Genomic DNA, 57,671 nt, shown 5'->3' with positions numbered 1-57,671 from the left:
ACAAGTCGAGGCAGCCCAGCGCGCCGAGCCGGTAGTTGACCGATACGTAAACACAGCCACGGCGAGCCAGGGCCACCCCGTCGTAGATCGGAGTGGCCGAGCTGCCCAGGATGTATCCGCCGCCGTGCACGAAGACCATGACGGGCAGAGACTCGGTGTCCGCCGCTTCCGGCGCGACGACATTGAGGGTGAGGCAGTCTTCGCCCATCGACTGGTATTTGCCGACTCCGAGCACCGTGTAGCGGCGCTCTTGCGGCGCACATTTGGTGAAGCCGTGGCAATAACGCACACCCCGCCACGGCTGCGCCGGCTCCGGTGCCCGAAACCGCAGCGCACCAACCGGTGGCCGGGCGTACGGGATGGATCGCCAACGGTGAACGCCGTCGCGGGTGAAGCCTTCGACGGTGCCGGCGGCTGTCGTCACGCGGACGGTGTGTTCGTGCATCACCTGACGGTAGCGAACATCAGGGAGCAGCGTTCGGCAGGTCCGGTTCGAGGACCCGGATCGTCCCGTCGGTGCCGTCGACCTCGACCAGCGTCCCGGGTGGGAGGCGTCGGGTGGCGTCGTGGGCATCGACCACGCACGGGATGCCGAATTCGCGTGCTACCACCGCGGCATGCGACATCGGCCCACCCAGCTCCGTCACGACGGCGCCTGCATAGGAGAAAGCGGCCGTGTAACCGACGTCGGTGACTTCGGCGACGAGTATCTCGCCGGCTTCCAGGTCGTCGATGGTCTCCGGCCGGACAATCCGGACGCGCCCGCGGACTCGGCCCGCACTCACGCCGAATCCGGTCAGCGTTTCGCCGGGGGAAAGTGCTGACGCCGCGACGGCTGTAGGCCGCCACTCGCCGGTGAAGACCGCCGGCGGCGTCACCCCGGCAAGTCGGCGCTGTTCGGCGCGACGGCCCGCCACGAGGGCCGCGACATCGGCCGGCAACGCGTCCAGTTCATCGACCAGCAGATAAAATACGTCGTCGACAGTCTGCACCGTTCCGGATTCCACCAGCCTGCGTCCAAGCTCACGAAGTAGGTTGCGCAGCACCCAGTTTGCCCGCACCATGCGGTCGCGACGGACTTCGCGGTCGCGAACCTGGTGGGCGGCCAGCAGCGCCACCGGACGGGCGCGCAGTGCGATCACCGGACGGCTGGCCTCCGACCGGGACGGCATGTCAAGTGATTTCGACACCATGCGCAGCAGCAACTCTGGGTTGTCTGAGTAGCTCGACGATCGCATCTCCAGCTCCGCGGGGCCGCGGTGTCCCACCTGGTTCAACTCACTCAGGACGGCAGCGTGGAACCGCGGGGCGTTGGCCGACAATTCGGAGAGGTGGTCGCCGGGACCCGACAGTATCCGGGCCGCGTCAGCGTCACGCTGTGCGGTATCGGCCAGCCGGTACACGGCGCTGAGCGGCCCCGCGCTGGCCAGCTGTTGACCGACCGGTAGCACCATGTCGCGCCCGTTCAGGCCGCGCAAGATCGTACTGAGTGCGGCGAACGCCATGAATGTCCCAGATGCGAGCACCCAGCCGTCGACGACGTAGTCGCGCGCCAACAAGATCAAGCTCTGCAGTCGCGGTTCGGAAAGTTGCGAAAGATCGCCCACCGAAATCTCTTCCAACCGCTCGATGTCGTGGACGAAGTCGCCCGTGTCGCGAGTTGCGCCGACGATCAGCCCGGCCAGGTTGACTCCGAACACGCCAAGATTACGGATGGTGCGCAACGGGCCTGCTGCGCTGTGTGATTCGCGCGGTAGCTGCTGCTCACCGTGTATCGGCAGCGAGGCCACGCTCGGGCCAAAGAACTGGCTCTGCCGAACCACTGTCCCCGGCTTGACGAACGGCACGACTTCGGCCATGTAATGCGCGGTGGTGATGGCTCCGTACAGGCGGTGCGCGAACACTCCGACTGTCCGAGTGGCCATCTCGCGCTGAGTCAGTCCGCCGGGCCGCAGACGTCGCGCGATGACCGCACCTGATGCGCGTAGTCCTTTGACCGTGACCGACGCCGACGACGGCGAGAACGGCCCCGGCAGCGCCTCCGACAAGTTGGTGGCCAGATAGGTGGGGAAGCGGGGGTCGATCGGGGTGTCGAACTCGCCATTGCCACCGTCCGGGCCGGCCATCACCGTCGGCACCCCGTCGGCGGCCGGTATATCGACCGCCGGGATGTCCTGCACATGCGTCAATCGCCACGGCAGCGACGTCGACCACGATCCGAAGCTCACGTGGCCGCGCACCGCCAATGCGACATCCTCGAGACATTCCTGCCCGGTCCAGGCCGGTGTGTAGTTCCATTTATCGTGCAGCAGAGCAGTATCCAGCGGTGGCGCGCTCACCAGTAGGTCAAGCTCCGCGGCCTGGCTCAGCCCTCGCAACCACCTGGGCACTCGCACGATCGGTCGCCCGAGTGTCTCGGCGATCTCTGCGAGGGTGAACTGCCCGGGCGCGGCGAGGTTCACCGGCCCGCTGCCGGCGCCCGGGTCGACGGCGGCTTGAACGAAAACCCGGTGCGCGTCGTCGCTGTGCACGACTTGCAGGGGCCCGTCGCTGTCGGGGAAGAAAGCGGAAGCCAACGCCCGTCGCACCCAATTGTCGACTCCGCGACCAAGGACCGCCGCCGCGCGGATCGCCACCCATTCGGCACCGGACGCCGCAATCATCTCTTCGGCGCTCGCCTTGGCGCGTCCGAACACCGAAATAGGCTGCAGCGAATCAGCTTCCGACATGGTCGATGCGCCGGGACCGTAGACATGTGCCGATGAGGCGAAGACGATGCGGCGTGTACCGCTCTGCGTCATCGCGTCGAGCACATTGCGGGTGCCGCCAGCATCGACCTCGTGTTGGGCGGCCGCAGGGTTGACCGTCCAGGCGCAGTGCACCACGACTTCCGCTCCCGCGACGGCGCGCCGCACCGCCGCTGCGTCGCGAATGTCGCCTTGCACGAAAGTGGCCCCGCTTGGCCAGCTTTCAGGTCGATGACGGGCCAGTCCAGCGACGTCGTGGCCCGAGCTGAGCAGCCGCAGAACCACGCCGCGACCGATTACTCCGCTGGCACCGGTGACGACGATCCTCACGGGTGAACCTCGAACCTCATCTGGCTAGTCGTCGTCGTCGAGGAACGCGGCATTGACCAAGTCGTCGAGATCCATTGTTGCGAGAGCCTTTTCCCTGGTCAGCTCCGCGTCGGAGCCGTTGACCTCGTTCGCCAAGCTGAGCAACAGGTCCAGCACCCCGGCCTGTCGAAGTCGTTTGACCGGAATAGCCGCGACGACTCGCTGGATCTCGGCTTCACCGGGCGCAGCCTTGGGCGCCGCTTCGGCCGAGGCACCGACCAGCTCCTGGTGGAAGTAGCCGGCCAGCGCTGTGGAATTCGGATAGTCGAAGATCAGCGTCGGCGACAGTGGCAGCCCGGTCGCGGCTTTGAGCCGGTTGCGCATCTCGACAGCGGTCAATGAGTCAAAGCCCAACTCTTGGAACGCCTTATCCGGGTCGATGGACTCCGGGGTGCTGTTGCCCAGCACGGTGGCGATATGCGATCTCACCAGATCCAGCAGCACCGCCTGCTGCTCGTCTTCAGGCAGACCGTCGAGACGTTGCAGCAGCGCGGACTTCGACTTGGCTGCGGCCAGCGAATCGTCGACCTGACGCCGTGCCGGCGCATTGACCAGATCGACGAACATCGGCGGCAAGGTGCCGCCGTCGAACTTCGCACGAAGGGCGGTGATGTCGATGTGCGCGGGCAGCAGGAACGGTTCGTCGATCACCATCGCGGTGTCGAGCAGTTGCAGCGCCTGGGTGGAGGACATCGCCACGATGCCGTCGCGGGCGAATCGCGCGAAGTCCACCGCCTCCAGCCCGCCGGTCATGTCGCTGGTCTGATCCCACAGCCCCCAGCCCAGCGAGATCGCCGGCAGACCGTGCTTTCGTCGATGCGCCGCCAAACCATCCAGGAAGCTGTTGGCGGCGGCGTAGTTGGCTTGGCCCGACGACCCCACCAGACCGGCCATCGACGAAAACATCACGAACGCCGACAAATTCGAATCCTTGGTCAACTCATGCAAATTCCAGGCAATGTCGGCCTTGGCCCGCAACACCGCATCCACCCGCTGCGGCGTCAGCGAGGTCACCACCGCATCGTCAAGAACACCCGCAGTGTGAATCACCGCCGACAACGGATGCTGCACCGGAATGTCAGCCAACACCTTCGCCAGTGCCGCGCGGTCGGCCGCGTCACACGCCACCACCGACACCTCGGCACCGGCAGCGGACAGCTCGGCCGTCAACTCGGTGGCCCCGGGTGCATCCGGACCACGCCGGCCGATCAACACCAGGTTTCTGACGCCGTGATTGGCGACGACGTGACGCGCCAGCGCCGAGCCCGCCATCCCGGTCCCGCCGGTGATCACGACCGTGCCCAATGCCCACGCATCCGGCATTGTGAGGACTACCTTGCCGGTGTGACGAGCCTGACTCAGATACCGCAATGCCGCGGGCGCACGGCGCACGTCGAAAACGGTCACAGGCAGCGGGCGCAGTGTCCTGTCGTCGAAAAACGCGGCCAGGTCGGCCAGCATCCGCTCGATGTGATCCACACCCGCTTCGAAGAGGTCGAAGGCGCGGTAGCGCACACCGGGATACTGCTGCGCGATCTCGCCGGGGTCCCGCATATCGGTCTTGCCCATTTCCAGGAAGACCCCGCCGGGAGCGACCAGACGCAGTGAAGCGTCGACGAATTCACCGGCCAGCGAGTCCAGTACCACGTCCATGCCGCGGCCGCCGATCACCGCACCGAACTTGTCTTCGAAGTCCAGCGTGCGGGAATCACCGATGTGGTCGTCGTCAAAACCCATTGCCCGCAACGTGTCCCACTTACCCCGACTGGCGGTGGCGAAAACCTCCAGGCCGAAGTGCCGCGCCAACTGCACCGCAGCCATCCCCACCCCGCCGGCACCGGCATGCACCAGCACCCGCTGGCCGGGTTTGACGTCGGCCAACGTGGTCAGCGCGTAGTAGGCCGTTGTGAAAACCACCGGCGCCGTGGCGGCTTCGGTATATGACCATCCCGTCGGGATCTCCATCAGCAGGCGCGCATCGGTGACCGCGATGGTGCCGGTACCTTCGGGGAACAGCCCGGTGACCCGGTCACCGACGGCGAAACGACCGACATCCGATGCGGTTTCGACCACCACACCGGAAGCTTCCACACCCATCACGGCGTCCACGTCGGGATACAGACCCAGAGCGATCATGACGTCGCGGAAGTTGGCCGGCATGGTGCGGACCGCGACCCGGACCTGGCCGGGTTCCAGCGGTGCATCAGCATCCGGGATGGGTTCGAGAACCAGGTTTTCGAACGTTCCCTTGCTGGACATGCCCAGTCGCCATGCCTCGTCACCGGGGGGCACCAACAGCGCGTCCACCGCCCGGCTGCCGTGCACCCGGCCCGTGTACACCGTTTCATTGCGCACCACGACCTGTGGCTCACCTGCTGCCAGTACCGCGCCGATCGTCGTATCACTCAGCGGCGCATCGGAATCCACCAGCACGATCCGGCCCGGGTGTTCGGTCTGGGCCGAACGCACCAACCCCCACACGGCGGCACCGGCCAAATCTGTGACGTCCTCCCCCGGCAGCCCCAGCGCGCCGCGCGTCGACACCAGCAGCATTCCCGAGTCGTGCTCGGCGAGCCAGGACTGCAGCCCGGCCAGCGCGTCGTGAGTGCGGCCGTAGGTCGAAGCCAGCGTGTCGTCGTCGGCGGGCTGAGATTCGAACACGTCGTACGACGGCGTGTCGGCCTGCGATTCGCAGGCAGCCGGTGACCAGATCACTTCGAAGATCCGGTCGGGGCCGGATCCCGAGACGGCCGCCATCAACTGCTGTCGCGACACCGGGCGCGCCACCATCGAAGCCACCGACAACACCGGCAATCCCAGTGCGTCGGCCAACTCCACGGAAACCGCCGACGGGCCTGACGGTGCAATCCGCGCCCGCACCGACGACGCGCCCGCCGCGTGCAGCGACACACCCTGCCACGAGAAAGGCACCAGGACGCTGTTTTCGTCGTCGCGGTCGGTCTCGGTCGCGACGATCACGGCATGCAAGGCAGCGTCCAAAACCGCTGGGTGCACTCCGAATCCGGCCGGTGACACCCCAGCGTCGCCGGGCAGCGAGACCTCGGCGAAGACCTCGTCGCCGCGGCGCCACATCGCGGTCAGGCCTTGGAACGCCGGGCCATATCCATAGCCGCGCGCTGCCAACCGGTCGTAAAGGCCGTCGATGTCGACCGGAGCCGCGCCCGGCGGTGGCCAGCTCGACATATCCGAGCTCGCATCGGCTGCGCCGGGCCGGACGACCCCTTCTGCGTGCAGAGTCCAGCCGGCGTGTGCGTCGCCGCGGGAAAACACCGACACCGCACGGTTGCCCGATTCGTCGGCACCGCCGACGACGACTTGCATCGCCACCGAACCGGCTGTCGGGATCACCAGCGGCGCCGCCAGCATCAATTCGTCGACGACCGGGCAGCCGACCTCATCGCCGGCGCGGATTGCCAGTTCGACAAAGCCCGCGCCCGGGAAGATGACCACGCCGCCAATGGCGTGATCGTTCAGCCACCCGTGCGATGCCGCCGAAAGCCGGCCGGTCAGCACCACTCCGCCCGAGCTCGGCAGCTCCACCACTGCACCCAACAGGGCGTGCTCGCTGGCGGTCAATCCCAGACCAGCGGCATCGACGGCGGCTTCATCAGCGGAGAGCCAAAAACGCCGTCGCTCAAAGGCGTACGTCGGCAGCTCGATAAACGCGGCACCGGGCAGCATGGCACGCCAATCCACTCCGACGCCGGCCACGAACGCCTGAGCCACCCCGGCCATCAGGCTGTTCGGTTCGGGACGGTCTTTTCGCAGCAGCGGCACCGACGCCACGTCGGCCTCGGCCAGTGTTTCCTCGATGGATGACGTCAGGCCGCCGCCGGGACCCACCTCGACGAATCGGCTGGCGCCAGCCGAATTCGCGTGGTGGATACTGTCGGCAAACCGCACCGCCGCCCGGATGTGATGCGTCCAGTAGTCGGCCGTCGCGAAGTCATCTCCGGCCAACTCTCCGGTCACGTTGGAGATCACCGGAATCGTGACCGGGTTGACCGTGAGTTCGCGGGCCGCCGCTTTGAACTCGCCGATCATCGGCTCCATCAACGGCGAGTGGAAGGCGTGCGAGACAGCGAGCCTGTGCACGCGGCGGCCCTGTTCGCGCAGCTGGTCGGCGATGGCGCTGACCGCCTCCTCGTCACCGGAAACCACAACGGACGACGGGCCGTTCACCGCGGCGATCCCGACGTTCTCGGTCAGCAGCGGGCGCACTTCCTCCTCGGTGGCCTGCACGGCGACCATGGCTCCGCCTGCCGGCAATGCCTGCATGAATCGGCCGCGCGCGACCACCAGCAGCGCGGCGTTCTCCAGCGACAGCGCACCGGCGACGTGCGCCGCGGTCAACTCGCCAACCGAATGGCCCATCACGAAGTCCGGGCGCACGCCCCAGGATGCCAGCAGGCGATACAGTGCAACCTCGACCGCGAACAGCGCCGGCTGAGCGAATTCAGTTGTGGCCAGGAGGTCTTCGTCGTGCCCCCACATCACCTCGCGCAGCGGGCGCAACAGGTGGCGGTCCAGCTCGCCGACCACGGTGTTGAACGCTTCGGCGAAGACTGGATAGCCGGCGTGCAATCCCATGCCCATGCCGAGCCATTGCGAGCCTTGCCCGGGGAAGACGAACACGGTTTTGCCGGCCGGCCCGGTGCCGGTGATCACCGACGCACCAGGCAGGCCGTCGGACAGCTCACCCAGACCAGCCAGCAACTGGTCGCGGTCAGCGCCCAGCACCACCGCACGGTGCTCGAACGCAACGCGACCTGCCAGCGACCATCCCACGTCCGCGGCGGCCAATTCGCTGCGGGCACCGACAAACCCGGCCAACCGCGCGGCCTGAGATTCCAGCGCCGCCGTCGACTTGGCCGACACCACCCACGGAATGACCGCTGGTGGTGCTGCCGGGCTTTCGGCCGTCGGCTCGACAGGCGGGACCGCTTCGATGATCACGTGCGCGTTGGTGCCGCTGATGCCGAACGATGACACCCCGGCCCTACGGGCGCGACCATTCGCCGGCCAGGGCTGCTGGTCGGTCAGCAGTTGCACGGAGCCCATCGACCAATCCACATGTGGGCTGGGCTGATCCACGTGCAATGTCGGCGGCAGTACCCCGTGCCGCATTGCCAGGATCATCTTCATCACCCCGGCGACGCCCGCCGCGGCCTGCGTGTGGCCCATGTTCGACTTGATCGACCCCAACCACAGCGGCGTCTGCCGGCCCTGTCCGTATGTCGCGAGTATCGCTTGGGCTTCAATCGGATCGCCCAGCGTGGTGCCGGTGCCGTGGCCCTCGACCACGTCGACGTCGGCTCCGGTCAGCCCCGCGCTGGCCAACGCCGAGCGGACCACGCGCTGCTGTGAGGGACCGTTGGGTGCGGTCAGCCCGTTGGAGGCGCCGTCCTGGTTGATCGCCGAACCGCTCACGACCGCCAGAACCGGGTGCCCCAGCCGTCGCGCGTCGGAAAGCCGCTCCACCACCAGCATCCCGCCACCTTCGGAGAATCCGGTGCCGTCGGCGGCCCCGGCGAACGCTTTGCAGCGGCCATCGGTGGAAAGCCCGCGCCAGCGGCTGAATTCCACGTAGATGTCCGGTGTGGCGTTGATCGTGACACCGCCGGCCAACGCCAGGTCGCACTCCCCTGACCGCAACGACTGCGCGGCCATGTGCAGTGTCACCAGCGACGTCGAACACGCGGTGTCCACCGAGACCGCGGGGCCCTCCAGCCCCAACACGTAGGCCACCCGGCCCGACGCGACACTGGACAGCTGACCGGTCAGCCGGAAGCCTTCCACCGGCTTGGCGGAGAACATGCCGTAGCCCTGTGTCATCAGGCCGGCGAAGACACCGGTCGCACTGCCCCGCAGCGTTGTCGGGTCGATTCCGGCGCGCTCCAGCGCTTCCCACGTCAGTTCGAGGAACATCCGCTGCTGGGGATCCATCGCCAACGCCTCGGACGGCCCTATTCCGAAGAACGCGGGGTCGAAGTCGCCGACGTCCTCGACGAAGCCGCCGGTGCGCGTGTAGCAGGCGCCGGGGACATCCGGATCGGGATTGTATAGATTCGCCAAGTCCCAGCCGCGGTCGCTCGGGAATTCGGTGACCACGTCGCGGCCTTCGATCACCATGTCCCACAGGTCTTCCGGGGAATTGACCCCGCCCGGGTACCGGCACGCCATACCGACGATCGCAATCTGGTCGTCTCCGGTGACCCGCACCGCAGGAACGTTCTTGATTTCTTGTGGCACTCCCGCGAGTTCGGTGCGGAAATAGGACGCCAGTCGACTCGGTGTCGGATAGTCGAAGATCAACGTCGGCGAAAGCGCCAGCCCGGTGGCAGCTTTGAGCCGGTTGCGCATCTCGACGGCGGTCAACGAGTCGAAGCCCAGCTCCTGGAACGCCTTGTCCGGGTCGACGGCCTCCGCAGTGGTGTTGCCCAGCACGGTGGCGATATGAGACCGCACCAGATCCAGCAGCACCGCGTGCTGCTCGTCCTCGGACAATCCGTGTATGCGTTGTGCCAGAGCAGATTTCGATTTGCTGGCGGCCAGCGAGTCGTCGACCCGCCGGCGCTTCGGCGCGTTGATCAGGTCGACGAACATCGGCGGGACCACCGCGGCATTGGCCCGCAGCGCGCCGGTGTCGATGTGAGCGGGCAGCAGGAACGGCTCATCGATCACCATCGCGGAGTCGAAAAGCAGGAGCGCGTCAGCCGATGACAGCGCCTTGACACCGGTGCGCGCCAGCCGGGCCCGGCCCGCGTCGTCCAGCCCGCCGGTCATGTCGCTGGCCTGGTCCCACAGACCCCAGCCCAGCGAGATCGCCGGAAGTCCGTGTGCGCGGCGGTGGGTGGCCAACGCATCGAGGAAGCTGTTGGCCGCCGCGTAGTTGGCTTGACCCGAGGACCCCACCAGACCGGCCATCGAGGAAAACATCACGAACGCCGCGATGTTCGAATCTTGGGTCAGCTCATGCAGGTTCCAGGCCGCGTCCACCTTGGCCCGCAACACGGCATCCACCCGCTCCGGCGTCAACGACGTCACGACCGCGTCATCGAGCACACCTGCGGCGTGGATCACCGCCGACACCGGATGCTGAACGGGAACATCGGCCAGCACCTTCGCCAGTGCCGCACGGTCGGCGGCGTCACAGGCCACAATCGACACCTCGGCACCGGCGGCAGACAGCTCTGCCGTCAACTCCGCAGCACCAGGTGAATCCGGGCCGCGGCGACTGATCAACAACAGCTGCCGCGCACCATGATTGGCCACCAGGTGGCGGGCCAGCGCCGACCCGGCCATCCCGGTACCACCGGTGATCGCGACCGTGCCGAATGCCCACGCGTCCGGCATCGTCAGCACAACCTTGCCGGTATGACGGGCCTGACTCAGGTACCGCAGTGCCACAGGTGCCCGCCGCACGTCAAACATCGTCACCGGCAACGGCCGCAGCACGCCGGCGTCGAAGAGCTCGGCAAGTTCCAGCAGGTATTGGTGCATGCGGTTGCGTCCGGGCTCAAAGAGATCGAAAGCGCGGTAACGCACGCCCGGATAGCGCTCTGAGATCACCCCGGGGTCGCGGATGTCGGTCTTGCCCATCTCCAGGAACACCCCGCCGGGCTTGACCAGACGCAGTGAGGCGTCGACGAATTCACCGGCCAGCGAGTCCAGCACCACATCCATGCCCCGGTCGCCGATCACCGCACGGAACTTGCCTTCGAAGTCCAGCGTGCGGGAATCACCGATGTGGTCGTCGTCAAAACCCATCGCCCGCAACGTGTCCCACTTACCCCGACTGGCGGTAGCGAACACCTCCAGCCCGAAGTGGCGCGCCAACTGCACCGCAGCCATCCCCACCCCACCGGTGCCGGCATGCACCAGCACCCGCTGGCCCGGCTTGACGTCGGCAAGGTGGACGAACGCGTAGTAGGCGGTGGTGAACACCGCTGATATGGCCGCGGCCTCAGCGTAAGACCAGTCCGAAGGCATCGGCAGCAACAGTCGGACATCGCCGGCCACCAGTGTGCCGCTGCCGTCCGGGAAGAATCCGTACACGTCGTCCCCGACGGCGAACTCGGTCACGTCGGGGCCGACTTCGACGACGACACCGGCGCCTTCACCACCGATCAGCGCATCGTGGGTGAACATGCCCAGCGTGATCATGATGTCGCGGAAGTTGGTGGCTATGGCACGCATGGCCACCCGAACCTGACCAGCTTCCAGCGGCGCGTCGGCGTTGGGTACCGGCTCCAATTGCAGGTTCTCGAAGGTGCCCGCGGTCGACAGCCCCAACCGCCACGGGCCGTCGGTCGGCGGCACCAACACACCGTCTACCGCGCGGCTACCGAGAACCCTTGCGGTGTAAATCGTTTCGCCCCGCAGCAATTGTTGTGGCTCGCCGACGGCCAGCACCTGTGCAGCCGTCGTATCACTCAGCGGCACATCGGAATCCACCAGCACGATCCGGCCCGGATGCTCGGTCTGGGCCGAACGCACCAACCCCCACACCGCAGCACCGGCCAGATCCGTGACGTCCTCCCCGGGCAGCCCCACCGCGCCGCGGGTCGACACCACCAACACGCCCGATTCATGCTCGGACAGCCAGGATTGCAGCCCGGCCAGCGCGTCGTGAGTGCGGCCGTAGGTCGAAGCCAGCGTGTCGCCGTCGGCGGGCTGAGATTCGAACACCTCGTATTCCGGCGTCTCGGTGTGCGACCGGGCCGACGCGGGCAACCAGACCAGCTCAAAGAGCCGGTCTCCGCCCGAGCCGGACATCGCCGCCTTCAATTGCTGCGGCGAGATCGGGCGAGCGATCAACGACGTCACCGTCAGCACCGGCAACCCCAGCCCGTCGGCCAGCTCCACCGACACCGCCGACTGACCGGCCGGCGCGATCCGCGCCCGCACTGCCGAGGCCCCCGCCGCGTGCAGCGAAACACCCTGCCACGAGAAAGGTAATGCCACTCCGGCGCCGTCCTGAGTCAACGCTGCGGCGTGCAGGGCCGCATCCAATAGCACCGGATGCACACCGAATCCGCTTACCCCGCCTGCTGCTTGCGGCAGCGTTACTTCGGCGAAGAACTCATCGCCGCGACGCCACAGTGCGGTCAACCCCTGGAAGGCAGGACCGTACTGGTAGCCGCGGGCGGCCAGCCGCTGGTAGCCGTCGGTGACATCAACGGGAGTCGCGCCTTCCGGTGGCCACACCGCCAAATCTGCACCCGGCTCAACCGGTCCGGATGACAACTGCCCCGTCGCATGGCAGGTCCACGCGGAATCTGAGGGCTCCCTGGAGAATACGGACATGCTGCGCTGGCCGGATTGCTCGACGGCTCCCACCACCAGCTGCACCGCCACCGAGCCCGACGGCGACAAGAGCAACGGTGCCTGCAAGGTCAGTTCGTCAATCACAGTGCAGCCGACTTCGTCTCCGGCCCGGATGGCCAACTCGACAAAGCCCGCACCCGGGAACACCACCAACCCGTCAACGGCGTGATCGGCCAACCAGCCCTGGGTGGCCGGCGAAAGCCGGCCCGTCAGCACTACCCCGCCCGACTCCGGTAGCTCCACCACCGCACCCAGCAACGGGTGCTCGCTGGCTCCCAGACCCAGGCCGGCAGCATCAACCGCTGCGCCGTCACCGGACAACCAAAACCGCCGTCGCTCAAAGGCATACGTCGGCAACTCGACGAAGCCGGCTCCCGGCAACACCGCCCGCCAGTCCACCCCGGCACCCGACACGAATGCCTGGGCGGCCGAACTGAGGAACCGCCTCAGGCCGCCGTCTTCGCGGCCGAGAGTGGGCACCACGACCGTGTCGGCCCCGCCGTCGGTCGCGGTGTCGTCGATACCGGCGATCAGCGCGGGGTGCGGGCTGGATTCGATGAAGGTCCGGTAGCCGCGTTCGGATGCGGTGCGTACCGCAGACGAGAATTCGACGGTCTGGCGGATGTTGCGGAACCAGTAGTCGGCGTTCAGGTCAGCGGTGTCCAGGATGCCGCCGGTGACCGTGGAAAAGAACACGGTGCGCGCCGAACGAGGCTCGATACCTGACAGCGCCTCGGCGAGTTGCTCGCGGATCGTGTCGACAGCAACGGAATGCGAGGCATAGTCGACGTCGATCCGACGGGCCCGCATCTCATGTTCGGTGCACTGCGCGACGATCTCGTCGAGCGCGACCACATCACCGGAGAGCACAACGGCCGATCGCCCGTTGATGGCGGCGATGCTGACGCGATCGCCGTACGGCGCCAACAGTTGTCGCGCGTGGTCCGGTCCACAGGCAAGTGAGGCCATACCGCCGCGGCCGGACAGCGCCAACAAGAGCTTGCTGCGCAGAGTCACCACGCGCGCGGCGTCGCGCAGCGACAGCGCCCCGGCGACGTAGGCCGCGGCGATCTCACCCTGGGAATGCCCGATGACGGCGTTCGGGCGCACGCCGATCGACCGCCACAATTCGGCCAGCGAAACCATTACCGCGAACAGCGCCGGCTGGACCACGTCGACGCGGTCCAGCCCCGGCGCGCCGGGCGCCCCGCGCAGTACGTCGATCAACGACCAGTCGATGAATTCGGCGAACGCCTCCGCGCACGCGTTCATCTGCTCGGCGAAAACTGGTGCCGTATCCAGCAATTCGACGCCCATCCCCAACCACTGAGAACCTTGGCCGGGGAATACGAAGACGGTTTTTCCTGCGGGGGTGGCATGGCCGGTGACCACCGAGGCGCCCGCCGTCCCGTCAGCCAACTCTGCCAATCCAGCCAACAACTGATCGCGATCACGGCCGAGCACCACTGCCCGATGCTCAAAAGTCGACCGGCCGGCCAACGACCAACCCACATCGGTGACATCCAAAGGCTCATGAGCACTGATGGATTCGGCCAACCGCGACGCCTGTGCCGCCAGCGCCGCCGCGCTCTTGGCCGACACCACCCACGGCACCACCGGCGGCCGCGGGGTGGCCGTCTCGACGCGCTCAGCCGGCCGGGAGTCCTCGATGATCACATGGGCGTTGGTGCCGCTGATGCCGAACGACGACACCCCGGCACGGCGGGCCCGACCGTTGGCCGGCCACGATTGGGCTTCGGTCAACAACGACACCGAGCCGGCCGACCAATCCACGTGCGGGCTGGGCGCGTCCACGTGCAACGTCGCCGGCAGCACTTCATGGTGCATGGCCTGCACCATCTTGATCACGCCTGCCACACCGGCTGCGGCTTGCGTGTGCCCCATGTTCGACTTGATCGACCCGAGCCACAACGGTTTGCGGGGCTCTCCCTCACGTCCGGCCCGATCTTGGCCGTAGGTGGCCAGCAACGCCTGGGCCTCGATCGGGTCGCCCAACGTCGTCCCGGTGCCGTGGCCCTCGACCACGTCCACCTCGGCCGCACTCAAGCCGGCGTTGGCCAATGCTGTACGCACCACCCGCTGCTGGGAGGGACCGTTGGGCGCGGTCAGCCCGTTCGAGGCGCCATCCTGGTTGACCGCGGTTCCCCGCACCACCGCGAGTACCCGATGACCCAGCCGCTGCGCATCCGAAAGCCGCTCCACGACCAGCATTCCGCCGCCCTCGGACCAGCCGACGCCGTCGGCCGCCCCGGCGAAGGGCTTGCAGCGGCCATCCGGCGACAGGCCCCGATGCCGGCTGAATTCGACGAAAACCGTTGGGGTGGCGTTGACTGTCGCGCCGCCGGCCAGTGCCAGATCGCACTCCCCTGACCGCAACGACTGCACCGCCATATGCAGGGCCACCAATGACGACGAGCACGCGGTATCCACCGACACCGCCGGGCCTTCCAGCCCAAGCACGTAGGCCACCCGTCCGGTGGCCACGCTGGACGTCATCCCGGTCAGCCGGTAGCCCTCGATCTCTTCGGCGAGCATGCCGTATCCCTGGACGATGATTCCGGCGAAGACACCGGTAGCGCTGCCCCGCAACGAGGTTGGGTCGATTCCGGCGCGCTCCAACGCTTCCCACGACAACTCCAGCAGCATCCGATGCTGCGGGTCGGTGGCCAACGCCTCGCTCGGTGCCACGCCGAAGAACCCCGCATCGAAACCGGCCACGTCGTCGACGAATCCACCCGCGCGGGCGTAGCACTTGTGCGGCGCATCCGGGTCGTCGTCGAACAGTTCGGCCAGATCCCAGCCGCGGTCGGTCGGGAACTCCGACATCACGTCGCGCTTCTCGGCGACCATGTCCCACAGGCTGTCCGGCGAGTCGACCCCGCCCGGGAATCGGCACGACATACCGACGATGGCGATCGGCTCGCCGGTACGCTCCAGCAGCGCCCGGTTCTTGCTCTTCAGGCGCTCGACCTGGACCAGCGCTTTCCGTAACGCCTCGGTTGCATGCTGAAGTTGATCAGCCATGTGGTTACCCCTCGCCTAACGTCGGTCGTCGCTCAATCCGGAATGCGGTCCCTGGATGAGCAGCAGAGTCATCGTTGGCAGGCGCCGACTCGCCCGCCCGATCCATGGCCCGGCTCCGCACCTGATTCCGGCGTCGCCCAGCGATCCATGGCGAGACTGTACCCGCCACAAGTCAGCCGAGGCTAAGCCTGGTCAACGCCACCCGTCGGCGGCCTCGGCGGCTCGCAGCAGGGCAGCGCACAGCGTACGCAATTCGGGACCGCCCGCGCCCTCGTCCAGCGCGGTGGCGACGTCCTCGGCCGCGCATCGGACCTGGTAGACGCGGTCGGACAGATCAGCGGCCTCGATGGCTGACAGCACCACCGCGTCGGCGGGCAAGGCCGGGCCATGGACGCCGTTGATGGATGCCCGCTGCTCGTAGGCGCGCTGCCGGCACGACTGCCGGCAGTACTGGCGGCGACGGCCCATCCCGCTGTCCGCGACGTCGCGACCACACCATCTGCAGGGCTGTGGGCGGACGCGACGTGTCACGGGGGCGACTTTAGTCGGGGCGCCGGCCGAATCCCGGTATCATGGAACGTCGGGTCGCCCCTATGCCCGGGAACTACCCGGCAGGCCGCAGCGTTGTTCAAAGCGCTAGCTGCTGAGAAGACGTTAAGAGGAGTGCTGACCAATGGCCGATCGTGTCCTAAGAGGCAGTCGCCTTGGAGCCGTGAGCTACGAGACCGACCGCAACCACGACTTGGCGCCGCGCCAGGTCGCGCGGTACCGCACAGAAAACGGCGAAGAGTTCGACGTTCCATTCGCCGACGATGCCGAGATCCCTGGCACCTGGCTGTGCCGCAACGGCATGGAAGGCACCCTGATCGAAGGTGACCTGCCGGAACCGAAAAAGGTGAAGCCGCCCCGCACCCACTGGGACATGTTGCTGGAACGACGCTCGGTCGATGAACTCGACGAACTGCTCAAAGAGCGTCTCGACCTGATCAGAACACGCCGTCGCGGCAGCTGACGTTCGGTGCGGCGCTAGCTCGCCGGTCTGACTGGCTCCGAACGCCGGCGGTGCAGGCGGCCGTCGATCCCCCACTGCGCAACTTTCACCACAGCCTCGCGGATATTCGATCCGCTCATCTTGGATACGCCCAGCTCACGCTCGGTGAACGTGATCGGCACTTCTGCGACGACGAACCCGTTGGTGATCGTGCGCCAGGTCAAATCGATCTGGAAGCAGTAGCCCTTCGATTCGACGTGGTCGAGGTCGATCTTCTGCAGTACTTCCCGCCGGTAGGCCCGGTAGCCCGCGGTGATGTCGTGGATGCCGATGCCCAGCGCCAGCCGGGCATACGTGTTGGCCGTCCAGGACAGCGCCCAGCGCCGCCACGGCCAGTTCTGCACGTTGCCACCCTCGACGTAGCGTGAGCCGATAACGAGGTCGGCGCCCGCATCAATGGCGTCGAGCAGCAGGTGAAGCTGTTCGGGCGCGTGACTGCCGTCGGCATCCATCTCGACCAGCGTGCTGTACTGCCGGCCCAGCCCCCAAGCGAAGCCGGCCAGGTAGGCCGCGCCCAGACCATCCTTGACGGTGCGGTGCATGACGTGGATCCGGTCGGGATTCGCGGCGGCCAGTTCCTCGGCCAGCGCTCCCGTGCCGTCCGGGCTGTTGTCGTCGACGACCAGCACGTGCACGTTTGGGCAGGCCTTGTGGAGCCGCTGCATGATCAGCGGCAGGTTCTCCCGCTCGTTGAAAGTGGGGATGATCACCAGGGTGCGCAGGCTGGGACGATCGCCCGCAACCCGTGACACCGGATCGCCGGTGGTCATATGTCTCCTTTTTCTGGCCGCTGGTCGAGTTCGACGTCGGCTGCCACCTCGTTGACAGGCGGGCCGTCGGCTACTACATCGTCTACATCGTCGCCGGGCGGGTCGTCGTCGGATTTCTCCGATGCCTGGCCGAAGTTCTTTGCCAGCCCTGACAGGCGCCGGCTCAGATCCGTTAACCACCCATTGTGCAGCATCGCGACGATCAGGAGTGCGAGAGCGGCGACGACCAGAGTTCCCTGGATGATCGGGCCCCATTTTGCGGCCGGGGTCAGCGTCGTCTTGAGACGGACCTGGCTGTCCAGGTAGCCGGGCGTGAAGAACCGGGTCCGCTGCAGCTCACGCCCGTCCGGGGTGACCAAAGCGGAGATCCCGACGTTGCTGGCGACCACGGCGTAGCGGTCCAGCTCCACCGCACGAAGCTTGGAGAACGCCAGTTGCTGCTCGCTCATCGTCTGGTTGAAGTTGGCGTTGTTGGCGGGTACCGCGAGCAGTTGGGCCCCGTTGCGCACCGAGTGCTGCAGAGCCCGGTCGAAGATGACTTCCCAGCAGGTCGCGATCCCGACCGGGGTATCCCCGGCGTGCACCACCCCGGAACCGTTGCCCGGGACGATGTAGCCAGCCAGGTCAGCGAGCCCGGACAGATGCCGGAAGAACCCGCGCCAGGGCAGGTATTCGCCGAACGGCTGCACGATCCGCTTGTCGTGGCGGTCGCCGGCTCCCGTCTTGGGGTTCCAGACGATAACGGTGTTCGTTTGAGCCGGCGCGTCGGACGGCCGGCCCGCGATGTCGAGCACCGTGCCGACCACGATCGGCGCTCCGATGGCCTGGACGGCCACCGAAATCTCCTGCGCCGCTTCGGGGTTGGCCAGCGGATCGATTTCCGACGCGTCCTCGGGCCAGACGACGAAGTCTGGTTGCGGGGCGCGGCCGGCACGTATGTCGTCGGCCAGCCGGCGGGTTTCCCGGACGTCGTTGCCCAGCACCGCGAGACGCTGCGCGTTGAACTCCAATCCGAGCCGCGGCACGTTGCCCTGCACCACCGCCACGGTGACGATCGGCTCGTTCCCCGACCCAGTGCCGGAGTGACGCACCTGCGGCCAGACCGCAGCAGCCATGAAAAACACCAGGCAGATGCAGAACGCGGGCAGCACGACCGCCGGTGGCGTGTCGGCCGCCTGGGCGCCAGCTCCGGGGCGCCGCCCACGAGATGCCCGCCACCACGAGACGGTCTCCATCACGAAAGCGGCAGCGCTGCAACCGGTTAGCACGATTGCCAACGAGAGCAGCGGAACGCCGCCCAGCCGTACCAACGGCAAAAACGGGCCAGACGTCTGGCCGGCGGCAACCACACCCCAGGGGAAGCCGCCGAACGGAACGGACGATTTCAACCACTCCTGCGCCGCCCACACCACCGCGAACCAGACCGGCCACCCGGACAGCCGTCGCAGCACAACAGCCAGCAGACCGAATATCCCCGGAAACACCGCGCACAACAGCACCAACGCCACCAGCGGGACGGCGCCCACGAGAATGCTGATCCAGCGGATCAGCGGCAGGTAGAACGCCAAACCGAACAGGAGGCCGTAACCGAACCCGCCGACCGGTGTGGTGGCCGGACGGGTCAGCACCCAGGCCAACACGGCAAACGCGATGACCGCGGCCCACCACCAGTTGAACGGTGGATAGCTCGAGCAGAGCAGCAGACCGGCGAGAACTGCGGCAGTCAGACGGGTCAGCCGCGGCTGTAGCGCCCGGCCCAACTGGGGCGCCCGGATGCGCAGCTCGCGAATCAGCCAGGCCAGCAGATACCTGCCTATCCGGGCGGCTCGGCCGCGCAACGCCGCCAGCCGGTCATCGTGCACCGTCTCCTGAACCGGGCTTTCTCCGGCATTGTCGTCGTCGTTGACCGCCGGGAAGACGTCGGTGTCGTCTGCGGGCCGAATCCGGCGGTCGAACCGCCCGATGCCTCTAACCATGGATCACGGCGCCTCGGTGCACGGTCCGCCGACAACGGGGCAACGAGTCGGTCGGGCCAAGCCGCGGCAACACCGGCAGCCGCGACCGCGGATCCGTCGACCACCGCCGCACGGCATCACTCGGCGCGCTCACCTCGAGCTCGTCGACCTCCCAGACGGCGTAGGACGCGGGCGCGCCCGGCACCAGGCTGCCCAGCAACCCATCACCGGCGCCACCGGCCCGCCAGCCGCCGCGGGTCACCGCGGCGAACGCCGCACGCGCGGAGATCGAGCTGGCTGCCGTGTGATGGTGGACGGCTGCGCGGACCGTCGCCCAAGGGTCCAGGCCGGTCACCGGGGCGTCGGATCCGAACGCGAGGGCCACGCCTTGGGATGCTAGCAGCGCAAACGGGTTGAGACGCCCGGCGCGATCGACACCGAGACGACGCGCATACATGCCCTCGCGGCCACCCCAGTGCGCGTCGAAATTGGGTTGCATGCTGGCCATGACGCCCCACGCGCCGAGCTTGGCGGCCTGCTCGGCGGTCACCATCTCCAGATGCTCCAAGCGGTGACCGCATCGGGCTACTGCGGACACGCCGAGGTCTTCGACGAGCTTTTCCAGCGCGCCGACGACGCCGGCGACCGCGGCGTCGCCGATGACGTGGAAGCCGGCCGTCACGCCGGCTTCGGTGCACGCCCGCAGGTGCGCAGCGACGTCGTCGAGCTCCAGGTAGCAGCTTCCGCGTTGGTCGGCAGCGTCGGCGTAGGGCTCGCGCAGCCAGGCCGTGCGCGAGCCCAGCGCGCCGTCCACGAAAAGGTCGCCGGCCAGACCCGCCGCGCCGGTGTCGGCGATCAGCTCGAGTGCCTGAGCCGCGCTGGTCACCGCCTCACCCCAGTAACCGATCAGCTCGATACCGTGGGCGCTCAGCGCCCGCAGCTCCTGCCAGTCGTCCAGGCCGCCGATCTGCGGACCGGCGCATTCGTGCACCGCGACAATCCCGTGAGCGGCCACGGCGTCAAGCGCTGCCAGCCGGGCTTCGGCGCGCTGCCTATCGCTCAACAGGCCACGCGCGGCGGCGCGGACCTGATGATGGGCGTCACCGACCAACGGCCGCTGCTCGTCGAACCCGGTCGCCGAGGCCAATTGCGAAACCCGCTTGCGCAGACCGGTCGATGCCAGCGCCGAATGCACGTCGACCCGGGCCAGGTAGGCGGGCCGGTCACCGAGCACCGCGTCCAGGTCGGCGGTGGTCGGCGCCGCGTTCTCCGGCCACGACGATTCGTCCCACCCGTGACCCCAGAGCGGCTCACCGGGGTGCTTCGCCGCGTAATTGGCGATGAGCTGCAGGCAGTGCGATCGCGACGTCGATGCCCGCAGATCGAGACCGGTCAGTGTCAGGCCAGTGGCAGTCAGGTGGATGTGGCTGTCGACGAAAGCCGGCGCGACGAAGCCACCGTCGAGATCGACGACATCGGCTCCGGCGAACTGGTCGCGACCGACGTCGTCGCTGCCCAGCCACACCACGACACTGTCGCGGACCGCCATCGCGGTGGCATCGGGATGGCTGGTGCTATGCACCCGGCCGTTGACCAGCAGGGTAGTCGCGTCATTTGTCACGCCGGCATTATTCAGGCCGCAACGGCAGGACCGGCGGATCGACCTCGCTGACGTCGATGACTTCGCCTTCGATGACCTCACCGTCGATGTAGTCGGGGAAACGTCGACCGAGGCCGCGGGCGGCCACCGCGCCCAGTACCGGGCGGACGGCGGCACGCGTCGGCGGCAGCAACAACAGCAGCCCCGCGGCGCTGGTCACCAGGCCTGGCACCACGACGAGCAGGGTTCCGAGCGCAACCGCCATGCCATCGGCGGCCAACCGCGGCCGGTCAGTGCCCAAGCCGGATCGCAACCGGCTGAGCTGACGCTTGAGTTGCGAACCCGCCAGCGCCAATCCGGCGGCAAACGTGACCAACAGCAGCAGCAGCGTCCATCCGAGCCCGATCGTCGACGCCAGCGCCACTACGACGGCGAGCTCGACGAGGAGGTAGACCAGAAACAGTCGCGACACCATGAATCGGCAACGTCGTGGACGGCCATCTGAGTTCCGCCGGCCGCCGTCGCGCGGTTAGATGACTTCGTGACGACAATCGAGATCGACACCCCGGCCGGCCCGATCGACGCCCTGCTCGACATCCCCGACGGCCAGGGTCCCTGGCCAGGCGTGGTGGTGATTCATGACGCGATCGGTTACGGACCAGACAAGCAGTCGATCAACAGTCATATCGCCACCGCGGGATATGTCGCGCTGACCCCGAACCTGTTCGCCCGCGGCGGCTGGGCTCGATGCGTCACCAAGGTCATGCGCGAGCTGCTCACCAAGCGCGGACGCGCCCTGGACGACGTACTGGCGGCCCGCGACCATCTCAAGGCCTTACCGGAGTGCAACGGCCGCGTCGGCATCGCCGGGTTCTGTATGGGTGGGCAGTTCGCATTGGTCATGTCGCCCAAGGGTTTTGACGCGTCTGCGCCGTTCTACGGCGCGCCGCTGCCGCGCGAACTCAGCGAAACGCTGGCCGGGGCATGCCCGATCGTTGCCAGCTATGGCAGCCGGGACCCGATCGGCATCGGGGCGCCCAAGAAGCTGCAGCGGGTTCTCGACCACAACGGCATCACCAACGACGTCAAGTCCTATCCGAAGGCCGGACACAGCTTTGCCAACAAGCTTCCGGCACAGCCGCTGCTGCGCATCGCCGGATTCGGCTACAACGAGGCCGCGACCGAAGACGCCTGGGCGCGCGTCTTCGCGTTCTTCGGCGAACACCTGAAACGCTAGCTCGCGGCCCGTAACTCCAGACCGACGTTGTTCTGCATGCCGCCACGCAGCTTGCTGAACAGGTTGAACACCTTGCCGATCAGCCCGTACTCGTGCCCGATGGCGTCGTAGACGTGCCCGGTCCGCGACTTGTCCAGGATGGTCGCGGTCGCTTCGATGGCCTCGCTTTTCGGGCGGCCTTGCATGTCGCAGATCGCCAGCGTGACGCGGGGCGTGTTGCGAATCCGCTTGACCTTCCACGACTTTGCCTGGGTGATCACCACCAGGCGATCGCCGTCGGGCGCCGCCCAGATCGCGGTGGGCTTGGGTCGACCATCCTTGGTGAACGTCGTCAGCAGGATGTACTGCGCCTTGGCGACATCTGCGAAGCTCGGTGACATCGCGTCAGTCTAGAGGCCAGCCCGAAGGCCTAGGCTTTAGCCCGAATACGAAGGAGCATCAGGCGATGAAACGTGGCGCTTTTGGGGACAAGGTCATTGCCGTCACTGGTGGTGCACGCGGGATTGGCCTGGCGACGGCAACGGTACTGCACGGCTTGGGCGCCAAAGTCGCGATCGGCGACATCGACAGATCGGCCGTCAAAGAGGCAAGCAGCCAGTTGGGTCTCAAGGTTGGCCGCCGACTGGACGTGGCGGATCGACGATCCTTCACCGATTTTCTCGACACTGTCGAAGATCGACTCGGAGCTGTCGACGTCCTGGTGAACAACGCCGGGGTCATCGCAGTGGGAAGCGCGCAAGACGAGGCTGATGCCGTCACACGGCGACTGCTTGACGTCAACATTTACGGCGTGATCCTCGGAACCAAGCTGGCGGCGCAGCGAATGCTGTCGCGCGGTCACGGTCACGTCATCAACATCGCTTCACTGAGCAGCGTGCTACCGACCGAGGGCATCGCAACCTATTGCGCCACAAAGCATGCCGTACTCGGATACACCGATACCGTTCGGATGGAAAACCGCGGCAGCGGTGTCCACTTCTCGGCGATTCTGCCGACTCTGACCAATACCGAGATGATTACCGGCGTCGGGCACGCGAAGGGCTTGAAGAATGCCGAGCCGAACGATGTCGCCGGAGCAATCGCCAGGGTGATCGTCAAACCGAAACCGCGGGTACTGGTTCCCCGTTCGATCGGCCCGATCGTGGCAGGTCAGCGGTTGATGCCGCAGCGTATGTCGGAGGCGATAGGACGCGCATTGGGCACGGGCCGCGTTTTCACCGACGACGTCGAGGTCGACAAGCGCACGGCCTACGCCCGGCGCACCGGGACGTCCTGATCTCAGACAGAGCGTACGTCGAAATCCGTGAGCTCCGGCCGGCGAAGCAGCTCCCGATGGGTCTCTGGTGTCCACGGGAAAAGCTCGGGCAGACCGTCTTTGCCGAGGTACCAGCTGTTGCATCCGGTAACCCAAATTGTTTGCGGCATAGCGGCTTTCATGCTCTCGTTGTACTCTTTGGTCGCCGCTTCAGTCGGTGCGGCGGCGTGAACCACACCGTCGCGGATCTTGTTGATCCACCACATCGCATATTCGGCTTGGTCCTCAGCGACAGGTATCAGCGACTGATTGCCGATCGGCGAATGCGGGCCCATCAGCATGAAAAGGTTGGGAAACCCTGGCACCGCGATAGACCGGTAAGCCGTCGGACCGTCAGCCCAAGCCTCATCCAAAGTCCGGCCACCTTCGCCGATAACCGTCAGCGGTCGCACGTAGGCGCGGGCGTCAAATCCGGTGGCATAGACCAACAGGTCCAATTCATGCAGGGTGCCATCGGCGGTGACGACACCACGGGGCTCGATGTGGTCGATCCGATCGGTGACGACGTCGACGCCCGGCTGCTGCACGGACCGGTAGAAATGCCCGGCCATGACCAGCCTCTTGCACATGGGCTGGTCCTTGGGAGTGAGTTTGGCCCGCAACTGTGGGTCGCGCACCGATAGACGCAAGTTCCACCGGCACTCGGCCTGCACGAAGCGACGCCGCAAACCCGGACGGATGGGCGCACGTCCGAATGTGCGCCTGAACACCAACCCCCAGAACCAGTACCCCAAGGTGTTCAGTCTCGGCCACCGGGACAGGGCGTGTTTGGTGAGCGCCGAGTACCGGCCATTGGGGAATGGGTAGACCCATTGCGCGGTGCGTTGAAAGATCGTCAGTTGACGCACTGTGCCGCCGAGCTCCGCAACAATCTGAACACCGGTCGACCCTGTCCCGATCAAGCCGATCCGCTTGTCCGTCAACGAGATCGAATGATCCCATCGCGACGAATGAAACGCGGGACCGGCAAACGTCTCGAGCCCGGAAATGTCCGGGTGACGAGGCACCCGCAGAACTCCGGTCGCGGTGACGAGAACGTCGAAGGTTTCCTCGCCGGCGTCGGTAGTAAGCCGCCACTTTCCGTCGTCATATTCGGCGGCGGTGACATCAACACCGAACCGGATGTGCCGACGAACGCCGTACTCGTCGGCTACCTGCTGGAAATAGGCGCGTATCTCGGGTCCCGGCGGCAACACGTGTGACCAGTTCGGGTTCGGCCGGAATGAGTAGGAGTAGTACCGCGAAGGCACGTCACAGGTGAGGCCGGGATAGGTGTTGTCGCGCCAGGTGCCTCCGACGTCGTCGGCTTTCTCGAAAATCGTGTACGAGTCGATGCCGGCATCCTGCAGCTTGACCGCCATGCACAGGCCCGACATTCCGGCGCCGATTATCGCGACCTTCGGTGACTGCTTTTGCGTCATGAGAACCACCCGGCCTCTCGCTGGCCAGCATGCTACGCGGACACCGTCGGCCAATCGGCTGCTTGGCGATTATCGCGGCAGCCGGCGCCAGACGAACTGCGGCAGCAACCGCATCACCACAGACGCTGGGCCCAACGCCCACGGAATCCATACGATGCGTCGCCCCTTGGCCAGCGCACGCGCCGTCGCCGCGGCCACCTGCGCGGGCGTGCTGGGCAGCGGTGCCGGCGTCATACCTTGCGTCATCCGCCCGATCACAAACCCGGGCCGCACGATCAACAGCCGCACCCCGGTTCCGTGCAACGCGTCGGCCAGACCGCTGGCGAAGCCGTCCAGACCCGCTTTGGCCGACCCGTAGACGTAGTTGGCCCGGCGTACCCGCACGCCGGCGATCGAGGAGAACACCACCAACGTTCCCCGGCCGGCCTGCCGCATCGCGGCGGCGAGCTGGGTGAGCAGGCTGACCTGCGCGACGTAGTCGGTGTGCACGACGGCCACTGCGTGTGCGGCGTCGGTCTCGGCGCGGCCTTGGTCGCCGAGGATCCCGAAGGCCAGCACCGCGGTGTCGATCGAGCCGTGCTCGGCGATGATCGACGCAACCAACGGGCCGTGCGACTCCAGGTCGTCAGCGTCGAATTCACAGGCGGACACCGCCGCCGCGCCGGCGGCCCGGACCGCCGCCATCTGTTCGCCCAGCCGATCGGCGTTTCGCGCCGCCAGCACGACGGACGCGCCGGAAGCGAGCCGCACCGCAAGCTCGATGCCGATTTCGCTGCGACCACCGAGAATCAATACCGTCGGTGCGCTCGTGTCATCCACGGCTGCGATTATGACCTGCGCTAGCGTGAGCGGTGATGGCAAACTCCACGGCCCGGCTGACCAACGACGCGCTGGCGTTTCTCACCGAGCGCCACCTGGCCATGCTGACCACCCTGCGCCCCGACAATTCGCCGCATGTGGTGGCGGTCGGGTTCACGTTTGACCCCAAGACGCACATCGCGCGGGTGATCACAACGGGTGGTTCGCAGAAGGCGGTCAACGCCGAGCGCGGTGCGGTCGCCGTGCTCAGTCAGGTCGACGGCGCTCGCTGGCTGTCGCTGGAAGGTCGGGCCAGTGTCAACGGTGAGGTCGACGCCGTGCGCGACGCGGAGCTGCGCTACGCCCAGCGTTACCGCACGCCTCGAAAGAACCCCCGGCGAGTCGTCATCGAGGTACAGGTCGAGCGGGTGCTCGGATCCTCGGATCTGCTGACCCACAAAGCCAACTAGCGCTAAACGAGAGTGGCGCCGGGCGCGTGAATCACCAGCGGGACCGCGGGGAAATAGGCCGCCATCTCCGGTCGTGATTTGGCCAGTGCGGCGGTGCCGTAGCCGCGATGGCGGTAGTCGGGATTGATCCAGATCCGGACGTGGACCTCATGGCCGGTGAGCTCGCCGAAAACCATGCCGACCTTCTCGTCACCGTCGACCGCGACGAACCAGGCGGCCTCTTCGGCGTCGAGTCGCTCCTGCGCCGAGCGGATCTCGTCGTCCAGGCCGCCCGCCGGGGCGCCGGACCCGTCACCCTTGGCGCCGATGTCCTCGGTACGCGCGGCGAAGATATCGCGGTCGGCGGAACCGGAAAACGCCCGAAGCGCCAGGGTTTCGCCCGCGCTGGCCGGCCGGTCTTTGAACGTGAAGCTCAAGAGGTTGTTCAGATCCTCGAGTTCGGCGACGATCTTCTTGCGCGAGTCCTTGGTCAGCTGATCGAACGACATGCCGATCACCGCTTCGGCTCCCAGCCGGGAGGTGCCCAGTAGGTCGACGATGCCATCGACTGCTGACGGCCGGTCGTCGGCCTCCACGATCAGATCCAGCACTTCATGTCGGCGTTCCAGCGCGTTCATCAGAGCGTCGGTGATCTCTCGGCGGGCGGCGGCACGGTCGTGGTCGGTCATCGCCTGAGCTTAATACTTAAACCTCAACCACGATCAGCGCGTGCGGACGGTGGTTGACGGGCTGGGCGCCGTCTTCGGCCACCACCACGATGTCTTCGATGCGCGCTCCCCACCGACCCGGGAAATAGATCCCGGGCTCGACGGAAAACGCCATGCCCGCCTGCAGCGGTAGATCGTTGCCCGCGACTATGTAGGGCTCTTCGTGCACCGACAACCCGATGCCGTGCCCGGTGCGGTGCACGAAATATTCGGCGAGACCCGCTTCGGCCAGCACCTGACGGGCCGAGGCGTCGATGTGTTCGGCGGTCACGCCGGGGCGCACCGCCTCGACCGCTACTCGTTGTGCCCGCTGTAGTACTGAATACTGTTGCGCGACATCAGGACTGGGCTCACCGATGCTATAGGTACGCGTCGAGTCGGAGTTATACCCGGGCTCGTAGGAGCCGCCGATGTCGACGACGACGATGTCCCCGATCCGAATTTCGCGATCGGAGTATTCGTGATGCGGGTCGGCGCCATGCGGCCCGGAGCCGACGATGACGAATGCGACTTCCGAATGCCCTTCGGCGACAATGGCTTCGGCGATATCGGCAGCGACGTCGGCCTCGGTCCGACCAGGTACCAGGAACTCCGGCACCCGCGCATGCACCCGGTCGATTGCCGCGCCCGCCTTGCGCAGCGCGTCGATTTCGGAAGCGTCCTTGACCATCCGCAGTTCTCGCAGTACTTCGGTGGCCAACACCGGCAGCACACCCAGGACATCGGCCAACGGCAACAGGTGCAGGGCGGGCATCGAATCGGTGACCGCCGTCGCCGCCGGAGCGCCCCTCATTGCGGCGGCGACCAGTTGGTAAGGGTCCTCGCCATCGACCCAATCCCGCACCGCCAGGCCAAGATCGGTCACCGCGGAATCTTTCAGCGACGCCAACTCCAGCCGCGGCACGACGATGGCCGGCTCACCAGTGACGGGCAGCACCAGCGCGGTGAGACGCTCGAAGGTCTGGGCGCGCGAGCCGAGCAGATAACGCAGGTCGTAGCCCGGAGTGATCACCAGACCAGCCAGGTCCGCCTTGCCGGTGGCCGCAGTCGCCGCCGCTATCCGGCGGCGATAGACCTCTGCGTCGAAGCGGTCAGAACCCATGAGTTTCAGGCTACTGGCAGGATGGCGGGCATGTCCGCGCCGGTGCTGCTGCTGGATGGCGCCAGCATGTGGTTTCGTTCGTTCTTCGGCGTCCCATCCTCGATCACGTCGCCCGACGGCCGGCCCGTCAACGCCGTGCGTGGTTTCGTCGACTCGATGGCCACGGTGATCACTCGGTACCGACCCGCCCGGTTGGTGGTCTGCCTGGATTTGGACTGGCGTCCGCAATTCCGGGTCGACCGCATCCCGTCATACAAAGCGCATCGGGTCGAAGAGGAAAAGCCCAGTGGGCAAGCCGATGTCGAGGAAGTTCCCGACGATTTGTCGCCGCAGGTCGAGATGATCGCGGAGATCCTCGCGGCGTTCGGCATCTGCACCGGCGGCGCAGCGGGTTTCGAAGCCGACGACGTGATCGGCACGCTGGCCGCCCAGGAGCGACGCGACCCGGTGGTCGTCGTCAGCGGCGACCGCGACTTGCTGCAGGTGGTCCGCGACGATCCGGTCCCGGTACGGGTGCTTTACCTCGGCCGCGGCCTGACCAACGCGACGCTGATGGGCCCGGTCGAGGTCGCCGATCGCTACGGCGTGCCCGTCGATCGGGCCGGCGCGGCCTACGCCGAGCTGGCCCTGCTGCGCGGCGACCCCTCCGACGGGCTGCCCGGTGTACCTGGCATCGGCGAGAAAACCGCCGCCATGCTGCTGGCGCAGCACGGCTCGTTGGCAGCGATCCTGGCCGCCGTGGACGACCCGAAATCGTCGCTGGCCAAAGGAGTCAGGGCCAAGTTGCGCGCGGCCGCCGACTACGTCCAAACAGCAGGACCCGTGGTGCAGGTGGCCACCGATGCGCCGGTCGACTTCTCTACGGACACCGATGGCTTGCCGCTGGTGGCCGCCGACCCGGCGCGCACCGCCGAACTCGCGACCAAGCTCGGCGTCGGGTCATCGATCTCGCGGCTGCAGAAGGCGCTCGACGCGCTGCCTGCGTCGTGAGGCGGCGCTACTTGGGCCGACCCACCTCGTAGGTGCCCTTGTTGTCCTGGAAAGTCACGGTCACCGAACGCTTGGTGCCGTCGATGCTGACGTCACAATCGAAGCTGGCGCCCTTTTTGACGGTCGGATTCTGACCGTTGTTGCACTTCACGTCTTTGACGTTTTTGGCCCCGTAGCCGTTGGTGCTGTCGGCGAGGATCTGCTGCACACCGGCCTGGGCCTTGCCGACATCCAGCTTGGTGGTCACGAAGAACCCCGGCGCCCAGAAGCCGAGCACCAAGATCACCGCGACGACGACGGCGGCGAACACACCGACCACCGTGCCGACCAGCGCCCGCGAACGCTTCGGCCCGGCCGGGGGCTGGCCGTAGGGACCCGGGTACTGACCGTACTGGCCGGGTTGGGGGTACTGGCCCGGCTGACCGTACTGCCCCGCCTGACCGTATTGACCCGGCTGCCCATACTGGCCCGACTGGCCGTACTGCGTGGCCGGCGCGCCGTACGGGGCGGTCTGGCCGCCGTACTGGCCCTGTTGCGGATAGCCCTGCGGGTAGGACTGCGACGGCGGGTAGTACTGGGTGGGCGGCTGCTGGTATTGCCCGTACTCGGTCGGGGTGTAGGCCGGCGCCTGCCAGGTTTGCTGCTCGGGACCCGAGGCCTGCCAACCCTGGTCGCCGGTGGGTTGCTGCTGCCAGGGCGACACGTGCTGGGTGTGCTCCTCGCCGGCTTGCTGCCCTTCGCCCTGGGTCGGCTGCCACGGCTGCGTCGGGTCGGGTCCCTGCGGTCCGCTCATGTGTGTCAGTCCTCTCAGTGCTGGTTGCAATCGTGCTCAGCCTACCCGGCGTCAACTGCTACGACGCCGCGCCGAATGGCATCGATCGCGCGTTTCGCGGTGACCCGCAACTCCGGCTGCGGGGCGGCGTTGCGGACCTGGTCCAGCAGGTCAAGCACCTGCCTGCACCAGCGCACGAAATCCCCCGGCGACAGCGGCGACCCGGCGCCCTCGACGTCAGCGGCCGCCAACGCGGTGACCAGGTCACCACTGCTGGCCCACCGGTAGATCGCCGCGACGAAGCCGTCGTCAGGCTCGCGACTCAGCGAGAGACGATGTCGCTGCTCGTCGGCGCGCAACTCCGCCGACAGCCGCCGCGTTCGAGTCAGCGCTTGCCGCAACCGCGCCGTCGGCACCTGCTCGTTTCGCGGCGCCCCAGGGCCGTCACCGCCCCGCGTTTCGTAGAGCACGGCCGACAGCACGGCGGCCAACTCGGCGTCCCGCAGACCCGTCCACACATCGGTGCGCAGACATTCGGCAACCAAAAGGTCGCTCTCGCTGTAGATCCGGGCCAGCAGCCGGCCGTCGTCGGTCACCTCGGGAATTCCGTCGATGAGCTCGATGAAGCGGCGCTCGGTGAGCAGTCCGACGATCCGGTCGAACGTGCGAGCCAGCGAGTTGGTGGCGGCGGCGACCTTCTTCTGCAGCGCGGCGTTGTCCCGCTCGATACGCAAGTAGCGCTCGGCGACCCGGACCCGGGTCTCCCGATCGGCTTGGCGGTGGACTGGATGACGCCGCATCTTTTCACGCAGCAACACCAATTCGGGGTCGAGATCGCGATCCTCGCCACGTTTGCCCCGGCGATCGCGCGGGATCGACAATCCGGCGGCCGCCGAACGCAACGCCGACGCCACGTCACGGCGGACCCGCGGTTGCCGGTGCTCGATCCGCTTGGGCAACGTCATCGAGCCGACCGGCGCCGACTCGCCGGAATAGTCCGCCGACGAAATCCTTCCGGCCCAACGGTTTTCAGTCAACACCAACGGTCGCGGATCGGTGCTGTCGCGAGCGGGCTCCAGCACGACCGCCAGTCCGCCTCGTCGGCCGTGGGTGATCGTGATGATGTCGCCGCGGCGCAGACCGGCCAGCGCGTCGTTGACCGCCTGCCGGCGTTGCAGTCGCGATGCGCGGGCCTGGGTGCGCTCCTGCTGGCTGATTTGCTCGCGCAGCCGGGCGTATTCGAGGATGGGCGCGTCATTTCCGCCGAGCTCGGCCGCGACCTCGTCGAGCATCTGCTGCCCGCGCTCCACGCCGCGTACCAGGCTGACCACCGAGCGGTCGGCCTGATACTGCGCGAACGACTGCTCCAGCAGCCGATGCGCCTGCTCCGGGCCGACCCGGTTCACCAGATTGATCGTCATGTTGTAGGACGGGGCGAACGAGCTTCGCAGCGGAAACGTGCGGGTCGAGGCCAGGCCCGCGACCTCCGCCGGCTCACTGGTGTCGTCGCCGGGATTCCAGAGCACCACGGCGTGACCCTCGACATCGATGCCGCGCCGGCCGGCCCGCCCGGTGAGCTGGGTGTACTCGCCGGGTGTCAGCGGCAGGTGCTGCTCGCCGTTGAACTTGACCAGCCGTTCGAGCACCACGGTGCGGGCGGGCATGTTGATGCCCAGCGCCAGCGTCTCGGTGGCGAAGACGGCCCGGATCAGCCCGGCGGCGAACAGCTCCTCGACGGTGTGCCGGAACACCGGCAGCAATCCGGCGTGATGGGCGGCGATGCCGCGCAGCAGCGCCTCACGCCACTCGTAGTAGCCGAGCACCGCCAAATCGGCGTCGTCGAGATCGCCGCAGCGGTGGTCGATCACCTCGGCGATCTTCGCCCGGTCTTCGTCGGTGGTCAGCCGCAGCGACGACCGCAGGCACTGGGCCACCGCGGCATCGCAGCCGACCCGGGAGAACACGAAGGTGATCGCCGGCAGCAGCGCGTCGGCGTCGAGCAGGCGGATCACGTCGGGCCGCGGCGGCGGCCGGTAGAAGCCCGATCTGCCCGGCCGTCCGGACCCTCCCCCTCCGCCGTGGCGGCGCGGCGCGCGCCAGTCCGAAAGCCGATCGGCCTCCCGGCGATGAGCGATGTGGCGCAACAAGTTCGGGTCGACAACCGACGGGCGCCGGTCCCCCGGTTCGTGCGCGCCGTAATCGAACAGGTCGAAAAGCCGCTTACCGACCAGCATGTGCTGCCACAGCGGGACAGGTCGATGGTCGTCGACGATGACCGAGGTGTCCCCGCGCACCGTCTGAATCCAGCCGCCGAACTCTTCGGCGTTGCTCACTGTCGCCGACAGACTGACCAGGCGCACGTCGTCGGGCAGATGCAGGATGACCTCCTCCCACACCGCGCCGCGCATGCGGTCGGCGAGGAAGTGCACCTCGTCCATGACGACATACGAAAGCCCTTGCAGTGCAGTAGAATCCGCGTACAGCATATTGCGCAGCACCTCGGTGGTCATCACCACCACCGGGGCGCCGGCGTTCACCGACAGATCGCCGGTGAGCAGTCCGATCTGACCTTTGCCGTAGCGCGCCACGAAGTCGGTGTGCTTCTGGTTGCTCAGCGCCTTCAGCGGTGTGGTGTAGAAGCATTTGCCGCCGGACGCCAGTGCCAAGTGCACCGCGAATTCGCCGACGACGGTCTTGCCCGCCCCGGTCGGTGCGCACACCAGGACACCGTGGCCGCTTTCCAGCGCAGCACACGCCCGCCGCTGAAAGCCGTCGAGCTCAAATGGCAATTCTGCAGTGAACCGCGCCAATTCGCCTGCGGTCACCGGGTTATCAGGTGATGTCGTCATGAGGTCCGGCGATAGTCGACGGCACACCCACCGCAGACGGCGGGTCGATAACCGAGGCTTCGTCGTCGTCGAGCGTGCTCAGGGCTTCGCGTTTGGCCTTGCGTTTGTCGTGCACGCGCACGATCTGGATGGCCAGTTCGAGCAGCAGGGTCAGCGCCAGCCCCAGCGCGGTCATCGAGAACGGGTCAGAACCGGGCGTGAAAATTGCTGCGAACACGAACATTGCGAAGATCAGGCCGCGTCGCCACGACCGCAGCCGCGCGTAGGGCAACACACCGACGAAGTTGAGCATCACCACCAGCAGCGGGAACTCGAAGCTCACCCCGAACACCAACAGCAGGTTGATCAGAAACCCGAAATACCGGTCGCCGGACAGCGCGGTCACCTGCACGTCGCTGCCGACGGTCAACAGGAAGTGCAGCGCCTTGGACAGCACCAGATATGCCAGCACTGCGCCGGTGACGAACAGCAGTGCTGCCGGAACGACGAACGCCACCGCGAAACGGCGCTCCTTTTTGTACAGGCCCGGGGTGATGAACGACCAGAGCTGGTAGAGCCACACCGGGCAGGCCAGTACCACCCCAGCCGTCAACGCGACCTTCAACCGCAGCATGAACTGGTCGAACGGCGCGGTGGCCAGTAACCGACACTGGCCGTTGGCGATATCGGCCCGCGCTGACGGTGGCAGCGCGCAATAGGGGTGCCGTAGCCAGTTGCCCAGGCTTTCCAGCCCGAACAGCGAGTGCGAATACCAGACGAAGCCCACCGCCGTCGTGAGGGCGATGGCCGCCAGCGAGATCAGCAGCCGGGCGCGAAGCTCGGTGAGATGAGCGACGAGCGACATGGTCGCGTCGGGATTGTTGCGGCCGCGACGGAGACGCGGATCTAGCCGCCTGAATAAACCGGTGGTGCGCACAGTAAATAGGCGCTCGGGCGCCGCGGCGGCGATGCCAGGCTAGGCCGACCGACCGTCAGCCGCCGGCGGTTCTACCCGCTCGGAATGCACCGGCTGAGCCGGCGCGGCCTGGGTGGCAGACGCTTCCGGTTTGTGGTCGCTTTGCAGTTCGCGGACCTCGGACTTGAAGATCCGCAACGACTTGCCCAGTGAGCGAGCGGCGTCGGGAAGCCTCTTGGCGCCGAACAGAACAATCACCAGGACCGCGATGATAGCCAGGTGACCCGGAGTCAGAGCATTCACTTTTATTTACCTCCAGATGTCTCCACGATGCTACCGCAGCCGCCGTCTCATGAGCCGGACCGCGCCGCGGCGTGGTAAGAATCCAGCGCGGCGGCCGCGGCCTCACGCACCCGCGCGGCCAGCGACTGCGGCCCCAGAACGCGCACCGCCGATCCCATGCCCAGCACCTGACGTGCCATCCAGTCTTCCGAGGCGTAGGTCATTGCCGCCTCGCAGTAGCCGTCGGGCAGTTCCCGCAACAGGCGCATCGGGTAGTACTCGAACATCCACGAGGCCGCGGGCGCCAGCCGCAGCGTCGCCCACGGCAGCGAGGGGTCGGCGTCGAACAGCGAGGTGTCCGGCGGCGCCTGGAGCGCGGGTTCCGGTGGCGCGGAAGGCTCGTCGAGCACGGAGGCCTCGACGATGCGGTCGAACCGGAACAGCCGCACGCCGTCGGCCTCCCGTGACCAGGCTTCCAGGTAGCTGTGACCGCCGACCAACACCACCCGGATCGGGTCGACGATCCGGGTGGACAGCGTGTCGTGGGAGGCGGCGTAGTAGTCGATGCTCAGCGCCCGGTGGTCACGGACCGCGGCCCGCACCGCGGCGGCGGCCTGACTCTCGACGGGGGCCGGCTCGTCGACCGCGGCGCCGTCGTTTCCGTGTCCGGCGGCTCCGGCAGCGGCTTCGATTTTGGCGATCGCGCTGCGTGCCGCCTCCGGATCGACCACGCCCGGAATATCGGCCAGCGCGCGCAACGCCACCAGCAATCCGGTGGCTTCCGGTGAGGTCAGCTGCAGCGGAGTGTCCATCCCGGCCGAGAACGCCACCTCGACGGTATCGCCGGTGAATTCGAAGTCGATCAAGTCGCCGGGCCCGTAACCGGGCAGGCCGCACAGCCAGAGCTGGTCGAGGTCCTCCCCCAACTGCTCGACGGAAACGCCCAGGTCAGTCGCGGCCTGGGCGCGGGTGACCCGCGGGTTGGCCTGGAAATACGGCACCATGTTCAGCAATCGCACCAGACGCGTCGATACGGGTGTCATAGCCGCTCCCCTTGCTCCTCAGCGTGAGCGCGTAACCGGCCCAGCACCTCGTCGCGCAGCGGTTTCGGTTCCAGCACCACAGCATCGGCGCCGTAGCCGGCGACATCGCGCGCCAATCGGTCGGTGGTTCCGATGTCGAGTTCGATCACGTCACCGTCGCGGCCGTTCAGCTGCCGGGAACCCAGCGATGTCCCGGTACGTCGCAGCGCGGTGGCCCGCCCGTCGGCAACCCAGACCTGCGCCCGCACGCCCGTCGGTGCGTCTCCGACCGCCTTGGCCACGATCTCGCGCAGGTCGGCGCCCTCGGGCGGGGCGACGGTCCCGGTCGGGCCGACCGGCGTCACCTCGTCGCCGATCCTGGACAGCCGAAACGTGCGGGTGGCGCCGCGATCGCGGTCGTGCCCGATGAGATACCAGCGACCCTTCTCGGTCACCACGCCCCACGGCTCGACGGTGCGCACGGTGTACGGCTCGGTACGTGACGGGCGGTGCGGAAACTGCACAACCTGCCCGGAGTCGATCGCCGACAACAGCGCTCCCAGAACGTTTTCCGACCCCCGCAGGCCCACGCTGCCGGCCGGCGACGCGATGGCGATCGGCACGACCGGATCGACGTCCACGCCGGCCGCGCGCAGTTTCAGCAGCGCCCCCTGCGTGGCGGTGATCAGTTCCGGCGACTCCCACAGCTGGGTGGCCACGGCGACGGCGGTGGCCTCGTCACCGGTCAGCTCGACGGCAGGCAGTGCGTACGAGTCGCGGTTGATCCGGTAACCCTCCACCGGATCGAACGACGACACCTTGCCGGTTTCCAGCGGGATGCCCAGATCGCGCAGCTCATTCTTGTCGCGCTCGAACATCCGCGAGAACGCCTCGTCGCTGGTGCTGTCCGCGTATCCCGCCACGCTGGACCGGATTTTCTCTGCGGTGATGTAGCTGCGGGTAGACAGCAATGCGATGACGAGATTCATCAATCGTTCGACTTTGGAAACCGCCACCCGCACCACCCTAATTGCCGGATTCTCGGCCGGAATTCACCCGGCTTTCCCTGGTGGTTCCGGGCTACATGCTGGCGATCAGCCGCTTGACCCGCTCATCGACCGACCGGAACGGATCTTTGCACAGCACCGTGCGCTGAGCCTGGTCGTTGAGCTTGAGGTGCACCCAGTCGACGGTGAAATCGCGTCCGGCCGCCTGGGCGGCGCTGATGAACTCGCCACGCAGCCGCGCCCGTGTCGTCTGCGGCGGCTGATCCACGGCGGCATCGATTTCCTCGTCGGTGGTGATGCGCGACGCCAGACCCTTGCGCTGCAGCAGATCGAAGACGCCGCGGCCCCGCTTGATGTCGTGGTAGGCCAGGTCCAGCTGGGCGATCTTCGGATCGGACAGCTCCATGTCGTAGCGGTCCTGGTAGCGCTGGAACAGCTTGCGCTTGATCACCCAGTCGACTTCGGTGTCGACCTTGGCGAAGTCCTGGCTTTCCACCGCGTCGAGTTGGCGACCCCACAGATCGACGACCTGCTCGATCTGGGCGTTGGGCTCGCGAGTCTGCAGGTGCTCGACGGCGCGCGCGTAGTACTCGCGCTGGATATCCAGCGCGCTGGCCTGGCGCCCGCCGGCCAGCCGCACCGGTCGCCGGCCGGTGACGTCATGGCTGACTTCGCGGATGGCCCGGATCGGGTTGTCCAGCGAAAAGTCGCGGAACGCCACGCCGGCTTCGATCATTTCCAGCACCAGCGACGCGGTGCCCACCTTGAGCATGGTGGTGGTCTCGCACATGTTGGAGTCGCCGACGATGACGTGCAGACGCCGGTATTTCTCGGCGTCTGCGTGCGGCTCGTCGCGGGTGTTGATGATGGGACGGGATCGGGTCGTCGCACTGGAGACACCCTCCCAGATGTGCTCGGCGCGCTGCGACAGGCAGAAGGTCGCGGCCTTGGGCGTTTGCAGCACCTTGCCGGCGCCGCAGATGAGCTGGCGAGTGACCAGGAACGGCAGCAGCACATCGGAGATTCGGGAGAATTCGCCGGCCCGCACGATCAAGTAGTTCTCGTGGCAGCCATAGGAGTTGCCCGCCGAGTCGGTGTTGTTCTTGAACAGGTAGATGTCGCCGCCGATACCCTCGTCGGCCAGTCGCTGCTCGGCGTCGATCAGCAGGTCTTCCAGCACCCGCTCGCCTGCGCGATCATGGGTGACCAGCTGCACCAGGCTGTCGCATTCGGCGGTGGCGTATTCGGGGTGACTGCCCACGTCCAGGTACAGCCGTGCCCCGTTGCGCAGGAAAACGTTGGAGCTGCGGCCCCAGGAGACCACCCGTCGAAACAGGTAACGGGCCACTTCGTCGGGCGACAGACGACGGTGGCCGTGAAATGTGCAGGTGACACCGAATTCGGTCTCGATGCCCATGATCCGCCGCTGCACAATTCGAGCCTACTTGTTAGACGACCGCCTCGCGGCGCGGCTCGCTGAATAGCGCTGGAACGGCGGAGGCTTGTTGCGCTCGGCGACGTGAGCCGCGTTGAGGGCGCGTTCAGCGTCGATTCGGCGAGCCCGGTCTTGTTCGCGGCTTCGGTAACGCCTGGGCATCATCAGCCCGCGATCACCGGCTGTTCGGTCAACTCTTGGGGCACTGGGCAATTCGCCGGTGGGCCGACACAGGCTGGGAAACAACAGGCTACTGCCCGGCCGAGTGGTGTAGGTCTGGCCAGTCGGCGCTGTCCAGACGATGGTGCCATCGGACCGTTGCTCGTCCGACCATCCGGTCCAGAAAGTTTTCAGCAAATGATGTTTTCTGCAAAGGCATTTCAAGTTCGACGCGTGGGTCAGTCCGAACGGAAAAGGCACCGTGTGGATGCTCCTATGCAGCGTCAAGTCTCTGCATTGTTGGGTTTAGGTCGGTTTGGAGTGCCTGGTAGAGCTCGCGGACCACAGCCCGTTTGAGGCAGCGGATGATCTCCTTTTTGGTCTTGCCTTCGTGGGTTCGGCGGGTCAGGTAGACCTTGGTGGGTTCGTGCCAGCGGAGCCGGTTGACGACGATCAGATGGATGGAGCTGTTGGCGTCTCGGTCGCCGCCGCGGTGCAGGCGGTGGCGGATGGTGTTGCCGCTGCTGGCCGGGACGGGGGCCACTCCGCACAGCCGCGCCAGGGATGCCTCGGACTTCAGCCGTTCGATGTTTTGACCTGCCGTGGTGAGCATCTGACCGGCCGCCTCGGTTCCAACACCGTTGATCGACAACAGAGTTGGCGCATGTTCGGCCAGTATGGCCTCGAGCTCATGATTGGCTTCGGCGATCTCCTCATCGATCATCTGAATCCGTTTGGCCAGTCGGCGCAGCATCCTGCGGGCCGTGACCGTGGGATCGTCGATAGCGCCGTTGGCTGGGATACGCAGTCGCGCGCAGCGCGCCACCAAGGCCGCCCGGTCGTAGCTGGACAACTTCGCGCGCAAGCCGTCGGGAGCGCACCACAGCAGTCCATGGATCTGATGCAATGCAGCCCTGCGTGCCTTGACCGCACTGCGGCGGGTCGCCCGGATCTCACGCACCGATTCGACATACCCCTGGCGATTCTTGGGCATGGCCAGCGCAGCTTCGCTGAGCACCGCGCGGGCAGCATTGATCGCATCGATCGGGTCGGACTTGCCGCGCCGGCGCCGATCTTGCCGATTGGGCCGGGATACCTCGATCACCGTCACGTCGTGAGCCTGCAGAAACCGTTGCAGGCCAGCCCCGTAGGACCCGGTTCCCTCCAGCCCGGCCTTGACCAGCGTGCCAAGCGCACCTGCCCAGGACAACAGTTGCCGGTAACCGGTCGGGGTCGCGGGGAACTCGCGTTCGGCGAGCAGTTTCCCGGTCTCAGCGTCCAGTGCTGCGCCGTGATGGGTGAGTTTGTGGGTATCGACGCCGATCACGACGTGACGAAACCCCGAATGTGTTGTCATGCTGTACCTGCCGTCCTCTATTCCGGTGGATGGGTGGCGACACCGGCGTCGGCGGTTGGACAGGACAGAGATGGGTGCTTGTAGCGCAAGCTCCTATGAGGTCACAGCCGTCGCGTCGGTGACGTCGCACGCCACTCCCAGCGACGGCCGACAGATCCACACAAGGACAACCAGTCGGCGTCAATCGAGGTCAGAGTCAGACCGCCACCGGGAGTGACGCACTCCCATACTCTCTGTCGACATCGCAGAACTCGGCCGGTCGGTCACAGCCCGGGAACCGGCAAGTCATATCCCGGCACCGGATGAACCGTTCCAGCGCGGCCGACGGCCGATAACCCGACTCGGCGGGTGCGTCGCCGGGATGCCGCACCGGCGTGACCTTGGCGCCACCGCTGATCAACTCGGCCAGTAGCGGCGCCGGCACCACACCGCCGCCGACAATCAGACTGGCCCGCCGTTGTATCCCGTCGCCGGCTGGATTTGGTTCGGGGTCGGGAGCCAGCGCCTCCGAGAGCGGTGTGCTCGGGCCGACGGGCCGCGCCGGTCGCTCTCCCGACGTGTGTGGGTCGGGAGCCGCAGCCAGGGCCGATTCTTCGGCGACCACGTGAATGACGACGCTCGTCGCCCGATGGTCGACATCGACACCGGCCGAGCAGGCGGCATTGCCGCAGCCACAGGCCAGCCGGTCGGCCCCGGCGGCCAGCGCGCCCAGCGCGTCGGCGCGGCGCTGAGCGACGGTGCGCGGGTCGTCATCGCACACCCCGTGCGCCATCTGCGTCAGCCGCCGGTCCAGTACTGCGGCGTCGCTCGAGTACAACGTTCCCCATAGGTTGGTGGTGCCGTCCTGACCATCCGCCGAGTCGATCACGACGTCGCGGCCACGCGCCGCTGCCCGGGTGCGCCGCAGCGCCGCGGGATCGTAGCGATCGATGATCGCGTCGATCGCCGTGTCCGTCTTCGCTACGGACAGCGGCCCGAACCGGATCGCCTCTTCGGCCAACGTCTTGTCGGCCAAGGCCAGCGCCGCTTCGTCTTTGATCAGATCGGTGCGCCACACGATCGCAGCCACCAACCGCGCGCTGAGCATCCCCTCCGCGAACACCGCCGCGACATTCGGCAGGCGGTCGCGTAGTGCCACACTCAGATACATCTGGCCCGACGCCATCCCGTGGCTGACGTGCAAGGCGGCAGCGACCTCCGCGGTCACTGAATCCCAGTTGTCGCACGACCACTGCGCGCAATCGGTGGGCCCGTCAGCGCGGCGGCGCACCAACTCGGCAATCGCCGCCAGCCGACGCGCAGAAGCAGCTGCCTCGACGCGGGCCCAGCCAGTAATGGCGGCGGCCACCATGCTGTCGTCGGCGCCGGCCAACTCCCCCGGGCCCGGCAATCCTGTATCGAACATACGTACGATTCTAGCGGCCGCGCTGCCTCAAACAGGCAATACGCCGCCAGCTTGACCCGCAACTGTGGACAACGGGCTAACTGTGGATAACCGGGGCCGCGACCACAGCCGCGCTGACGTCAGGACTCGGCAGGCTCGGGGGGTTCGCCGAACCGGCTCAGCGCCAGAGTCGCCAGGACGGCTATCGCGAACCCGGCTACGACCATCCAGCTCAGGCCCGCGCGTGTCCGGTCGCCCAGCCAGGCCACCCCGACCAGGGCAGGGCCCACCGTCTCCCCCATAACCATCCCGGCCACGGCCGTGGTCACCGATCCGCGGCTCAACGCGGAGGTGAGCAGCAGAAACCCGGCCACCCCGCCGGCGATCACCGCGTAGACGGCGGGATTGGTATAGAACGCGGCCTTGGTCGGGTCCATCGAATCGATCAGGCGGACGGCGATCTCGACAACGCCGAAGCCGGCGCCGGCCCCCAGCCCCAGCACGAGGGCGCGGGAGCGATCGCCCAGCCGGCCCGCGGCCGCACCGGCGACGAGCACGACGGCGACGATCACCAGCAGCGCCCAGCCCAGCTGGGCCGGGCCGCGCCCGGATCCCTCCGGCCCGGCGGCCAGCCCGAGCATCGCAAGGCTCGCGCACACCACCGCCACGGCTGCCCACTCCAGTGGAGACAGCCGGGTGGACAGCACCCAGGCGGCCACGATCGCGGTGACGGCAAGCGACGCGGCGATCGCGGCGGCGACGACATAAATCGGTACTAATCTCAACGCCGCCACTTGCAGTAAGAAGCCCAGTGCGTCGAGCCCGATGCCCGCCAGGTAACGCCATTGCCGCAACGCTCGCAGCAGCAGGGCCGCATCGACTCCGGAATCACTGCTGCCGGCATCCACCGAGCGGGTCGCCGCGGCCTGCAACACCGTCGCCGTGCCGTAGCACACCGAACAGCCCAATGCGAGCAGCAAACCGATCAGCATGGGACAGAGCCTATTTCGACGATTTCTCCGCCGAGTCGTCCGCCGACTCAGAGCCGTTGCGTTCGGGTATGAGCCGCTCGAGTGCCGCGCCGGTGATGCGTCGGAACGCCCGGCGCGGCCGGTTGGCGTCCAGGATTGCGACCTCCAAGTTCGACACCCCCAGAGCGGCCTGCTCATTTCCTGACCCCTCGGCGCTGCCCGCCTGCAGGGCGCCGACCGCAATGTGCACCGCATCGGCCAAATTGGCGTTCTCGGCGTAGGAGTCTTTGAGCGCGGTGGCGATCGGCTCGGTGGTCCCGCCCATCACGACGAAATGCGGCTCGTCGGCGATCGAGCCATCGTAGGTAATCCGATACAGCTCAGGCGGTTTGGTCTCGCCGTAGTGAGCGACTTCGGCCACACACAGCTCGACTTCGTACGGCTTGGCCTGCTCGGTGAAGATCGTGCCAAGCGTCTGCGCGTAGACGTTGGCCAGCTGCCGGCCGGTCACATCACGGCGGTCGTAGGCGTAGCCGCGGGTGTCGGCGAACTGAATACCGCCGCGGCGCAGGTTGTCGAATTCGTTGAATCGGCCGACGGCGGCAAAGCCCACCCGGTCATAGAGCTCACTGACTTTCTGAAGCGAGCGTGACGGGTTCTCCGCGACGAACAGCACACCGCCGGCGTAGGCGAGCGCGACCACGCTGCGGCCTCGCGCAATACCCTTGCGCGCGAGCTCGCTTCGCTCGCGCATCGCCTGCTCGGGCGAGATGAAGTACGGAAAACTCATGAATCACTTCCCGCACGATCGGCATCCGGGCCGAAAGTATCAGCACGGGAACGTCTTTCGATGACGTCCCGCGCCAGCTCAGCGATGTGCTGCTCGGCTACGTTGGCCGCGCCGTCGGCGCCGATGGTGACCGCGGTCGGAAAGATCCCGCGAACCAGGTCGGGACCGCCGGTGGCCGAATCGTCGTCGGCCGCGTCGTAGAGCGCCTCCACGGCAACCCGCAGCGCCGAATCCGTGTCCGTCACTTGCGAGTACAGCTTCTTGATGGACGATTTGGCGAAAATCGAGCCTGAGCCGACCGACTGGTAACCCTCTTCTTCCAGGTTCCAGCCGCCGGCGGCATCGAAGGAGACGATGCGGCCCGCCTTCGATGGATCCGGATCGTCGATGTCGAAACCGACGAGTAGCGGTAGCGCCACCAGACCCTGCATCGCCGCAGCGAGGTTGCCGCGAACCATGATCGCGAGCCGGTTCACCTTGCCCGCGAACGTGAGCGCCACGCCTTCCAGCTTCTCGTAATGCTCGAGTTCGACGGCGTAGAGGCGTGCGAATTCGACCGCGATGGCCGCGGTGCCGGCGATCCCGGTCGCGGTGTAGTCATCGGTGATGTACACCTTCTGCACATCGCGCCCCGCGATCATGTTGCCCTGCGTCGAGCGCCGATCGCCGGCGATGAGGGCGCCGCCCGGGTACTTCAGCGCGACGATCGTCGTTCCGTGCGGCAGCGCAGAACTCGGCGTGACGGCGTCTGCGCTACCGACGCCCGCGGGCAGCAGCTCGGGGGCTGCGCGACGCAAATGATCGGTGAATGAGGAGAGGCCGCCGGGGGCGGTTCCGGGAAGTGCAGAGTTGGTGGCCAGGCGATCGCGGTAGGGCCAGGTCACTGTCCGCCCTTTTGGACGTATGCGCGGACGAAGTCTTCGGCGTTCTCTTCCAGAACATCGTCGATCTCGTCGAGCAGGTCGTCGGTCTCCTCGGTCAGCTTTTCGCGACGCTCCTGGCCCGCGGCCGTGCTGGCGGTGGGGTCGTCGTCATCGCCGCCGCCACCACCACGCTTGGTCTGCTCTTGGGCCATCGCTGCCTCCTGCTTCGTCATCGGCCGTGATACACGCCTGTCGGTTTCTCCACCCTACCGGTCGAGGCCGCTAATACCCCGGCTAAACCTCATTGTCCGGCCGGTCAGGTGGTCAGCTGTTCCACCAGTTCCACCGCGCTGTTCACCGAATCCAGCAGCGCCCCGACGTGCGCCTTGCTGCCGCGCAGCGGCTCCAGCGTCGGGATACGCACCAGCGAATCACCGCCCAGGTCGAAGATCACCGAGTCCCAGCTGGCCGCCGCGATATCCGCGCCGAAGCGGCGCAGGCATTCGCCGCGAAAATAGGCCCGGGTATCCGTCGGCGGGTTCTCCACCGCGTCGATCACCTGCTGTTCGCTGACCAAGCGCTTCATCGAGCCGCGCGCCACCAGCCGGTTGTACAGCCCCTTGTCCAGCCGGACATCGGAGTACTGCAGATCGACCAGGTGCAGTCGCGGCGCCGACCAACTCAGGTTCTCCCGATGACGGAAACCCTCGAGGAGCCGCAGCTTTGCCGGCCAGTCCAGCAGCTCGGCGCACTCCATCGGATCCCGCTCGAGCAGATCGAGCACATGCGCCCAGGTCTCCACGACGTCGGCCGCGCGGGCGTCGTGATCGCGGCCATCGACCAGCTTCGCCACTCGATCCAGGTAAATCCGTTGCAGCGCAAGGGCGGTCAGCTCGCGGCCGTCGGCCAAGGCGACGGTGGCCCGCAGGGCTGGATCGCGGCTTACCGCGTGCACGGCGTGCACCGGCCGGGCCAGCGCCAAGTCACTGAGGTCTATTCCGTGCGCCGGGCCGTCCTCGATCAAGTCCAGCACCAGCGCGGTGGTCCCGAGTTTGAGGTAGGTCGACGTCTCGGAGAGGTTGGCGTCGCCGATGATGACGTGCAGCCGCCGGTAACGGTCGGCGTCGGCGTGCGGTTCGTCGCGGGTATTGATGATCCCGCGCTTCAGCGTGGTCTCCAGCCCGACCTCGACCTCGATGTAGTCCGATCGCTGCGAGAGCTGGAAGCCCGGCTCGTCTCCGGCCGGACCGATGCCGACCCGCCCAGACCCGGTGACTACCTGGCGGGACACCAGGAACGGGGTCAGCCCGGCGATCACGGATGAGAACGGGGTCTGCCGGCTCATCAGATAGTTCTCGTGCGAGCCGTAGGAGGCACCTTTGCCGTCGACGTTGTTCTTGTACAGCTGCAGCTTGGCGGCCCCGGGGACGCTGGCGACGTGCCGGGCGGCTGCCTCCATCACCCGCTCGCCGGCCTTGTCCCAGACCACCGCGTCCAACGGGTCGGTGCATTCGGGTGCGGAGTACTCCGGGTGCGCGTGGTCGACGTAGAGCCGTGCGCCGTTTGTCAAGATCATGTTGGCGGCGCCGACCTCGTCGGCGTCGACCACCGGGGGCGGGCCCGCAGAGCGGCTCAGGTCGAAACCGCGCGCATCCCGCAGCGGCGATTCCACCTCGTAGTCCCAGCGGGTGCGCTTGGCGCGCTGAATACCGGCGGCGGCGGCATAGGCCAGCACGGCCTGCGTTGAAGTCAGGATCGGGTTGGCGGTCGGGTCCGACGGCGACGAGATGCCGTATTCGACCTCCGTTCCGATAATTCGTTGCATCGCTCAAGCCTAGGCGTGGCGAAGACGCGCCCCGCGCGGCGGGGCGGCCGAGAGAGCCGACGGACCATTGACGCAGGTGATTCAAGTGATTACCTTCACCCTGGTGCCCGCCGAACCCATCACCGGCCTGTCTGGAAAACGCTACGGCGAAGTTCTTTTGGTGACGCCGGGCGAGGCGGGGCCACAGGCGTCCGTCTACAACAGTTATCCGCTCAACGACTGTCCGGCCGACTTGTGGTCGGCGCTGGACGCGAAGGCGATTGCGACCGAAAACGGTGCTGCCACAGCGTTACTCAACGGCCCACGGTACTGGTTGATGAACGAGATCGAGAAGATGACCCAGGGCCCGCGGATCGTCAAAAACTTCGGCGGAATCGACATGTTGCTGCAAGCCCAGGTTGTGCTGTCGGCGATGAACCCGGCGCCCTACACCGCAAATCAGGTCCACCGGCACACCGCTTTCACCTACGACGCCGGCGAAGAAGTCTACGAATTGCACGACCCCGCGTTCCGGCGGTGGGTGATGCAGACCTGGAGCCAGATTGTCGATCCCAACCTGTCGCGGGCCGACCTGCCCGGGCTGGGCGAGCGGCTCACCCTGCCCGACGGGTGGACCTACCAAACCCGAACGCTGGACGGCCCGTTGCGCATCGACACCACCACGCACGCCGCCCAGGTTCTGCAGGACGACCTGACCAACAGTTACTCGCTGCTGGCCGGCTGAGCCTTATCTTTTGGCGCCGGCCCGCCGCTACAGGTACTGACCGAGGTTGGACTCGGTGTCGATCGCCCGTGAGGCACTCGAGCTCTTGCCGGTGACCAGCGTGCGAATGTAGACGATCCGCTCGCCCTTCTTGCCCGAAATCCGGGCCCAGTCATCGGGATTGGTGGTGTTGGGCAAGTCTTCGTTCTCGGCGAACTCGTCGACGATCGAGTCGAGCAGGTGCTGGATGCGCAGACCCCTCTGACCCGTCTCCAACACCGACTTGATGGCGTTCTTCTTCGCCCGGTCGACGACATTCTGAATCATCGCGCCGGAGTTGAAGTCCTTGAAGTACATGACTTCTTTGTCACCGTTGGCGTAGGTGACCTCCAGGAACCGGTTGTCGTCGATCTCGGCGTACATCCGGTCGACGACCTTCTCGATCATCGCCTTGATGCACGCCCCGCGGTCACCGTCGAACTCGGTGATGTCATCGGCGTGCACCGGCAGGGTCTCGACAAGGTACTTCGAGAAAATGTCCTGCGCCGACTCGGCGTCCGGACGCTCGATCTTGATCTTCACGTCGAGGCGGCCGGGCCGCAGGATCGCGGGGTCGATCATGTCCTCGCGGTTGGAGGCGCCGATCACGATGACGTTCTCCAGCCCCTCGACGCCGTCGATCTCGCTGAGCAGCTGCGGGACGACCGTCGTCTCCACGTCCGAGGAAACCCCGGTGCCGCGGGTACGGAAGATCGAGTCCATCTCGTCGAAGAACACAATCACCGGAGTGCCTTCGGACGCCTTCTCGCGGGCCCGCTGGAAGATCAGCCGGATGTGGCGTTCGGTCTCGCCGACGAACTTGTTCAGCAGCTCCGGACCCTTGATGTTGAGGAAGTAGGACTTGGCCTCGCGGGCATCGTCGCCACGGACCTCGGCCATCTTTTTGGCCAACGAGTTGGCAACGGCCTTGGCAATCAACGTCTTACCGCACCCGGGCGGGCCGTAGAGCAGCACACCTTTGGGCGGGCGCAGCGCGTATTCGCGGTAGAGCTCCTTGTGCAGGAACGGCAGCTCCACCGCGTCGCGGATCTGCTCGATCTGCCGGCCCAGCCCGCCGATGTCGTTGTAGGTGACGTCGGGAACCTCTTCGAGCACCAGGTCCTCGACCTCGGCCTTGGGGATGCGCTCGAAGGCGTAACCGGCCTTGGTGTCCACCAGCAGCGAGTCGCCGGGACGCAGCCGGCGCGGCCGCGTGTCGTCGTTGAGAGCATCGGGATGGCCCTCCGGCAGATCCTCGGCCACCAACGGCTCGGCCAGCCAGACGATGCGCTCCTCGTCGGCGTGACCGACCACCAACGCGCGGTGACCGTCGGCGAGAATCTCGCGCAGAGTTGAAATCTCGCCGACTGATTCATACGTGCCGGCCTCGACGACGGTTAAAGCCTCATTGAGCCGAACTGTCTGACCTTTACGCAACGACTTGACGTCGATGTTGGGCGAGCAGGTCAGGCGCATCTTGCGTCCCGAGGTGAAGACGTCGATGGTGTCGTCCTCGTGGCCGGCCAACAGCACGCCGTAGCCGCTGGGCGGCTGCCCGAGCCGGTCGACCTCTTCGCGCAACGCCAGCAGCTGCTGGCGGGCTTCCTTGAGGGTTTCCATCAGCTTGGAATTGCGCGACGCCAACGAGTCGATCCTGGCCTCGAGCTGGTGAACATCGCGTGGACTGCGGGCGGTGCCGTGCGGTCCGGCAGCGTTGTCCAACTGCTCGCGCAATATCGCGGCCTCGCGCCGAAGCTCTTCCAACTCGGCAGCGTCCTCGCTGGAGAGGTCTGGTTCGCGTGGGTTACCGAACGCTTCACGCTCAAATTCACCCATGGTGCGCTCCTTTCCCGCTCCGGGACGGTGGTGCGGCGGATACGTCAACGCTACCGGCGATTTCCAATTCATGCGGGAACTCGAAATGGTGCACACTGGCACCAGCGTTAACATCTTGTTGAGTTGGCTTTACCGAGAGGACCCTTGTGAGCGTGAAATCCCTAGCCACAGGCATGGCGGCGGTGGCTGCGATCGGCGCGGCGGCCGCGGGTGTGAGCTGTATTGCATCCGTTACCTCCGAGTCTCCTCGAGTTCAGCCGGTAGTCTTCGGCGCGCCGCTGCCGCTGGACCCGGGGGTGGATGTGCCAACCGCCGACCAGCTGGTCAGCGTCCTCAACACCTTGCAGGACCCCAGCGTGCCGTTCGCCAGCAAGGGCTACCTCGTCGAAGGTGGCATTCCGGTTCCGGCCTCCTTGGCCGACCACGAACTGCAAAAGGCCGCCTCCAAGGGCAGCCTGCCGCTGATGTTCAACATCACCAACATCGTGCCCGCCGGTCCGGGCGCGGCGTCAGCCAGCATCACGGCGTCCGGCCCGCACCTGGCGCCGACGGTGGAGAACCTCAGGTTCGTCGATCAGGGCGGCTGGAAGCTGTCGCATGACTCGGCGATGACGCTGATCCAGTCGGTGCGTTCATCGGGCCACTGACAGCGGCCGGATGCGCCGACGCCTGACCACAGTCTTCAGCGCCGTCGCTTGTGCGGTGGCGCTCGGACTCTCGGGATGTTCGGGTGACGAACACGATGCCTCAACCGAGAGTGCGCAACCGCCGACGTCCGCGTCGCCGAGTCCGCCGGCCGCCGCGCAGACCGCTCCGCTGCCCCCGCCGGACGCCCTGGCCGGTGTGCTCTACCGGCTGGCCGATCCCGCAGTGCCCGGTCTGCAGAAGCTGAACCTGGTCGAGGGCGCCACCCCTGAAAACGGCGTTGTCTTCGACCAATTCGCCAACGCGTTGCTCAACGGCGGCTACGCACCGGCGAAGTTCGGTGTGCGCGACGTCGGCTGGTCAGACCGGGACCCGGCCGACGTGGTGGCCAACGTCAGCGTCAGCTCATCCAATCCGCGCGGTCCCAGGTTCGCATTTCCCATGGAATTCAAGCCGTTTCAAGGCGGATGGCAGCTATCGGCGCGGACCGCCGACGTGCTGCTGGCGTTCAAGTCGGAGTCCGCCCCGCCCCCGGCGACGCCGGGTCGCTGACGCCACGATGTGGATCGGCTGGCTCGAGTTTGATCTGCTGCTCGGCGACGTGCGCTCGCTCAAGCAGAAGCGATCGGTGGTGCGGCCGGTGGTGGCCAAGCTGCAGCGCAAGTTCGGCGTGTCGGCCGCCGAGACGGGATCGCAGGAGCTGCACCGGCGGGCGGCTATCGGCGTGGCGATGGTCTCGGCGGACCGCCGACATGCCGTCGAGGTGCTCGACGCGGCCGAACGCCTGGTGGCCGCTCACCCGGAATTCGAATTGCTGTCGGTACGCCGAGATCTGCGACGCAGCGACGACTGATCAGGGCTCGGTTGGGCGTTGCTTCCTGCCCATCGGCGTCGGGGTGACGGTGCCCGGAGCCAGTCGGCGCGCGGACACCAAAAACGCTGTGTGTCCGCGCATGTTGTGTTGCGGGCGCACGGCCAGCCCGACGACATTCCAGCCCCGCTGCATCGTCTCCCAGGCCCGGGGTTCGGTCCAGCACTGCTGCTCGCGCAGCGCCTCCACGGTCTTCGACAGTTGAGTAACGGTCGCAACGTAGATCATCAGCACGCCGCCGGCGATGATCGCCCGCGAGACTCGGTCGAGCACCTGCCACGGCGCGAGCATGTCCAGCACGACCCGCTCCACGGAGCCGTCGGGCAGATCGGCATCGACCACGTCGCTGATGACCAGCCGCCAGTTGTCGGGGATGCGACCGAAGAACGTCTCCACATTGCGGCGGGCGTGGTCGGCGTGATCGGCACGCACGTCGTAGGAGATCACCTGCCCGGTAGGCCCGACCGCGCGCAGTAGCGAACAGGTCAGCGCCCCGGAGCCGGCACCCGCCTCCAATACCCGCGCCCCCGGGAAGATGTCCCCCTCGTGCACGATCTGGGCGGCGTCTTTCGGGTAGACCACCTGCGCGCCGCGCGGCATCGACATCACGTAGTCGACCAGCAACGGACGCAACACCAGGAACCGGTCACCGTTGGCCGACTTGACCACGCTGCCTTCCGGCAGCCCGATCACCGCGTCGTGCGCGATCGCGCCCCGGTGAGTGTGAAATTCACTGCCTGCGCTGAGCAGCATCGTGTAGTGCCGGCCCTTGGCGTCGGTGAGCTGGACGCGATCACCGATATCGAACGGGCCGGTTGCGGACACAGCCGGTAAGCCTGCCAGCAGACGCGCCGCGACAGCTGCGCGGGGTTGTCCGACCTGGCCCCTAGGCTGCGGATATGAGTCGCGCCGACGAACCGGGCAAACCAGCCAAACGGCCGGCGCTGTCACCGTCACGCGCGGCCGACTTCAAGCAGTGCCCGCTGCTGTACCGCTTCCGGGCAATCGACCGCCTGCCCGAGCCACCGTCGACCGCGCAGCTGCGCGGCTCGGTGGTGCATGCCGCACTGGAGCAGCTCTATGGTCTGCCCGCGGCGCAACGCGGCCCGCAGACCGTCGATGCGCTGGTCGGTCCGGCGTGGGAGCAGATCATCGCCGACGAGCCCGAGCTGGCCGACCAGTTGGACGCCGAGCAGCAGAGCAACCTGCTTGACGAGGCGCGCAAGCTGCTGTCCGGCTACTACCGGCTGGAGGACCCGACCCGGTTCGACCCGCAGAGCTGCGAGCAACGCATCGAGGTCGAACTCGCCGACGGCACGTTGCTGCGCGGGATCATCGACCGGATCGATGTCGCGCCCACCGGCGAGTTGCGGGTGGTGGACTACAAAACCGGCAAGGCCCCACCCGAAGCGCGAGCGCTGGCCGAGTTCAAGGCCATGTTCCAGATGAAGTTCTACGCGGTCGCGTTACTGCGCTCACGCGGGGTGCTTCCGACCCGGCTGCGCCTCATCTACCTCGCCGACGGCCAGCTGCTGGACTACTCCCCCGACGAAGCCGAGCTGTTGCGTTTCGAGAAGACGTTGACGGCGATTTGGCAGGCCATTCAATCTGCCGGTGCCACAGGCGATTTCCGGCCGCGGCCGTCGCGGCTGTGTGATTGGTGCGCGCACCACGAGCACTGTCCGGTATTCGGCGGCACCCCGCCGCCATACCCGGGTTGGCCCCGTCATCCCGATGAAGGCGATGCGGACACCGTGCTGCAACAGGGAGCCGAGCCGGCCGCCTGACCGGCCACTACTGCAGCGGCGACACCTCCTGCAGCATCGTGGGTATCAGCTCGCAGACCGTCGGGTGAATATGCATCGTGCGGGCCAGCGTGGTGTAGGGCGCCTTGGCCGACATCACATCGAGAATGCAGTGAATGGCCTCGTCGCCTCCGACGCCGAGGATGGCCGCCCCCAGTATCTGCTGCGTCTCGGCGTCGACCACGACCTTCATAAAACCTTGGGTTTCGCCCTTTTCCACCGCACGCCCGACTTTGGTCATCGGCCGCTGACCCACCAGGGCGGGGCGGCCGGACGCCCGAACCTGCTCGACGGTCAGTCCGGCGCGTCCCAGCGGCGGGTCGATGTAGAGCGCGTAGGCCGGAATCCGGTCGCTGACGCGCCGCGGGTCGCCGTCGAGCAGGTTGCCCGCGACGATTTCGAAATCGTTGTAGGAGGTGTGGGTGAACGCGCCCTTGCCGTTGCAGTCGCCCATCGCCCAGATGTGACCGGCGCTGGTTTTCAATTGGTCGTCGACGGTGATGTATCCGCGCGCGTCGGTGTCGACACCGGCTTGCTCCAGGCCGAGGTCGTCCGTGTTGGGGCGCCGCCCGACCGCCAGCAGCAGATGAGTGCCGGCAATCGGTTCCGCACCGGCACTCGGTATCAGCTCAAATCCATTGTTGCGCTTGGTTATCCGGATATCGGTGGCGTTGACGACGATGTCGATGCCTTCGTTCTCCAGGATCGTCCTGACCGTGTCGGAGACATCGTCGTCTTCACGCAACGCCAGTCGCGGTCCCTTTTCGACCACGGTCACTCTCGCGCCGAAGCGCCGGTACATCTGCGCGAATTCGACTGCGATGTAACTACCACCGACCACGACGAGATGCTCGGGCAGCGTGTCGAGTTCGAGGATGGACACGTTGGTCAGATAGCCGATGTCGCCCAGCCCGGGGATGTCGGGCACCACCGCACGGCCGCCGACATTGAGGAAAATGCGCTCGGCGTGCAGTGTCTCATCCCCGACCCGCAGCGTGTGCGGATCTTCGAAGCGGGCATGGCCGCGAAACACGGTGCAGCCTTCCATGCCGTCAAGCCAGTCTTCGACGCCCCTGCGATCGTCCAGCATGACGGCGTCCTTGCGCGCCTTGACTTTCGCCATGTCCACGCTGACCGCACCGGTCTCGACACCGTAGTCGGCACCGCGGCGGGCCAGATGCGCCGCCTGCGCGCTGGCCACCAGTGTCTTGGTCGGGATGCATCCGGTGTTGACGCAGGTACCGCCGATCAGCTTGCGCTCCACCAGGGCAACGGTGTGACCGGCCGCGGTGAGCCGTCCGGCCAGCGGAGGTCCGGCCTGGCCGGCACCCACCACGATTGCGTCGAAACGCTGTGTCACAGAGCGGCTGTGACAGCGGCAATCGCGAATCCACCGCCGACGGCGACGGCGTCTTCGAGTAGAGCGACCGGCAGGTCACGGCCAACCGATCCGGCCAGTCGGGCGCGCGCCTGGTAGCCAGCCATGGTGCCGAGCACCGCGCCGACGACACCCGTGCCGAGCGAGCTCCACTTGAAGTTCCACATGGTACCGATGACCGCACCGGCGAAGGCGCCCAACAGGATTCGGGCGATGAACGACGGCGGCGCGGTGCGGCTGGGCGTCTTGGGTTGTTTGTCGAGGAACAGTTCACCCACCGCGAGAAGACTGAACACGATGACAGCGGCCAGCGTGCCGAGCCAGGACGCCCAGGTATGACTCAAGTTGATCCAATGCAGGAAAGCCGCCCAGGCGAGGACGGCGGGCGGTGTCAAGGAGCGCAGTCCGGCGATGACACCGATTCCCAGAGCTAAGAGCAGAACATAGAAATGCGTCACAGCGACCCTCCTGAGGGCTCGACAATCAAACGCGGGTCAAGCGGGACGCTAACACAGCAAGGCCGGCCCCACCGGCCCATTCAAGATCAGAAGCGACAGAACCGGATGTCTGATGCCAGGATGGCTTTGGCGCCGATGGCCGCCAGTTCGTCCATGATCCCGTTGACGTCCCGGCGCGGCACCAGCGCCCGTACCGCCACCCAATCAGGGTCGGCCAGCGGGGCGATCGTGGGCGACTCCAAACCCGGCGTGATTGACGTCGCATCGTCGAGAACCGAACGCGGGCAGTCGTAATCCAGCATCAAGTACTGCTGCCCGAACACCACGCCCTGCACCCGGGCCACCAGTTGATCGCGGGCGGCGGAGCCCGGGGCGTCGTTGCTGACGGCGGGGTCGACCTGTTCGATGAGGACCGCTTCGGAATCGCAGAGCGTCTCGCCGAAGGCCACCAGATTATGCAAGTTCAGCGTGCGGCCCGAGCCCACCACGTCGGCAATCGCGTCGGCGACGCCGAGCTGTATCGATATCTCCACGGCACCGTCCAGCCGGATCACGGTCGCGTCAATCCCGCGGGCGGCCAAGTCTTCTCGCACCAGGTTGGGGTAGGCGGTGGCGATCCGACGCCCGGCCAGGTCATCGATGGTCCAGTCCCGCCCGGCCGGGGCGGCGTAGCGGAAGCTGGACGACCCGAAGCCCAACGCCAGTCGCTCGCGGATCGGCGCGCGGGCCTCTCGGGCCAAATCCCGTCCGGTTATTCCGAAGTCGAGCTCACCCGAGCCGACGTAGATAGCGATGTCTTTGGGCCGCAAGAAAAAGAACTCGACGTTGTTGTGCGGGTCGATGACGGTCAGGTCTTTGGGATCGGTGCGACGGCGATACCCGGCCTCGGCGAGAATCTCGACGGACGACTCGCTCAACGCGCCCTTGTTGGGTACCGCTACTCGCAGTCGGGTGGACCCGTTGCGGTGAAGTGGCGCCATCACAGTTTCCGATACACGTCGTCGAGTGTCAGCCCGCGGGCGATCATCAGCACCTGAGCCCAATACAGCAACTGGCTGATTTCCTCGGCCAGCGCCTCGTCGGATTCGTGCTCGGCCGCCAACCATACTTCACCGGCCTCCTCGAGGATCTTCTTGCCCAGCGCATGCACTCCGCCGTCCAGCGCGACGACGGTACTGCTGCCGGGCGGCCGGGTGCGGGCACGTTCGCCGAGTTCGGCAAACAAATCCTCGAAGGTCTTCACGGCCAGCGATTGTTTCATGCGTAGCTGATCAAAGTCACGGCGGTTTCAGGTGACGGCGGGTGAGCCGCCGGCCGGGGACACCTCGTCGGGCATGTCTTCCAACGACATCCCGTTGGTCTCCCGGACCCAGCGCCAGACGAAAACCAGCGACAGCACCGCACACAGCGTGTAGAAGCCGTAGGCCACCGGAAGGGCGTGCCGTAGCGCCGGGAACGTCACCGCGATGGTCCAGTTGGCCATCCACTGCACGCCCGAAGCCAGGCCCAGCGCTGCCGACCGGATCCGGTTGGGGAACATCTCGCCCAGCAGCACCCACAACACCGGTCCCCAGGACACGGCGAACGACACCACGAACAAGTTGGCCGCCACCAGCGCGACGATCCCGGAAGCCCCGTCGAGTTGTGGCTCACCGTTTCGGAAGGACGCGCCGGCGAAAACGACCGTCATGGTGATCAGCATCAGCGACATGCCCGCCGATCCCGCCAGCAGCAGCGGTCTGCGACCGAGCCGGTCGATCAGCGCGATCGCCACCAACGTGATCAGCACGTTGACACCCGTGGTCACCAGACCGATCGTGAACGACGACTTCTCACCGAATCCCACTGTCTCCCAGAGCAAATCGGAGTAGTTGAAGATCACGTTGATACCGACGAACTGCTGGAAGACGGCCATTCCCAGACCGACCCAGACGATGCCGTACAGCCCGCCGGTCGGTTTGCGCAGATCGCGCCACGACTGTGGCTTCTCTTGCTCGAGGGTGTCGGCGATCCGGGCAATGGTGCGCTGGGCGTCGCGTTCACCAAGCAGCCTGGAAAGCACCTGATTGGCCTGCGAAATACGTTGCCGAGCAACTAGATAGCGCGGCGACTCGGGAATGGTGAACAGCAGCACGAAGTAGAGCAGCGCCAAGAGCAACTCGCTGAGAAAGGTCCAACGCCAGGCAGCCAGCCCCAGCCAGAGCGGCTTGGTCGCACCGCCCGCAAGGTGGAACGGCACCCAGGTCAGTGCCAGCGCCCCGAACAGGCCACACACAATGGCCAGCTGCTGGAGCGAGCCGAGCCGGCCACGTAAGCGTGGGGGTGAGACCTCGGCGATGTAGGCCGGGGCCGCAACCGACGACAAGCCGATGCCTATACCGCCGATGAGGTGGAAGACGATGAACATCCATATGCCGGTTGCCAACCCGGCACCAAGTCCGCACACGAAAAACGAAGCCGCCGAAAGCTTCATCATCGACAGCCGGCCGACCCGGTCGCCGATCCGGCCGGCCCACACCGCTCCGATCGCCGCACCCAGCACCCCCGAGGCCGCAGCGAAGCCCAGGACCCCGTTGCCGATCTGGAAGGTCGCCTGCAACGCCTTGACCGCACGGTTGGTCGTCGAGACGTCGAAGCCGAACAGCAGTCCACCGATCGCGGCCACCGACGCGAACCGAACGGCGGACAAGAAGGCCGCATGCGCGGCGCGGGGATCGGCGGGCAGGTCCTCTGCGAAGTCAACCAACGGGGGACTCAGTCCTCCGGGTTGTAGCCGAGATTGGGGGCGAGCCAGCGCTCGGCTTCCTGCAGGGTCCAGCCCTTGCGCCTCGCGTAGTCGGCGACCTGGTCCTGGGCCATCCGACCGACCACGAAGTACTGCGACTGCGGGTGCGAGAAATACCAGCCGCTGACGGCAGCACCGGGCCACATCGCCATCGACTCGGTCAACTCGATGCCAGTCCGCTCCCGGACGTCCATCAACTTCCAGAGCGTCGCCTTCTCGGTGTGCTCCGGGCAGGCCGGGTAGCCGGGGGCAGGGCGGATTCCCACGTACTTCTCACTGATGAGCGCGTCATTGTCCAACTGCTCGTCAGCCTGGAATCCCCAGAACTCCTTGCGAACCCGTTGGTGCAGCCGTTCGGCGAAAGCCTCGGCCAGCCGGTCGGCGATCGACTCCAGCAGGATCGCGCTGTAGTCGTCGAGGGCGGCCTTGAACTCCGCGATCTTGTCCTGGCTGCCGAGCCCCGCGGTGACGGCGAAGGCGCCGATAAAGTCGGTGACCCCAGTTTCTTTGGGCGCGATGTAGTCGCCGAGGCTCCGGTGCGGGATGCCGGGCCGGCGCTCGCCCTGCTGGCGCAGGTTGTGCAACCTGGTCATCACCTCGGTACGGGTGTCATCGGTGTAGACCTCGATGTCATCACCGACCGCGTTTGCCGGAAAGAACCCGATCACCCCGTTGGCAGTCAGCCACTTCTCCTTGATCAGGGTGTCGAGCATCTCCTGGGCGTCGTCGTACAGCTTGCGGGCAGCCTCGCCCGAGGCCGGGTTGTTGAGGATGTCGGGGAACCTGCCCTTCATCTCCCAGGCGTTGAAGAACGGCTGCCAGTCGATGTACTCGCGCAACTCGGCGAGGTCGTAGTCGTGAAAATCCCGCACGCCGAGGCCCTGGGCAGGCACCGGCGGCGTGTAGCCCTCCCACTCGATCGGCGTCCGGTTCGCGCGGGCCTTCTCCAGCGTCAGCATCGGGCGCTCGTTCTTCTGGGCGTGCCGTTCGCGAAGAGATGCGTAATCCTTCTCGGTGGCCTCCAGCAGGGCTGGACGCTGCTTGTCGTCGAGCAGCGCCGCAGCGACCGGCACCGAGCGGGAGGCGTCCTTGACCCAGACCACCGGGCCGCTACGACGCGGCGACACCTTCACGGCCGTGTGAGCCCGCGAGGTGGTCGCGCCACCGATCAGCAGCGGGATCTCCAGGCCCTGACGCTCCATCTCGGCGGCGAAGTTGACCATCTCGTCCAGGGACGGGGTGATCAGTCCGGACAGCCCGATGATGTCGGCATTGTGCTCCTTGGCCGCGTCCAGGATGTTCTGGGCAGGCACCATCACACCGAGGTCGATCACCTCGTAGTTGTTGCACTGCAGGACGACCCCGACGATGTTCTTGCCGATGTCGTGGACGTCGCCCTTCACGGTCGCCATGATGATCGTGCCGTTGGTCTCTTTCCCAGCAGCAGCGCCGGACTCTTCCTTCTCCGCCTCGATGTACGGCAGCAGGTACGCCACGGCCTTCTTCATCACCCGGGCCGACTTCACCACCTGGGGCAGGAACATCTTGCCCGCGCCGAAGAGGTCACCGACGACGTTCATGCCGTCCATCAGGGGCCCCTCGATCACCTCGATCGGGCGACCACCGGCGGCGTCGATCTCGGCCCGCAGCTCCTCGGTGTCGGCATCGACGTCGGCGTCGATGCCCTTGACCAGGGCGTGCGTGATCCGCTCGCGGACCGGGAGAGATCGCCACTCCGCAACCTTTGCGTCACCGGGTTCTTCCGCACTGTTGAATCGCTCCGCGATCTCCAACAGCCGTTCGGCGGAGTCCTCGCGACGGTTCAGCACGACGTCCTCGATGCGGTCCCGCAACTCGGGGTCGATCGAGTCGTAGGGCACCAGCGCACCCGCGTTGACGATGCCCATGTCCAGGCCAGCCTTGATGGCGTGGTACAGGAACACCGCGTGGATCGCCTCGCGGACGGGATTGTTGCCGCGGAACGAGAACGACACGTTCGAGATACCGCCGGAGATGTGTACCCCGGGCAGGTTCTCCTTGATCCAGGCGCAGGCCTCGATGAAGTCGATCCCGTACGTCGCGTGCTCCTCGATACCGGTCGCCAGCGCGAAGCAGTTCGGGTCGAAGATGATGTCCTCGGCCGGGAATCCGACCTCTTCGGTCAGGATCCGGTAGGCGCGCCCGCAGATCTCCTTGCGGCGCTCCAGGTTGTCGGCCTGGCCCTGCTCGTCGAAGGCCATCACCACGACGGCGGCGCCGTACTTGCGGCACAGCCGGGCCTCGCGCCGGAACTTCTCCTCGCCCTCCTTCATCGAGATCGAGTTGACGATCGGCTTGCCCTGCACGCAGCGCAGCCCGGCTTCGATGACCTCGAACTTCGACGAGTCGATCATCAGCGGCACCCGGCTGATGTCGGGTTCGCTGGCGATCAGCTTGAGGAAGCGGTCCATCGCCGCGACGCCGTCGATCATGCCCTCGTCCATGTTGATGTCGATGATCTGCGCGCCGTTCTCGACCTGCTGGCGCGCAACGGCGAGCGCGGTGTTGTAGTCGCCGTCGCGGATCAGGTTGCGGAACCGGAGCGAGCCGGTGATGTTCGTCCGCTCCCCCAC

The 57,671-nt window shown here is 66.7% G+C and carries 45 protein-coding genes and 1 pseudogene (1 of these 46 running past the window's edge); 10 read left to right on the top strand and 36 right to left on the bottom strand.

Translation table 11 applies throughout. The features are described from left to right. The 4 genes from VGG53_RS13605 to VGG53_RS13590 form a co-directional block, all read right to left on the bottom strand. On the bottom strand, window positions 1-445 hold the start of the coding sequence (locus VGG53_RS13605) for a carboxylesterase/lipase family protein (protein WP_331518581.1). 1,061 nt of this gene lie to the left of the window's left edge; only the first 445 of its 1,506 coding nucleotides appear in the window; its start codon is at window positions 443-445; the stop codon falls past the left edge of the window. A gap of 19 nt (window positions 446-464) precedes the next feature. Continuing rightward, window positions 465-3,077: an NAD-dependent epimerase/dehydratase family protein gene (locus tag VGG53_RS13600; RefSeq protein WP_331518580.1), complete on the bottom strand. Its 2,613-nt coding sequence runs from the start codon at window positions 3,075-3,077 to the stop codon at window positions 465-467. A gap of 24 nt (window positions 3,078-3,101) precedes the next feature. Then, window positions 3,102-15,512: a type I polyketide synthase gene (locus tag VGG53_RS13595; RefSeq protein WP_331518579.1), complete on the bottom strand. Its 12,411-nt coding sequence runs from the start codon at window positions 15,510-15,512 to the stop codon at window positions 3,102-3,104. Between the two features lie 192 nt (window positions 15,513-15,704). Beyond that, a complete protein-coding gene (locus VGG53_RS13590) occupies window positions 15,705-16,043 on the bottom strand; it encodes a hypothetical protein (protein WP_331518578.1) in 339 nt (112 codons plus the stop codon). A gap of 142 nt (window positions 16,044-16,185) precedes the next feature. Between VGG53_RS13590 and VGG53_RS13585 the strand changes: the two genes are divergently transcribed. Beyond that, complete coding sequence (locus VGG53_RS13585; protein WP_331518577.1) at window positions 16,186-16,524, top strand: RNA polymerase-binding protein RbpA; 339 nt, start codon at window positions 16,186-16,188, stop codon at window positions 16,522-16,524. A 14-nt stretch (window positions 16,525-16,538) separates the two neighbouring features. Here VGG53_RS13585 and VGG53_RS13580 read toward each other — a convergent pair whose 3' ends face one another. The 4 genes from VGG53_RS13580 to VGG53_RS13565 all read right to left on the bottom strand — a co-directional run bounded on the left by VGG53_RS13580 (window position 16,539) and on the right by VGG53_RS13565 (window position 21,363). Beyond that, on the bottom strand, window positions 16,539-17,333 hold the full coding sequence (locus VGG53_RS13580; RefSeq protein WP_331518576.1) for a polyprenol monophosphomannose synthase: 795 nt from the start codon (window positions 17,331-17,333) through the stop codon (window positions 16,539-16,541). Continuing rightward, window positions 17,330-19,309 carry an apolipoprotein N-acyltransferase gene (gene lnt / locus VGG53_RS13575; protein WP_331518575.1) on the bottom strand — a complete coding sequence of 660 codons (1,980 nt, stop codon included), beginning with the start codon at window positions 19,307-19,309 and terminating at the stop codon, window positions 17,330-17,332. Before lnt ends, VGG53_RS13580 begins: the two co-directional genes overlap by 4 nt. Continuing rightward, window positions 19,302-20,837: an amidohydrolase gene (locus VGG53_RS13570; RefSeq protein ID WP_331518674.1), complete on the bottom strand. Its 1,536-nt coding sequence runs from the start codon at window positions 20,835-20,837 to the stop codon at window positions 19,302-19,304. Before VGG53_RS13570 ends, lnt begins: the two co-directional genes overlap by 8 nt. 79 nt (window positions 20,838-20,916) lie before the next feature. After that, window positions 20,917-21,363 carry an FxsA family protein gene (locus tag VGG53_RS13565; RefSeq protein ID WP_331518574.1) on the bottom strand — a complete coding sequence of 149 codons (447 nt, stop codon included), beginning with the start codon at window positions 21,361-21,363 and terminating at the stop codon, window positions 20,917-20,919. Window positions 21,364-21,429: 66 nt separating this feature from the next. On the opposite strand from VGG53_RS13565, the gene VGG53_RS13560 reads away from it, so the two are divergent. Further along, window positions 21,430-22,125 carry a dienelactone hydrolase family protein gene (locus VGG53_RS13560; RefSeq protein WP_331518573.1) on the top strand — a complete coding sequence of 232 codons (696 nt, stop codon included), beginning with the start codon at window positions 21,430-21,432 and terminating at the stop codon, window positions 22,123-22,125. On the opposite strand, the gene VGG53_RS13555 is transcribed toward VGG53_RS13560, so the two are convergent. Beyond that, entirely contained in the window at window positions 22,122-22,505 is a 384-nt protein-coding gene (locus VGG53_RS13555; RefSeq protein WP_331518572.1) for a PPOX class F420-dependent oxidoreductase, read from the bottom strand. The genes VGG53_RS13560 and VGG53_RS13555 overlap by 4 nt on opposite strands. Before the next feature lie 65 nt (window positions 22,506-22,570). Between VGG53_RS13555 and VGG53_RS13550 the strand changes: the two genes are divergently transcribed. Further along, window positions 22,571-23,401 carry an SDR family oxidoreductase gene (locus tag VGG53_RS13550; RefSeq protein WP_331518571.1) on the top strand — a complete coding sequence of 277 codons (831 nt, stop codon included), beginning with the start codon at window positions 22,571-22,573 and terminating at the stop codon, window positions 23,399-23,401. Between the two features lie 2 nt (window positions 23,402-23,403). Here VGG53_RS13550 and VGG53_RS13545 read toward each other — a convergent pair whose 3' ends face one another. Both VGG53_RS13545 and VGG53_RS13540 read right to left on the bottom strand, forming a co-directional pair. Beyond that, the gene (locus tag VGG53_RS13545; protein WP_331518570.1) at window positions 23,404-24,861 is read right to left on the bottom strand and encodes an NAD(P)/FAD-dependent oxidoreductase; all 1,458 of its coding nucleotides are present in this window, start codon (window positions 24,859-24,861) and stop codon (window positions 23,404-23,406) included. A gap of 69 nt (window positions 24,862-24,930) precedes the next feature. Continuing rightward, window positions 24,931-25,680, bottom strand: coding sequence for an SDR family NAD(P)-dependent oxidoreductase (locus tag VGG53_RS13540; RefSeq protein WP_331518569.1), 750 nt, complete (start codon window positions 25,678-25,680; stop codon window positions 24,931-24,933). A gap of 35 nt (window positions 25,681-25,715) precedes the next feature. Between VGG53_RS13540 and VGG53_RS13535 the strand changes: the two genes are divergently transcribed. Continuing rightward, window positions 25,716-26,129 (top strand): F420-dependent biliverdin reductase, encoded by a 414-nt coding sequence (locus tag VGG53_RS13535; RefSeq protein ID WP_331518568.1) that lies wholly within the window; start codon window positions 25,716-25,718, stop codon window positions 26,127-26,129. Window positions 26,130-26,131: 2 nt separating this feature from the next. Here the strand turns inward: VGG53_RS13535 and VGG53_RS13530 are convergent, their stop codons facing one another. Continuing rightward, window positions 26,132-26,797 carry a GNAT family N-acetyltransferase gene (locus VGG53_RS13530; protein WP_331518567.1) on the bottom strand — a complete coding sequence of 222 codons (666 nt, stop codon included), beginning with the start codon at window positions 26,795-26,797 and terminating at the stop codon, window positions 26,132-26,134. 16 nt (window positions 26,798-26,813) lie between these two features. Beyond that, complete coding sequence (locus VGG53_RS13525; protein ID WP_331518566.1) at window positions 26,814-27,938, bottom strand: Xaa-Pro peptidase family protein; 1,125 nt, start codon at window positions 27,936-27,938, stop codon at window positions 26,814-26,816. Window positions 27,939-27,968: 30 nt separating this feature from the next. Here VGG53_RS13525 and VGG53_RS13520 point away from each other — a divergent pair, with 30 nt between their 5' ends. Continuing rightward, window positions 27,969-28,928 carry a 5'-3' exonuclease gene (locus tag VGG53_RS13520; protein ID WP_331518565.1) on the top strand — a complete coding sequence of 320 codons (960 nt, stop codon included), beginning with the start codon at window positions 27,969-27,971 and terminating at the stop codon, window positions 28,926-28,928. 7 nt (window positions 28,929-28,935) lie between these two features. On the opposite strand, the gene VGG53_RS13515 is transcribed toward VGG53_RS13520, so the two are convergent. From VGG53_RS13515 to dop, 15 genes and pseudogenes are all read right to left on the bottom strand, one after another. Further along, window positions 28,936-29,721 (bottom strand): DUF4333 domain-containing protein, encoded by a 786-nt coding sequence (locus tag VGG53_RS13515; protein WP_331518564.1) that lies wholly within the window; start codon window positions 29,719-29,721, stop codon window positions 28,936-28,938. Window positions 29,722-29,762: 41 nt separating this feature from the next. Continuing rightward, window positions 29,763-32,549, bottom strand: a complete 2,787-nt coding sequence (locus tag VGG53_RS13510) for an RNA helicase (RefSeq protein WP_331518563.1) — start codon at window positions 32,547-32,549, stop codon at window positions 29,763-29,765. Beyond that, window positions 32,533-33,465 (bottom strand): twin-arginine translocase subunit TatC, encoded by a 933-nt coding sequence (tatC, locus tag VGG53_RS13505; RefSeq protein ID WP_331518562.1) that lies wholly within the window; start codon window positions 33,463-33,465, stop codon window positions 32,533-32,535. The genes VGG53_RS13510 and tatC overlap by 17 nt, the downstream gene beginning before the upstream one ends. 39 nt (window positions 33,466-33,504) lie before the next feature. Beyond that, complete coding sequence (gene tatA / locus VGG53_RS13500) at window positions 33,505-33,747, bottom strand: Sec-independent protein translocase subunit TatA (protein WP_331518561.1); 243 nt, start codon at window positions 33,745-33,747, stop codon at window positions 33,505-33,507. A gap of 47 nt (window positions 33,748-33,794) precedes the next feature. Next, window positions 33,795-34,769: a YafY family protein gene (locus VGG53_RS13495; protein WP_331518560.1), complete on the bottom strand. Its 975-nt coding sequence runs from the start codon at window positions 34,767-34,769 to the stop codon at window positions 33,795-33,797. Next, entirely contained in the window at window positions 34,766-35,764 is a 999-nt protein-coding gene (locus VGG53_RS13490; RefSeq protein WP_331518559.1) for a YafY family protein, read from the bottom strand. The genes VGG53_RS13495 and VGG53_RS13490 overlap by 4 nt, the downstream gene beginning before the upstream one ends. Before the next feature lie 64 nt (window positions 35,765-35,828). Continuing rightward, window positions 35,829-37,187: a Pup--protein ligase gene (gene pafA / locus VGG53_RS13485; RefSeq protein WP_331518558.1), complete on the bottom strand. Its 1,359-nt coding sequence runs from the start codon at window positions 37,185-37,187 to the stop codon at window positions 35,829-35,831. Window positions 37,188-37,196: 9 nt separating this feature from the next. After that, window positions 37,197-37,616, bottom strand: a pseudogene (locus tag VGG53_RS13480) (HNH endonuclease signature motif containing protein); the annotation flags it as partial. A gap of 7 nt (window positions 37,617-37,623) precedes the next feature. Continuing rightward, window positions 37,624-38,706: an IS110 family transposase gene (locus VGG53_RS13475; protein ID WP_331518557.1), complete on the bottom strand. Its 1,083-nt coding sequence runs from the start codon at window positions 38,704-38,706 to the stop codon at window positions 37,624-37,626. Between the two features lie 196 nt (window positions 38,707-38,902). Beyond that, complete coding sequence (locus tag VGG53_RS13470; protein ID WP_331518556.1) at window positions 38,903-40,111, bottom strand: DUF222 domain-containing protein; 1,209 nt, start codon at window positions 40,109-40,111, stop codon at window positions 38,903-38,905. A 119-nt stretch (window positions 40,112-40,230) separates the two neighbouring features. After that, window positions 40,231-41,082, bottom strand: coding sequence for a DMT family transporter (locus VGG53_RS13465; RefSeq protein ID WP_331518555.1), 852 nt, complete (start codon window positions 41,080-41,082; stop codon window positions 40,231-40,233). A 10-nt stretch (window positions 41,083-41,092) separates the two neighbouring features. Next, window positions 41,093-41,851 carry a proteasome subunit alpha gene (gene prcA / locus VGG53_RS13460; protein ID WP_331518554.1) on the bottom strand — a complete coding sequence of 253 codons (759 nt, stop codon included), beginning with the start codon at window positions 41,849-41,851 and terminating at the stop codon, window positions 41,093-41,095. Next, window positions 41,848-42,735, bottom strand: a complete 888-nt coding sequence (gene prcB, locus VGG53_RS13455) for a proteasome subunit beta (protein WP_331518553.1) — start codon at window positions 42,733-42,735, stop codon at window positions 41,848-41,850. The genes prcA and prcB overlap by 4 nt, the downstream gene beginning before the upstream one ends. Next, window positions 42,732-42,926: a ubiquitin-like protein Pup gene (locus VGG53_RS13450; protein ID WP_043409984.1), complete on the bottom strand. Its 195-nt coding sequence runs from the start codon at window positions 42,924-42,926 to the stop codon at window positions 42,732-42,734. The genes prcB and VGG53_RS13450 overlap by 4 nt, the downstream gene beginning before the upstream one ends. Before the next feature lie 104 nt (window positions 42,927-43,030). After that, window positions 43,031-44,539: a pup deamidase/depupylase gene (gene dop, locus VGG53_RS13445; protein ID WP_331518552.1), complete on the bottom strand. Its 1,509-nt coding sequence runs from the start codon at window positions 44,537-44,539 to the stop codon at window positions 43,031-43,033. 85 nt (window positions 44,540-44,624) lie between these two features. Here dop and VGG53_RS13440 point away from each other — a divergent pair, with 85 nt between their 5' ends. After that, window positions 44,625-45,263 carry a hypothetical protein gene (locus VGG53_RS13440; protein WP_331518673.1) on the top strand — a complete coding sequence of 213 codons (639 nt, stop codon included), beginning with the start codon at window positions 44,625-44,627 and terminating at the stop codon, window positions 45,261-45,263. A gap of 27 nt (window positions 45,264-45,290) precedes the next feature. On the opposite strand, the gene arc is transcribed toward VGG53_RS13440, so the two are convergent. Then, window positions 45,291-47,117, bottom strand: coding sequence for a proteasome ATPase (gene arc / locus VGG53_RS13435; RefSeq protein ID WP_331518551.1), 1,827 nt, complete (start codon window positions 47,115-47,117; stop codon window positions 45,291-45,293). Between the two features lie 173 nt (window positions 47,118-47,290). Here arc and VGG53_RS13430 point away from each other — a divergent pair, with 173 nt between their 5' ends. From VGG53_RS13430 to VGG53_RS13420, 3 genes are read left to right on the top strand one after another with little or no spacing between them, the layout of a single operon-like run. Then, window positions 47,291-47,764, top strand: a complete 474-nt coding sequence (locus tag VGG53_RS13430) for a hypothetical protein (RefSeq protein WP_331518672.1) — start codon at window positions 47,291-47,293, stop codon at window positions 47,762-47,764. 10 nt (window positions 47,765-47,774) lie between these two features. Beyond that, window positions 47,775-48,314, top strand: a complete 540-nt coding sequence (locus tag VGG53_RS13425; protein ID WP_331518550.1) for a hypothetical protein — start codon at window positions 47,775-47,777, stop codon at window positions 48,312-48,314. 7 nt (window positions 48,315-48,321) lie between these two features. Further along, the gene (locus VGG53_RS13420) at window positions 48,322-48,615 is read left to right on the top strand and encodes a DUF503 domain-containing protein (protein ID WP_331518549.1); all 294 of its coding nucleotides are present in this window, start codon (window positions 48,322-48,324) and stop codon (window positions 48,613-48,615) included. Here VGG53_RS13420 and trmI read toward each other — a convergent pair whose 3' ends face one another. Further along, entirely contained in the window at window positions 48,616-49,458 is an 843-nt protein-coding gene (gene trmI, locus VGG53_RS13415) for a tRNA (adenine(58)-N(1))-methyltransferase TrmI (protein ID WP_331518548.1), read from the bottom strand. A gap of 74 nt (window positions 49,459-49,532) precedes the next feature. On the opposite strand from trmI, the gene VGG53_RS13410 reads away from it, so the two are divergent. After that, the gene (locus VGG53_RS13410; RefSeq protein ID WP_331518547.1) at window positions 49,533-50,420 is read left to right on the top strand and encodes a RecB family exonuclease; all 888 of its coding nucleotides are present in this window, start codon (window positions 49,533-49,535) and stop codon (window positions 50,418-50,420) included. A 7-nt stretch (window positions 50,421-50,427) separates the two neighbouring features. On the opposite strand, the gene VGG53_RS13405 is transcribed toward VGG53_RS13410, so the two are convergent. The 6 genes from VGG53_RS13405 to metH form a co-directional block, all read right to left on the bottom strand. After that, entirely contained in the window at window positions 50,428-51,798 is a 1,371-nt protein-coding gene (locus tag VGG53_RS13405) for an FAD-containing oxidoreductase (RefSeq protein WP_331518546.1), read from the bottom strand. After that, window positions 51,795-52,274 (bottom strand): DUF4126 family protein, encoded by a 480-nt coding sequence (locus VGG53_RS13400; RefSeq protein ID WP_331518545.1) that lies wholly within the window; start codon window positions 52,272-52,274, stop codon window positions 51,795-51,797. Before VGG53_RS13400 ends, VGG53_RS13405 begins: the two co-directional genes overlap by 4 nt. Before the next feature lie 86 nt (window positions 52,275-52,360). Next, window positions 52,361-53,254 (bottom strand): ATP phosphoribosyltransferase, encoded by an 894-nt coding sequence (gene hisG, locus VGG53_RS13395; RefSeq protein ID WP_331518544.1) that lies wholly within the window; start codon window positions 53,252-53,254, stop codon window positions 52,361-52,363. Further along, on the bottom strand, window positions 53,254-53,535 hold the full coding sequence (locus VGG53_RS13390; RefSeq protein WP_331518543.1) for a phosphoribosyl-ATP diphosphatase: 282 nt from the start codon (window positions 53,533-53,535) through the stop codon (window positions 53,254-53,256). The genes hisG and VGG53_RS13390 overlap by 1 nt, the downstream gene beginning before the upstream one ends. 27 nt (window positions 53,536-53,562) lie before the next feature. After that, on the bottom strand, window positions 53,563-55,020 hold the full coding sequence (locus VGG53_RS13385) for a sugar porter family MFS transporter (protein WP_331518542.1): 1,458 nt from the start codon (window positions 55,018-55,020) through the stop codon (window positions 53,563-53,565). Window positions 55,021-55,028: 8 nt separating this feature from the next. Next, window positions 55,029-57,671 (bottom strand): methionine synthase (gene metH, locus VGG53_RS13380; protein WP_331518541.1); only part of this gene is annotated, 2,643 nt, incomplete at its 5' end.

It is taken from the genome of Mycobacterium sp. (assembly GCF_036490025.1).
In the GTDB taxonomy this organism is placed as follows: domain Bacteria; phylum Actinomycetota; class Actinomycetes; order Mycobacteriales; family Mycobacteriaceae; genus Mycobacterium.
This window is presented reverse-complemented; position numbering and strand designations above follow the sequence as displayed.

Coding starts and splice junctions, on each gene's coding strand:
- VGG53_RS13595 (WP_331518579.1), bottom strand. CDS start 15,512: ATGGCTGATCAACTTCAGCATGCAACCGAGGCGTTACGGAAAGCGCTG.
- VGG53_RS13585 (WP_331518577.1), top strand. CDS start 16,186: ATGGCCGATCGTGTCCTAAGAGGCAGTCGCCTTGGAGCCGTGAGCTAC.
- VGG53_RS13580 (WP_331518576.1), bottom strand. CDS start 17,333: ATGACCACCGGCGATCCGGTGTCACGGGTTGCGGGCGATCGTCCCAGC.
- lnt (WP_331518575.1), bottom strand. CDS start 19,309: ATGGTTAGAGGCATCGGGCGGTTCGACCGCCGGATTCGGCCCGCAGAC.
- VGG53_RS13570 (WP_331518674.1), bottom strand. CDS start 20,837: ATGGCGGTCCGCGACAGTGTCGTGGTGTGGCTGGGCAGCGACGACGTC.
- VGG53_RS13565 (WP_331518574.1), bottom strand. CDS start 21,363: ATGGTGTCGCGACTGTTTCTGGTCTACCTCCTCGTCGAGCTCGCCGTC.
- VGG53_RS13555 (WP_331518572.1), bottom strand. CDS start 22,505: ATGTCACCGAGCTTCGCAGATGTCGCCAAGGCGCAGTACATCCTGCTG.
- VGG53_RS13550 (WP_331518571.1), top strand. CDS start 22,571: ATGAAACGTGGCGCTTTTGGGGACAAGGTCATTGCCGTCACTGGTGGT.
- VGG53_RS13545 (WP_331518570.1), bottom strand. CDS start 24,861: ATGACGCAAAAGCAGTCACCGAAGGTCGCGATAATCGGCGCCGGAATG.
- VGG53_RS13535 (WP_331518568.1), top strand. CDS start 25,716: ATGGCAAACTCCACGGCCCGGCTGACCAACGACGCGCTGGCGTTTCTC.
- VGG53_RS13530 (WP_331518567.1), bottom strand. CDS start 26,797: ATGACCGACCACGACCGTGCCGCCGCCCGCCGAGAGATCACCGACGCT.
- VGG53_RS13525 (WP_331518566.1), bottom strand. CDS start 27,938: ATGGGTTCTGACCGCTTCGACGCAGAGGTCTATCGCCGCCGGATAGCG.
- VGG53_RS13520 (WP_331518565.1), top strand. CDS start 27,969: ATGTCCGCGCCGGTGCTGCTGCTGGATGGCGCCAGCATGTGGTTTCGT.
- VGG53_RS13515 (WP_331518564.1), bottom strand. CDS start 29,721: ATGAGCGGACCGCAGGGACCCGACCCGACGCAGCCGTGGCAGCCGACC.
- VGG53_RS13510 (WP_331518563.1), bottom strand. CDS start 32,549: ATGACGACATCACCTGATAACCCGGTGACCGCAGGCGAATTGGCGCGG.
- VGG53_RS13495 (WP_331518560.1), bottom strand. CDS start 34,769: ATGACACCCGTATCGACGCGTCTGGTGCGATTGCTGAACATGGTGCCG.
- VGG53_RS13475 (WP_331518557.1), bottom strand. CDS start 38,706: ATGACAACACATTCGGGGTTTCGTCACGTCGTGATCGGCGTCGATACC.
- VGG53_RS13470 (WP_331518556.1), bottom strand. CDS start 40,111: ATGTTCGATACAGGATTGCCGGGCCCGGGGGAGTTGGCCGGCGCCGAC.
- VGG53_RS13465 (WP_331518555.1), bottom strand. CDS start 41,082: ATGCTGATCGGTTTGCTGCTCGCATTGGGCTGTTCGGTGTGCTACGGC.
- prcA (WP_331518554.1), bottom strand. CDS start 41,851: ATGAGTTTTCCGTACTTCATCTCGCCCGAGCAGGCGATGCGCGAGCGA.
- VGG53_RS13450 (WP_043409984.1), bottom strand. CDS start 42,926: ATGGCCCAAGAGCAGACCAAGCGTGGTGGTGGCGGCGGCGATGACGAC.
- dop (WP_331518552.1), bottom strand. CDS start 44,539: ATGCAACGAATTATCGGAACGGAGGTCGAATACGGCATCTCGTCGCCG.
- arc (WP_331518551.1), bottom strand. CDS start 47,117: ATGGGTGAATTTGAGCGTGAAGCGTTCGGTAACCCACGCGAACCAGAC.
- VGG53_RS13430 (WP_331518672.1), top strand. CDS start 47,291: ATGGCGGCGGTGGCTGCGATCGGCGCGGCGGCCGCGGGTGTGAGCTGT.
- VGG53_RS13425 (WP_331518550.1), top strand. CDS start 47,775: ATGCGCCGACGCCTGACCACAGTCTTCAGCGCCGTCGCTTGTGCGGTG.
- VGG53_RS13420 (WP_331518549.1), top strand. CDS start 48,322: ATGTGGATCGGCTGGCTCGAGTTTGATCTGCTGCTCGGCGACGTGCGC.
- VGG53_RS13410 (WP_331518547.1), top strand. CDS start 49,533: ATGAGTCGCGCCGACGAACCGGGCAAACCAGCCAAACGGCCGGCGCTG.
- hisG (WP_331518544.1), bottom strand. CDS start 53,254: ATGGCGCCACTTCACCGCAACGGGTCCACCCGACTGCGAGTAGCGGTA.
- VGG53_RS13390 (WP_331518543.1), bottom strand. CDS start 53,535: ATGAAACAATCGCTGGCCGTGAAGACCTTCGAGGATTTGTTTGCCGAA.